We start from the raw sequence: 54,374 nt of genomic DNA, 5'->3' as shown, positions 1-54,374 counted from the left end.
ACGACCCGTCTAAGTTGCTGCCACCTAAATCAGCGGCAGCGACCCCTTGACACCCCAAGGCCAACACAGTATCTACGGTTTCAATTCAAAATTCAAAATCCAAAATCCAAAACCCCCCCATCCCCCCATCCCCCCATCCCCCCACCTCCCATCCCGCCGCAAACACCGCCTCGAACGGTTCGGTATCCCCCCCTTCAGAGAATCAGGCTTTGCCAGCACTATAGATATAGCTGTCAAGCCGGAGCAAAAAAAGTATGGGAAAAGTAGTAGGAATCGACCTAGGGACCACCAACTCGGTGGTCGCCGTTATGGAAGGGGGGAAACCCACCGTTATTGCTAACGCTGAAGGCTTTCGGACTACGCCATCGGTTGTCGCCTATGCCAAAAATGGCGATCGCCTGGTGGGGCAAATTGCCAAGCGCCAGGCGGTAATGAACCCCGATAACACCTTTTATTCTGTTAAGCGCTTCATTGGTCGCCGCTTTGACGAAGTCAAAACTGAATCGACAGAGGTGGCTTACAAAGTTGTTAACGTTGGCAACAATGTCAAAATTGACTGCCCCCAGGCGGGTCAGCAATTCGCCCCAGAGGAAATTTCAGCCCAAGTGCTGCGTAAGCTAGCCGATGATGCCGGTAAATATTTAGGCGAAAAGGTCACCCAGGCGGTGATTACTGTACCCGCCTACTTCAACGACTCCCAGCGGCAAGCCACCAAGGACGCCGGTAAAATTGCTGGTCTAGAAGTGTTGCGGATCATCAACGAGCCTACCGCCGCTTCGTTGGCCTATGGCCTCGATCGCAAGAGCAACGAAACCATCCTGGTATTTGACCTAGGGGGGGGGACTTTCGACGTTTCCATCCTGGAAGTGGGCGACGGTGTGTTTGAAGTGTTGGCCACCTCTGGGGATACCCACCTGGGCGGCGACGATTTTGACAAAAAGATCGTTGACTTTCTAGCGGCGGAGTTCCAGAAACTAGAAGGCATTGACCTGCGGAAGGATAAGCAGGCCCTGCAGCGGCTCACCGAAGCAGCGGAGAAAGCCAAAATTGAGCTCTCTAGCGTCACCCAAGCAGAAATCAACCTGCCTTTTATTACCGCCACCCAAGATGGTCCCAAGCACCTGGAGATGACCCTGACCCGGGCCAAATTTGAGGAACTGTGCGCTGATCTAATCGATCGCTGCCGCATTCCTGTGGAGCAGGCCCTGAAGGATGCCAAAGTCGCCAAGAGCGCCATCGACGAGGTGGTGTTGGTGGGTGGTTCCACCCGGATTCCGGCGATTAAGGATGTGGTGAAGCGTACCCTGGATAAAGACCCCAACGAAACCGTGAACCCTGACGAAGTGGTGGCCATTGGTGCCGCTATCCAGGGGGGCGTACTGGCTGGGGAAGTCAAAGACATTCTGCTGTTAGATGTTACTCCCCTATCTTTAGGGGTGGAAACCCTGGGCGGGGTGATGACCAAACTAATTCCCCGGAATACCACCATTCCCACCAAAAAGTCTGAGGTCTTCTCCACCGCCCAAGATGGCCAGACCAACGTGGAGATCAAAGTGCTCCAGGGTGAGCGGGAAATGGCCAGCGACAACAAGAGTCTGGGCACCTTCCAGCTGTCTGGTATCCCTCCGGCTCCGCGCGGTGTGCCCCAAATCGAGGTGATTTTTGACATCGATGCCAACGGCATTCTCAATGTCACCGCTAAAGATAAGGGCACTGGTAAAGAGCAGACCATTACCATTTCTGGGGCCTCGACCCTGGATGAGTCTGAAGTCGACCGGATGGTTAAGGATGCCGAAGCCAACTCTGCGGCTGACAAAGAGCGGCGCGAACGCATTGACGTGAAGAACCAGGCGGACTCGCTCACCTACCAGGCGGAAAAACAGCTGGCTGACATGGGTGATAAAGTGCCTGCTGCCGAGAAGGAAAAAGCTGAAGGGCAAATCCAGTCGCTGAAAGATGCGATCGCCGCAGAAGACTTTGACACCATCAAGTCACTCACTAGCGAACTCCAGCAAACCCTGTACAGTATCAGCACTAACCTGTACCAGCAAGCCGGTGGCGAGGGGGCTGAAGCCCCAGGTCCTGACGCTGCCGCCGACAGTGGTAGCACTGGTGGTGAGGACGATGTGATTGATGCTGAGTTCTCTGAACCTGAGTCCAAGTAGTTTTAGAGCTTAGCCCTCGACCTTGCTCCGGCTAGCAAGATAGAAAGGCGGATGGTTAGTACCATCCGCCTTTTTTTGGCTGGGCACTAGTGCTCAGTCAAAGAAATAATGACGGGAGATGTGGCTTAGGGTTCACGGTTCATGGTAAGCGGTTTAAGGCAAGCCGTGTACCGTTTATCGTAAGCCATGCACCGCACACCTTTTGTATGTCGGCGTTCTAAAGTTAGCACTGTCGCTTTTCTGCAGCATAGCCTATGACCTATCCCATGAACCTGGTATCTCCCGCCTGGCTGGCGGCCCATCTGGACGACAAACGGGTGGTCGTAGCCGACTGTCGCTTTGCCCTGGCAAACCCCAGCCAGGGGCGTCAACACTATCAAACGGCCCATATTCCTGGAGCCTACTACTTAGACCTGAACCAAGACCTCTCCAATCCAGCCCAACCCCACGGGGGGCGTCATCCCCTACCCGATATCCAGCGTTTCAGCCAGCGGCTAACCGCCATGGGGGTGACGTCTGCCGCCCAGGGCGATGCCGATGTCGCCCCCACCTGGGTAGTGGCCTATGACGACTCACGCTTTGCCTTTGCGGCTCGCCTCTGGTGGTTGCTGAAGTACCTTGGTCACGATCGAGTTGCAGTACTGGACGGCGGCTGGCAGGGCTGGGTACAGGCCGGATACCCGGTCAGTCAGGACGGACCTCGGCCAAAGACAGGACAATTCGTACCTTGTCCCAAGCCAGCGATGGTGGTCGATCGCCATGGTGTCAGCCATAGAAAAGACAGCCCAGGGATCTTACTGATCGATTCGCGATCGCCAGAACGCTACCGGGGTGACGTGGAGCCAATTGATCCAGTGGCAGGTCATATCCCTGGGGCCACTAATTACTTTTGGCAAGATGTGTCAAGCCCTGGCGGGTGGATGCGGTCCCCAACCGACTTGGCTCAGCATTGGGCTGGGTTAGACGCCGCCCAATCGGTCATGGTCTACTGTGGTTCAGGGGTTACCGCCTGCGTCAACCTGCTGGCTCAGACTCTGGCCGGTAAGCCCATGGGCCAACTTTATGTCGGTGGCTGGAGCGATTGGTGCACATCTCCCGAGTACGAGCCTCGGTGACGTAGTGTCACTGTTGAAGCTTGAGAACGCGCTAAGAGGGTTCAGCCACATTCACTTCTGTGTCATCTCCGGCCAGGGTAGTGTCCTCTGTGTAGGCCACGTCATCCGCCAAAATGGGCGCTTTGCCATTTCCGTTCAACCGATGACCGGAGGATTGATTCTTTTCCTCTAGAGCCTCATCATCCGCTTCGGTGCGCTTAGAAAACCCCCAGGCAAACACGACCGCCACCATCGCCACCATCACCCATTCCGGCGGTACCAAACTCGGATCAATCACGCGCACCAGTAGACGAATGCCCACAAAAGCGACGGTGATAAAACCAGCATCCTCTAAGTGCTCAAATTCATCTAGCCAACGAATAAATAACCCGGCCATAAACCGCAGGGTAATAATGCCAATTGTCCCCCCCATCAAAATGACGACCACATCCTTAGACAGGGCCAACGCCGTGGTGACGCTGTCCAACGAAAAGGCTAGATCTGTAAATGCAATTACGGGGATGGCCTGCAGGATGGTATTAAACCGGGGGCCATGGTGGTGAGACTCATCGTCTGTTTCCGATGTAAAGTGCTTAAACACCAACCACAGCAAGTAAGCTGCCCCCATCACCTCAAACTGCCAAAACCGTAGCACCCAGCCTGCAGTTAAAATCAATCCTACCCGTAACCCAAAGGCCAGCATCAAGCCGAAATTCAATGCTCGCCGCTGAATTTTCTCGTCCTCTAGCCCTTGGGCAATGGCGGCTAGGGCAATGGCATTGTCAGCCGACAAAACTGCCTCCAGGATAATCAGCACTGGCAACAGCAGCAGGGTGTCAACCCCAAAGTTAGTCGAGATATCAAGCAGTCGATCTAGCATTCGGTTCAGCTTTAGCGTATTCCATCAAAAAAGTATCCCGCTCTAGGCTATTGAGCTCGGAAACAGGGGCAGGTAAGTTTTCCTAGGGTAGGCTTCAGTCTAACGTGCCCTGCTTCTTTAGAATAGATCGGAAGAATAGATCAAAATACTTTCCCTAGGCGGAGTCTTGTCCAGCGTGCTGAGCTCACTTTTGACCGCATTTAGGCAGCAACACCCAACGGGTAGCCTAGTCTCGGAGCTATTGACCATCCACCATGAGCAGTACCTGGTCCGGGTAGTCGTTATGATTGATGGCCACACCCTGGGTACTGGACTCGCGGCCCATAAAACGGTAGAAACCGCAGAAGACCAAGCCTGTATCCGAGCCTTAGAGCGCTCGGGTCTGTCTGTCCAAGATGGGGCTGAACCTCTGGCTTCAGACTCGGTGCCATCTGTCCTAGAGCCCCAGTCCCACCATTCCTCGCTGCACACAGAAACGCCCCTAGGCCATGAACAAACACCCCCTCCAACCACAACTGCCTCCCCAGTGACACCATCCGTCACCGCTATACCCAATGCAGCTGTCTCTGCTCTAGAGGAGTCGCCGCGATCGCCAACCCCACTGACCCTGGCAACGCCCCCTGCGGCCCAAATCAGTCCTTTACCAGCCCCAGACCTAGCCCCCCCAGAGCAGCCTGCGACAGACCAGACCCCGCCGCCAATACCGAGCTTGCCGATCGAGGCCGCTGCGCCCGTGGATCTCTCCGATATTATTGCCCAGACCGATGTAGAACTGCAGCGGTTAGGCTGGGACGTTAACCAAGGCCGCGAATTTTTGGAAAAAACCTACGGTAAGCGATCGCGCCATGACCTTACTGACGAAGAACTGCTTGAGTTTTTGCTTTACCTAGAAGCACAGCCATCCCCAAGTCATCCTTAGGGGTGGCCTAACAAGTCATCGCTAGATCGTTTCGCCTATTCGCCTGTAACCTGTTTCGGGCCAGACCAGGCCCATCGACTCCCTGGCCCCGCCAAACTGGACTTACATTACGGCCATGGGGCGGCTGCCCACTGAGGTCCGATCAATCACCTGATCAATCAATCCGTAATCCACTGCCTCTTGAGGACTCATAAAGAAGTCTCGCTCAGTATCTTCGGCAATCTTGTCCAGGGATTTACCAGTATTTTTAGCCAGAGCTTCGTTCAGCCGCTGCTTTAAATACAGGATTTCCTTGGCTTGAATTTCAATATCTGTCGCTTGCCCTTGAGCCCCTCCCAGGGGTTGGTGAATCATGATGCGGGAATTGGGCAGGCTCATCCGCTTACCCTGTTCGCCTGCCGCCAGCAGGAACGCTCCCATGCTTGCCGCCAACCCTACACAAATGGTGCACACCTGGGGCCGAATGTGATTCATGGTGTCGTAAATGCCGAGACCTGCCGTCACCGACCCCCCAGGGGAGTTGATGTACAGGTAAATATCTTTTTCAGGATCCTCAGCTTCTAGAAACAGCATCTGGGCCACAATCAGGTTAGCGGAATCGGAGGTCACTTCCTGACCCAGAAAAATAATCCGCTCCCGCAACAGGCGAGAATAAATATCAAATGCGCGCTCACCACGGCCGGATTGTTCAATAACGGTTGGGATCATGGGGGAAAGCTACTTTTTTCACTGCTGTATATCTGATTGTAGCTAGTTGTGTGGCCTAGGGGCACTATGGGGAGGGTGGATACCCGAATTCACCCCACCCCGTCACCCCTACCCGCCAAACCCACGCTACGAATTCAACATTCAACATTCAACATTCAAAACTCCGTCCCCCCTTGACCCGACCAACCCATTTCCGCCCCATCGCCCACTCCAAAGCACCCCCGGACAGGGCGAACAGCAGCAGACTTTCTAACCCAGCCGCCAGAAACGGCCAGCCAGACAACTCCAGGGCGGCCGCCACATTTACCAAGGCCAGACCACGCACCACACTAAAGGCCAAGATCACCCCCGCTTGAATTTGCAGATTATGGTCTTGGCGGACGGCGTAGCGATAGGTGACCCCAAACAAACTACCCGAGACAGTGGCAATAGCCACACTGACCCAAAAGGTGCCGCCACTGAAGCCGCCAGTCACTGAACCCAAAGCGGCCACCCAACCGAGGGAGACACCTCGATGGGCCAGCAGTATCACCGCCCCCACCAGACCAGCGATCGCGCCAGTTAAACTAGCGGCTTTGAGCGATTCCACCCGATCGGGATCCCCAGGGAAATACCAGTTTTGCATGATGTCGGTGACGGTGATGGTTAACAGGGGTTGAACGGTAGCCTTTACCGTATGATAAAAATAGCTGTGTTGTCGTACGTTTACTGAACTGGACTTATGGATATCTTGACGCTGGGCTGGGTTTCACTACTGGTGGTGTTCACCTTTTCGTTATCGATGGTGGTTTGGGGCCGTAACGGGTTTTAGAAACGTTTGGTTTTTGGTTCTGTTATGGAAGCCACAATGCAATCCCAGGCATTTAGCATTCTTGCCACGTTGGCCCTAGTGCTAATGGTGGTGGTTACCGGTGGCGTGATTTATCTTACGGCGGCTGACTGGCGCGATCGTCGCCGCCGCAAGCGTGACCAAGACGCCACTAAAGCGGCTAAGGCCAAATCGGGGGGTAAGCGCTAGACGTTGATTATGGTTGAGAGTGGCTTGGTAGTTACACGGTGTAAGGTACACGGTGCAAGGTAAAAGCTGTGAGGTATACGGTCTGCCTTCAACCGTTTACCCCGAGCCCTGAACCGTTAAAGGCGATCAAAATCAACTTGGTCAAGTACTAGTCCTATCGCCTCTGTTCCACTGCTATCTACCCCCATGCCTGATCTGATCGACTCACCGCCAACCCAGGCCCGCCAGGTGGCGCTCAATGCCCTACTACAGGTGCAAGCAGGGGCCTATACCGATGTCGCTCTCCATCGGGCCTTGGGAAAGCAACCAGAGTTATCGGCTCAAGATCGGGCCTTTGTCACAGCGTTGGTGTACGGTAGCGTACGACGGCAGCGCACCCTAGATGGGCTGATCACTCAACTGGGTACCAAACCCGCAGAGAAACAGCCGCCGGTACTGCGGTTGGTGTTGCACCTTGGCCTATACCAACTGCGGTACTTGCAGGCGGTGCCCCCGGCGGCAGCGGTCAACACTAGCGTTGATTTAGCTAAAGCCAACGGTCTGGGTAAGTTATCAGGGGTGGTTAACGGTCTCCTGCGTCAGTACGATCGAGCCACCGCCGCCGGAGCTGATCCCCTGGTGCTGCCCAATCATGCTATCACTGCCCTGGGGGTACGCCACAGCTACCCCGACTGGTTAGTCGCCCTGTGGGTCGATCAATTGGGTTTAGACGAAGCTGAGCAGCTCTGTGAATGGTTTAACCAGGTGCCTGCCATCGACTTGCGCGTCAACCCAAGCCGCACCACCGTAGACACCGTGCTCGGGGCATTGGCGGCGGCGGGTATCCCGGCCCAACGTCTGCGGGGGCTGCCTTGGGGACTGCGGCTAAGCCAACCTCCAGGGGCCTTGACCAGCTTGCCGGGGTACCACCAAGGGTGGTGGACGGTACAGGATGCCAGTGCCCAACTGGTGGGGCATGTGGTGGACCCCGAACCCGGACACCGGGTGCTGGATATGTGTGCGGCCCCTGGGGGTAAAGCCACCCATCTAGCGGAACTGATGGGGGAGACGGGGCTGGTGTGGGCCTGCGATCGCACCGCCTCTCGCCTGCGCAAAGTGACCCTTAATAGCCAGCGGTTAGGGTTGACCACGCTGCACACCCATTTGGGAGACAGCACTGAACTTCCCCAATTCCATCACCAAGCGGACCGGGTACTGGTGGATGCCCCCTGTTCTGGGCTAGGGACCCTACATCGCCACGCCGATGCCCGTTGGCGGCAGCACCCAGCGGCGATCGCCTCTTTGGTTACCCTACAGCTAGCTTTACTCACAGAGGGAGCCCGCTGCACAAAACCAGACGGCCATCTGGTCTATGCCACCTGTACCCTGCATCCCGATGAAAATGCAGGGGTGATTCAGCACTTCCTTGAGCATCACTCCGACTGGGCTATACAGCCCCTGGCCCTAGAACTGCCGTTTGGGTTGGCCTCTATGACTGAGCAGGGACTCCAGCTTTGGCCCCACCGGCATCATCAAGATGGCTTTTTCATTGCCAAGTTAGCACGGCGGTAAGGAGGGAGACGCCTTCAACGTCTGACTATGACTCTTCCGCCTCAATTTTTTGCCGCGACTCGCCCCAATAGGCGCTGACGGTAATCACTTCTTTGGTGCCTTTAATCTCTGACGTCCAGCGGTAGATGGTGTTCTTGGGGTTAACCCCCACCTCTAGCAGCTTGGCCCCCATGTAGTATTCCATGGAGTCCCGTTCACGTTTTTTGAAAAATTCTGATTCGTCTTTGGGTACAGTGCGGGACAGATGTGCTTGGGTGTGCTTCGGCTTGGCCATAGACGTTTGCATTGATTCTAAGGATTGTCAGCTTTCATCATAAACGATGCCACCCAAAAGCCTTGGCCTCCCTGGTGGGGTCTAGGGGCGGTTGGTAGACGTCTGAATCAAAACAGCAAGTCCAAGTCCATCTTGGCCAAATCAAAGGTACATAACTGACTCCCCTGATCGGTGGAGAGGCTCCATAAATACTGGGTCGGTGACATCGGCACCATGGCCGTAGGGCAAGGCAGTCCACTCAGACGATTGAGGATCTGCCCCTCGTCATTGAGCAGGCAAAATTCCCCCTCTGAACTCAGCAGACCATAGCCCACCGCCGTTTCAAACACCCACTGGGGCTGAATGGGCACCCGGTAACGAACCATTCTAAAGGGCTTGACATCCAGCACCAACACCGACTGGGGTTGATCAACCTCAAGGGCTAGGTAGCGGTAGGGGCGGGCCGTGGCAATCAGTCGATCGCAGGGCACCTGCACCCCTTCGGACCCCAAATAGGTGCCTCGACGGCTGATGATATGGATCTGGGTGCTCCGCCCTTGGCGCATCACTACCATGCCATGGCGATCGTCTAATGCCAGCAGGTCCACAAAGATACCGACTTGCCCTGGTAAGGTCACTGAACGGGGAGCTCCAACCGTAACCGGCTGCCCCATGGCCATGGTTAATCGGTGGATCAGCAAAGTCCCAGGCTCATCCCCAGACTGGCTTGGGTAAGTGGCAAACCACCGACCACTGGGGGCCACCGCTGCCGCTACAGTCGTATCTGGGCTTTCGGTGACCCGACCAAGACCATGGGCCATCGACAGTAGATGCAAAGAACTGTCGGTGACCAGCATGCCCCCCTGGGGCAGCGGTATAAACCGACGTATCGGATGGGGCAGGGTAAATCCCTGGGTGGGGCCTGGCACATGGGTTTCCCCCTGGGGCCAGTGGTAAAACCAAACATGATGTTGATCACAGGCGATTAACAGCTGGGTGTGCTGATCTAGCGCCACCATCCCCATCACGGTGACCGGATGGGGCATGGCCACAGGGGGCATGGGGGGAGCCATCACCGTCGGCGGTAGCGATCGCGGCGGGAAGGGGGTGTTTTCTAAGGTCCCCTGGCGCAATTGCTGACTGACCTGCCACAGCTCACGCTGCATCTCTCGGGCTGTCTTGAATCGTTTGGGCAATAGTTTTTGCAGCGCTTTGAGAACAATCCGCTGCATGGGTTCCGGCACGCTGCTAGGCAGGGCGGGGCGTTGATTCAGGTGGGCCACCATCAGCTCCATGGGGGTACCTGAAAACGGGCGGTGACCCACCAGCAACTCATACAGAATCACTCCCACAGCGTAGAGGTCTGAAGCGGCAGGGTGCTGATTATAAAACCGCTCTGGGGCCATATAGGCGGGGGACCCTGTCTGGCCGATGTCTGCTGCTTTGGCCTCTTGGCTTAGGCGGGCGATACCAAAATCAGAGATGCGAGTCACCCACCCGCCAGGGGTCAGCTGTAGCAGGATATTTTCGGGCTTGATATCGCAGTGGACAATGCCGTGGTGGTGGGCCTGATCTAAAGCCCCTAGAATATCCGCCACAAACCCGATAATTTCCGCTAAAGATAAGGGGGTATCGCTTTCCATCAGCGATCGCAGGGTACCCCCTTCGCAATAGTCCAAGACCAATTGCCGACCATTATCAGAATGCTCTAGGGCATGGCAGGTGACAATATTCGGGTGCTCTAGACTGAGCAAAAACCGCAGTTCTCGCAGAAACTTGTGGGTGGGGAACCGGTCTTTATGCAGATCTTTAATCGCCACCAGTTCCCCGGTGGTGCGATGGGCGGCGCAATAGACCCGGCCAAACTGCCCATGCCCCACCAACCCCAGTAACCGGTAGTGAGAACGCCTAATCTGCCGAGTTAAGGAGGCCACATCCTCATCCCTGTTGGGTCAGGGCTTGCATGATGCTCTGGTGAGATTGGCCATCAGCCACCAGGCTATCCACCGTCTGCAAACGTGGCTTCAAACCCAAAATAAACCGATTACAGTCATCCCCTGTGGTCGTACAGCTAGTTTGAACGCAGTGCAACTCACGACCTGTGAGTTGGCTAAAGAAAATCTCTAGAATGCCCCGCTCTAGGTCCCCAGAGGGGGTTTGACTGCTGGGGGCCACCCCAGTAAACGGCGAGTGCCAGATGGCCACCCCAATAAAGCCATGGTCACGGTAGGTGACATCCAGGGTAATCTGGCCCCAGCCATGGGTTTTCCAACACTGCTGCAAAGACTGTAAAAACTCCACCATGGCTAAACTCGCCAAGGGCTGATTGTAATAGTCAGCCAGCTCTTCGCAAAAGCGAGCATAAAAGTTTTTGCCCCACCAGCGGCCACAGTTATACAGCACTAGCTTAGAGGCTTGGCCAGTTTCTTTCTCTAGGCCACTATAAATCGCTTGCAACAGGGGGTCAGGAATTGCCAGCAGGCGATCGCCCCGGCGATTTTCCAGCAGTCCCAGTTCCGTCGACCCACGCACATACAGGTCGTGGGCAAAGTAATTACCGGGCAACCGGCCATCAATCAGCAGATCTGCAACAGATACCATAATCGAGCTCCCTTCTATAGGGGGGATGGACAAGGGGAAGGCACAGGGGGCAACGCCCCAAAAGATTGAGTCAAAGCGGGCAGCGACCCCTAACGGGAGGGCGCCACTGTCTGATCTGCCTGCATCAGCGCCTGGGCGGCCTCGAGCCCTGGCTGCAGCAAGCGGCACTGGGCTGGAGTCAACACTTTGGCCAACTGTTGCTGGAGCAGTTGAAATAGCTGCTGGTCCAAGCTTTGGGTGTCATAGGCTTGGGCGATTTCAGCCATCCAGCCCTGTAGCCGACTGGCCAGATAGGTGGGGTCATCGAGCAGCATGCCCATGGCCACATACCGCAGCACCATCAGCCCATTGCGCACACTCCGTTCCACCACCCTTTCCGGCTGGCTAGACACCTGCTGTAGGGCGTCAGCAATGGGCTGCATAATCGCCACTTCCTGATCCCGCAAGATGCGATACACCGCAGTGCGGTCGGGAATAGAGCTGATGTACTGGCTTAGGATACTTAAATCATCAGTATCCAAATAGGGCTTACCAGGGGCATCAAATAGAGCGTCTAGCTTCAAGGTCATGGTGACATCCTCAATATCAATCTCAGCGTGTCCAGCGAATAGTCTGTGATTGGGTGGGCTCTGACCATTAGGGGCGATTATGACCAGAGGGGACTAGCCAAACAGATCCGAAAATCCATCTAGGGTTAAATCGTCCTCTTCTGGGGCGGGGATGGCCTGGGCGGAGGGTGCGGCTAATGGCGCAATCGGCACCCCAATTTCCGGCTGGCCATCCCACGGAACCGTCCCAAAGAAAGCGTCCACCGTCATGGCCAGGGTTGCCTCTGACGAAGTTTGGTCTGTCGTCCTTGGCCGATGAGATGGACTGGCCGCCCCCGACCAGGCCACCCCGGCAAAAAAGGTTTGGACAGTCTCCCGCAGCCAGAGTGGCTGCGCCGTGGGCCTAATGCCAGGGCCAGAGCCATGATTGAAAGCGTTGATGGTGACAGAGGTCATGCGGCACCCTCCCCAGCTCGTAGGCGCTTCTCGATATCCCGGGCATTAGCCCCTTCATTCATCCAAAATGCTGCGGCATCAATTCGCTCTCGACCCCCCAGCAGGAATTTGCAGTAGGTTTCCCCCATGGAATAACACTGAATTTCAATGCAGCTCAGCTGCTTGCGCACCATCTCGGTAAAAAATCCAGCAAATAGGCCAGCGTAAAGATGGCACACTGGCTTGCCCACATCCCCCAGGGTACGGGCCACTGCCGAGTCAAACAGGTTGATAAACATAAATCCCTGCTTGCGATCGCTCATATCCACTTCCCAGCGGCCCCAGCCTTGGGAAATATAGGGCCACCACCAGGTTTCTAGCAGAAACATTAAATTTGCTCGGCGGGGGCTCATGGAAAATTCCCGCTCAAACCAGGTTTCAAACAGCAGGGAGTCAAACTTGCCCCATTCCAACCCCACCGTGTACATGATGGCGGCTGAGGCATCGCCCACCTCTTCCTGCAATCCTTCCAGCAACCCAATGATAAAGTCCTCGCTGGTCAACACGTTACGGGTATCATTCCAGTCGGTGATGGTACCGAACTCGGTATTGAACTGAAAGAAATCCTTGAGGGCATAGTGATTGTGCTTTTTAGGAAACTTCAGATGCCCTTGGTGGGCAATGTCTGTGGTTGTGACCATGGGCTGACCAGCTCTGAAAGACTGTTTTCACTGTTAGCTGTAATGTGCCCAAGGGTGGCCAAGATTAACCACGTTGTCCCGCTGATTCGTCCCAAATGAGGCGGCGACCATAGTCCAAAGCCCTTTCTAGCCGGGGTTTTGGGCTATGGCAACAGCTCTGAGGCGATCGCCTTTGATACAAAACTTATATGAAGTCATGGCGACCAGCCCAGCGGCTGTAAGCCTTATGGAGCCCCCTTTTTGCAACAAAACTTAAAACCGTCAAGGCCATGAGACTGAAGGAGTCGTAGTAATCTGTACATCATGGAAGTCAACCTGAACCAGGCTTACAGCCAAGGTTTCTGCCGGTGGCAGGGCTTTAGGTTAATGCTTGGTCTACTGCCATCAATAAAATAATTTTCAAGAGGGCATTATTCATGGTTCAACGTGGTTCTAAAGTTCGGATTCTCCGCAAAGAGTCCTACTGGTATCGGGATGTGGGCACTGTCGCCACCATCGACCAGAGTGGTATCAAGTACCCAGCGGTGGTTCGCTTTGAAAAAGTTAACTACTCTGGCATTAACACCAACAACTTTGCCCTGGCCGAGCTCGAAGAGGTTGCGGCCCCTAAAGGAAAAAAGTAGTGCCCTAAGGCATTGTCAAGCGGGTTAACTATCACACCACCCCTAGCTTTTCCCCTAATTTGGCCATCCTCTCGCTCGGGCTACTAAGTACACATATCGTGTGAACAGCTCCGAATTACCAACTTTGGCCCCCCTAGCCCCCCGATTTCGGGGGGACCGAAACTCAAAGTCCCCCAGAATTGGGGGATTATAGCCCTACGGGCATACCAGAAAAGGGGGCCGAAGCGAGGGAATGGAGTCTAGAGCAACTTATGTGTATCAAGTAGACCGCTCGGGAGAGCGGCTGATGAAGGGTAGAGGTAGGGGTTTTTGGCCATCCCTGTCAAAGTGACCTAACGGAAGGGGTCTTTGGCCAATAACAGTGGGCTGTGCTACCGATAAACCACCTATAGTAAGGGAACTATCGGCAAGAACCAGCGAGCAAACCAGTGCCAGAGCTACCGGAAGTTGAAACCGTTCGGCGGGGCCTCAATCGAGTTAGTCTCGATCGCCCGATTACAGGGGGATCTGTCCAACTAGCGCGATCGGTGGCCTATCCCGAATCTGATCAGGCTTTTTTGGCTGGTCTTACAGGTCTTACCCTGGGAACCTGGCGGCGTCGAGGTAAGTATTTGTTGGGCGAGCTGCGCGATTCCAAGGGACAACCGGGGGGATACCTGGGGGTCCACTTGCGCATGACCGGACAACTCCTGTGGGTGACTCCCGATCGCCCTGTAGAAAGCCACTGCCGGGTGCGGCTTTGGTTTCAGGATCGCCACGAGCTGCGCTTTGTTGATCAACGCACCTTTGGTCGTCTGTGGTGGGTGCCCCCAGGCACAGCCCCCGACATCATCATCACGGGGCTACAGCGGCTGGGGCCAGAGCCCTTTGATGCAACCTTTTCAGCCGCGTACCTACGGCAGCGGTTGCGGGGGCGGCAGCGCCCGATCAAAAATGCTCTGTTAGATCAGGCTCTGGTGGCAGGCCTTGGCAACATCTATGCCGACGAAGCCCTCTTCCTGAGTGGTCTACGCCCAACCACCCTATGCAGCAAAATCAGTCTGCCACGACTCCAGCACCTGCACAGTGCCATTCTGAAGGTACTAACCACCAGCATCGAGTCCGGGGGCACTACCTTTAGCGACTACCGTGATGTCTATGGGGTCAACGGCAACTACGGCGGTGTCGCCTGGGTGTACGATCGCAAAGGCCAGCCCTGTCGGATCTGTGGGCAGCCGATTCAGCGGCTGAAGCTGGCCGGTCGATCAGCCCACTACTGTCCCCATTGCCAGCGATAACTGCTGTCCCCGCCCTAGATCAGGTCAATAGGCCGTACAATTTAGTAGGCCGTGGGACAGCTCCGTGACTGTCTTTCGTGTTGTTGTACTGCATTCAACGTAAAAAGGTTTATGGCAGATACTCTTAAGCGTGGTGACCTAGTCCGGGCAGTGAAGGAAAAGCTGGAAAATAGCCTAGAAGCCAAAGCCAGTGATACTCGATTTCCCCCCTATTTATTTGAAACCCAGGGGGAAATTGTGGAGACGAACGAAGACTATGCCTTGGTGAAGTTTGGTGTGGTGCCCACACCAAACATCTGGCTGAGGCTGGATCAGCTGGAAAAGTTTTGATCTGCCAAGGCCAGTGCAGCGTCAAGTCTTGAATTTAGGGTGGGCAGATGTAGAGATTTGGTGGCATCAAAGTCCGAAATCCCCTCCTTTGGAGGGGTAAGGGTGGGTCAAGCAAGCCCGAAGAACCCACCCCGCCCTCCGGGCACCCCTCCCAGGAGGGGACCACCCCGCTCTTTCCTGCGGAACGGTTTTCCTCGGAACGCTTCGCGAACGCGAACGGGCACCCCTCCCAGGAGGAGGAGACTACCCCGCCCTGCGGGCACCCCTCCGTGGGAACTGAACACTAACCTACAGGTCAGAGTCCACGGGCAAGCCGCCCTTGTCCTGGATGGAAATTCCATCGGCGGGAATGGCCGCTGAGGCATCAGGGATGGGGAATGCCGGTTGGTCTATGGCAATACTGAGGGATTCGGATTCTGGTGCCAGAACCCAGCGCCACAGGAGGTTGCTAGAGCCAAGCCCTGAGGAGCTGAAGCTACCCGACAGCAGATTCAAAGCCCCAATCACCACCACTCCGACGCTGGCCATACTAATCAGCTGGAAGCGGTGGTTCAAACTGCGAAACACCCCTGACAGGGTGACATCCACATCGCAGTTGTCAATCTGAGCATCGTCCCGCAACCCCTGCCGCAGGGTGATGAGGCGGTTATATAGGCACCGCACGTCAGGATCATCCCGCAGCCAACCTAAGACCAGTTGACGCTCGTCTGGGGTCACCTCCCCATCTAGGTAGGCACTGAGTAACTCAAAGCGATCGCGCTTCATAGCATCGAATTCTTGGTAACAGCTGGTAGGGATAGCAGCGAACTCGGAAGCTTGAACAGCACCCCCACTGGAGCGGTGATGAATCGAGCTAGGCGTGTAAGGAGAGGTAGACATACCGACAACAACACCTAAATAAGCAACCTAGAGGACAAAGACGACGAAATAGGTGATTAGGTTCTCTAAAGCCCGATTTTTTGAGTTAACCCAAGCGATCGCAGCCGGAAAGAACCCCAGTAATTCTACTGTCGCTCCTGATCATAAACCCAATCTCCAAAATCGGTAATACCTACCTTGGATGATTCACCTGACTTTAAGGCTGGCATCGTCGCCCTAGCCTAGTTGGTTCCTTGGTCCTCACCCCCCTAGATAGGGTTGTAAGTCGCTCTGTAAGCGCTGTCTGGCCCTAGCGATTCGGGACTTAACAGTGCCCAACGAAACGCCGGTAATGTCAGCAATTTCTTCATAGGACAGCCCTTGAATCTCTCGCAAAACTATGGTGGTGCGAAAGACGTCGGGTAAATCCGCGATCGCCTGGCGCAGATGATCGTAAAATTCCTGGGTCATCATCGCATCCACAGGGCCAGGATCCGGGGCCGGTACATCCCAGTCAATGGAGCCATCTTCAAGGTTAAGCGGCGCATCCAAGGACAACGGTGCCCGGTTCCGCTTCCGTCGCCGCAGCTCGTCGTAAAACAGGTTGGTGGTAATGCGCCCCAACCAGCCCTTGAATTTGGCCGGATCGTTCAAACGGCGCATGTTGCGGTATACCCGAATCCACACTTCTTGGGCTAAATCAGCCCGGTCTGGCCAGTCAGGGGCGAGGTGGTACAGCAACTTGTCTACATGGCTTTGGTAACGGCGCAATAATTCCGCAAACATGGCTCGCTCTGGCCGCAAGCGCTGCTGACATAGAGCGACTAGTTCGGTATTGCTGAGCTGATCGGGGCTAACCGGGGACTCTGCAGCCCCCAAAGAAATTGCCCAGGTGGAAAACATGGATTGACTCATAACTTCCAAGGGAACGCCGACACTTCATTGACTCTTGAACACCTGTAGACTGGCAAATCGACAGTGCTGTGGCTCCTGACGCAAAGCATCTGTAATGATTGTGAAGTATTGTGCCTGGGGTGGGGAGATGTAGTAGACCCCTTTGTGCCTGTGAATTGTCTGGCACACCCTGGCAAGTTGTCCCTGGGTAACCCCTTGTATCTGGCCAGATGCCCGGTGAAGGCGATCGCTGCCGACGAAGGCGACAGATGAGTAGTGCGGCCTGGTAGGAACGGGGCTACTGTTGCTGAGGGTGTCAGGTTTTAGGTCTCAGGTTTCAGGTCTCAGGTCTCAGGAATGGCTGGCTAACGGATGCCACAGATTACTAGGTAACCGCTGGGGATGGGTGATATAACAGAAGGGCAACTATTGCACACCTTGGAGAGGTGGCAGAGTGGTCGAATGCGCCCGACTTGAAATCGGGTGTGCCGAAAGGCACCGTGGGTTCGAATCCCACCCTCTCCGTATTAGCTTCAACATTGGCTTCAAACTCAGGGCTGGCCAACACATAGGTCAGCGATCGCTCCATCGCCACGTTCACATCAACATCACTGGGCTTCGCCTGTTTTCTTATGTCTGCTTCAGGCTGCTCTCAGGCAAGGGGATTAAGGTTGCCATTAGGTCCCAGAGACCCATGCCCCCAGAGGTGCGCGCCAGGGCTGATGTCTGCTGAGCCAACTTAGCCATGAAACCAACTTATTGTCTGCTCGCTGCGGGTACTGTAGGGCTATTGCTGGGGCCTAATTCCTCCTTCACTCCAGGAGAATGATTTGCGTTCTGCTCTGCACCAGGTGGTCAAATTGGCTGGAAACTTTGGCACCAGCTACTCCAGTGAAGGGCTGTCCTTTGGTAATACCCCAGCCTCGACCTCAGCCCCCGATTTCAGATTGGAAGGAGAGCACGACATTTAAACCAATATGCACCATGAAAAATCCCCTTGATTTTTTCGCAGACTTGTTTCAACAACCCCGCTGGATACCGATTTGGGTAAGCACCTTGATGGTGGTCAACCTGGTCAGTGTCACTTTTTGGGTTGAACCAGTAGCTAAGGCTATTTTGGCCATCTTTATAATCTCTGCCCTGGGGATGATGGCCCTCTATGCCCAATTTGGATTTACCAAAATCTTAGGCTTAGGCCACAGCCTCTGGGTGCCCCTGCTGATCGTTGTGTTGCTGGCCATTCCCAACGCCAGCGGTCTATTTCAGGGCTATCTGATCCTCTGGTCTGGGTTAACAACGGTATCGTTAGCCTTTGACATTATTGATGTGTGGACGTATTTCACGAGCTGACCCTATGACCCCAGAACACCAGCGCCTGCAAGCGGCCCAAAACCCCGATACCCCCTGGCAAAAGTGGGGGCCATACCTCAGCGATCGCCAGTGGGGCACCGTGCGCGAAGACTATAGCGCCACGGGGGAAGCCTGGGATTATTTCTCCCACCAGCAATCCCATAGTCGTGCCTACCGCTGGGGCGAAGACGGCCTGGGCGGCATCTGCGATCACCAGCAATTACTGTGCTTCGCCCTGGCCCTGTGGAACGGCAACGATCCGGTGCTGAAAGAGCGGCTGTTTGGCCTGACGGGCAACCAGGGCAACCACGGCGAAGACGTGAAGGAATACTACTTTTACCTGGATAGCACCCCCACCCACAGCTACCTCAAGTTTCTCTACAAATATCCCCAGGCCGAGTACCCCTACGCTGAGCTGGTGAGGGAAAACCAACGGCGGGGACGCCGCGATTTGGAGTATGAACTGCTTGATACCGGCGTGTTTGCCGACAATCGCTACTTTGATGTGTTCGTGGAGTACGCCAAAGCCGCCCCCGAAGATATTCTGATTCAGATTGAGGTGATCAACCGAGGGCCAGAACCTGCCCCCCTACACCTGCTGCCCACCCTCTGGTTTCGCAACACCTGGGCCTGGGGCGATGGCGGCGAAAAGCCCAAGCTACGCCAGGGCACAGTCGATGGCGTCTGGGGTGGGGCGGTGGTGGAAGCCATCCACCCCGAGCTGGGCCACTACTGGTTTTACGCCGAGGGCAGCGCCATGGCGGGGGGACCGCTGCCCCTCTATTTCACTGATAACGACACCAACGCCAGGGCGCTGTTTGGGGCCAACAACCCCTCGCCCTACGTCAAAGACGGCATTCACAACCGGGTGATCCATGGGCAGACCGAGGCCGTCAACGGTGAGGGCATTGGCACCAAAGCCTCGCCCCACTACTCGCTGGTGCTGGGGCCGGGGGAACGCCAGACCCTAAGGTTGCGGCTGACCTATGCTGACCCGCTGGAGCAGCCCTTTGGCCCTGACTTTGATGCCCACCTACAAGCCCGGCAGCAGGAAGCCGACGACTTCTACGCCGCCCTCACTCCCTTTGATCTCACCCCTGATCAGCGGGCGATTCAGCGCCAGGCCCTGGCGGGCATGCTCTGGAGCAAGCAGGTCTACCGCTACCCCGTACAGGACTGGCTGCGGGGCGACCCGAACCTGCCACCACCGCCCGTCCGCCAGCGGGGCCGTAATGCTCAGTGGCACCACCTCGATGCCGCCGAAATCATCTCCATGCCCGACACCTGGGAATACCCCTGGTTTGCCGCCTGGGATCTGGCCTTTCACTGCATTCCCCTGGCGATGGTAGACCCAGCGTTTGCCAAGCACCAACTCGATATCATGACTCGGGAGTGGTACATGCACCCCAACGGGCAAATCCCCGCCTATGAATGGGCTTTTGGCGATGTCAATCCGCCGGTACATGCCTGGGCTACCTGGCGGGTCTACAAAATCGAGCAAAAACAGACGGGAAAGGGTGACAGAACCTTTCTAGAGCGGGTGTTTCAAAAGCTGCTGCTTAACTTTACCTGGTGGGTGAACCGCAAAGATGTGGACGGCAAAAACATTTTTGAAGGAGGCTTTTTGGGCCTCGACAACATTGGCGTGTTTGACCGCAGCGCCCAGCTACCCACAGGTGGGCACTTAGACCAGTCCGACAGCACCAGCTGGATGGCCATGTATTGCCTGAACATGCTGCAGATGGCCCTGGAGCTAGCCCGTGAAAACCCGGTCTACGAAGACATGGCCACCAAGTTTTTTGAGCACTTTATCTACATTGCCGATGCCATGAACCACATTGGCGACGGTGATACCGGACTGTGGGACGGCGACGACGGCTTTTTCTACGATGTGTTGCACTTGCCCCATGGCGAACCGGTGCGGATGAAAATTCGCTCCATGGTGGGGCTGATTCCCCTGTTTGCGGCGATGACCATTGAGCCCGACTTGCTGGCGCGGCTGCCCAACTTTGCGGAGCGTCTGAAGTGGTTTATTCAACATCGGCCCAACCTGAAGCGCAATGTGGCTTGCATGGAAACCGAAGGGGTGGGAGCCCGGCGACTGTTGGCCCTCTGCTACGCCACTGTGGACCACGCCAAACCCCAGGATAAGCTCTGCCGGATTCTAGAGAAACTACTGGACGAGACGGAATTTCTCAGCCCTTATGGCATTCGTGCCCTGTCCAAGTACCATGCCCAGCAGCCCTATACCTTTACTGTCGACGGCCAGGAATACCGGGTGGACTATGAACCCGCCGAATCTAGCAGCGGTCTATTTGGCGGTAACTCTAACTGGCGTGGGCCCATCTGGTTTCCGGTGAACTATCTGCTGATCGAATCCCTACAAAAGTTTCACCACTATTTGGGCGACAGCTATCGGGTGGAGTGCCCCACCGGATCGGGGCAGTGGCTCACGCTGTGGCAGGTAGCCAGCGAGCTATCGCGACGGCTCATGGCCATTTTTGAGCGCGATGGCACTGACCACCGCCCCGTCTACGGCGGCACCGAGGTGTTTCAAACCGATCCTCACTGGCGCGACTATGTGTTGTTCTATGAATATTTTCACGGCGACAACGGCGCCGGGCTGGGGGCCAGTCACCAAACTGGTTGGACGGGGCTGGTGGCGAAGCTGATTCAGCAGCAGGCAGAATACGCCCAGCGATCGGGATTATAAGTTTCAGGCTGTACCGCCCCTTGTCTGAGGTCTCAACGTATAAGGATACGATAGTAGCCTTCTGAAAGGCTTGTTGCTGTTGGGTTCTGCTGGCGCGCCACCCAACCTACAAATTCAGAATTGACTGAACACTAGTCGTGCTGGGGTTCGGTTGCGACCACCTGGCCGATACGCTGCATAATCTTCAGCACTTCATAGAGGTCGTTCCCCGGATTGACCTTTGACGCTGTTTTCTAGCAGCGGCGGGCTTTTCAAGAGGCGTTTGAAATGGGTTTTAACCCGATCCAGATACTGTTTTTCCAGTTCGGTCAGGTCCCCTAGCCCCTGGGTCCATTCTGAAAAAAAGTCTGGTTGGGTGGCTTCCCGCAGGCCATAGCGCGCTTCGAGCAGGGCAAGAGAGACGTGACTGGCGGGAATAACACTGACCATAGGGCTAGGGCTAAATCTTATGGATAGGCATTCGGTCGATAGGGCAAAGCGGCTAAGAGTCCTCGTCAGTGAGCACATCACCTAAGTACAACCGAGCAAACTCTTCAGCGGCCTGCTTATTCAAGATTTTAAGGGCTTTTACGATGTCTAACAGAGTTTCTGCCGTGGGGTCTCTCAGCTCATGTACCCAGCGATAGACGTTAGTGCGCTCTACCCCTAGCGACTTCGCAAGGCTGTATTGGCTAACGCCGTATTTCTCTAGAACGTGCTTGAGCACCTGACCTGCTTTACCCATAAACCTAATGGTGTCAGAGGTTCAGCGCCCAGTAAACGTATGCCTAGTAGTTGACGAATACCTAATGGATAACTATATTCATGCGTATACCTTTTGGTTCACGCTGTAAGGACTCTAGTTATGCCTCAAGCTTTTCTGACTTCACCTCTGTCCAGCATTGATACCCAGGCCGCGATCGCTATCGAACCCATTGCCGAACCTGGTAGAGAAAAGGTCTTGCTTACTCTCACGGGTTCCGCCTTCGCCATAGAACGAGTGATCCATGAACTGTACCGGGTTGGCTTTGCAGAGGTGCGCGAATGGAGTAAACCTGTCCCGACAGGTAAGGTTAATGAGGTGATGAGGGTCTTAACCCGATATGTGATCATCGAGTGATTATGCTTAGCATTGCTTGGAGCATAAGCAAGAATCACTAAAGAACAGCGCTACAGCTCCTACTCTTCTCAAGGTGAATCGGTGACGATCGCAAGGAAAAGTAGGAGCTTTGTTTTATGGTCAGTTGTTTTCTACTTGCTCTAGAGGCCTTTCAGCAGCAAGGCGAGAATCGGGTACTGCTTCAACCATATCTTTGTAGTTGTGAGTTCAAGCCAGCAGTAGCTATAGCCCTTAAGTGCTCATTTACCGTTGAATCAAGTAAACCTATCTTCGAAACCAACGGGGATAAAGGCAAAACCGGCTCAAAACTGGCTCAATAAAAATTTACGACCTCTAAAACCATTGATATACAATGATTTCAAGGCTAAGCTCATCCGACTTGACATCGGGTGTGCCGAAAGGCACCGAGGGTTCGAATCCCTCCCTCTCCGTATCGGTTTCAAATCCTTCAGCCAGTTAACTGTCACCAACCTGACCACAGTTAGGCTGGCGCTTTCTCCTGGGCCTAGGCTCTGGGCAAAAGGAATAAATCAAATAAATCCGATTGGAAACTGGTGGCTGTAGGGTTGTTGCCCGCCTCACTCCAGCGGACGATTTGACCCCAACGGTTGTCAGGGCGAGGGGTCACGGCGTCCACCTGCTCAGCGGTGCGGCGGGTGTTGTTGGTCAGGGAACTGTCAACCGCCGCTCAGGTCGCTCTCAGCTGGGCGTGACAGGCTAAACACGGGAGGCAATAACCAGACTGATACCTGCCCCCTGTCCCGTGTTTTGCCCAACGGTTTAGAAAAGACATCGAGGTTAATTATGCGAGTGAATGATTGGGGAGTCATGGCTATGGCATCGCTGATTGGCCTAACTGCGATCGCCTGTAGTCCAAGTGCGACGGTTGAGTCTGGGGTGGATGAGCAGATCCAGGCCGTTGATCCTTGTGCGGCGGCTGATCCCTGTGCGGCGGCTAAAGCTGACAGCACCGCTCAGCAGCCTGGCGTATATAGCTTTGACGATGTCGCCCTGCGTGGCGCCGATCCCGTGGCTTACTTCACGGAAGGCAAAGCCGTCAGAGGGGTGGCTGACTACGAGTACCAGTGGAATGGGGCCACCTGGCGGTTCAGCAACGCCGACAACCTGGCTCAGTTTACCGCCAACCCTGAAGCCTACGCCCCTCAGTATGGCGGCTATTGCGCCCTAGCCGTCAGCAACGGCTATCTGGCTTCGATTGACCCAGAAGCTTGGCGGATTGTAGATGGCAAACTCTACCTGAACTATAGCCCTGGGGTACAGCGCCAGTGGCAAAGGGATATTCCAGGAAACATTGCCAAAGGTAGCCAAAATTGGCCCGGAGTGCTGGCCAGCAGTACGGTGCAGGAGAGTGGTAGAAGTTGGTAGATTGGCGGCCAGGGCCAAAATCATGAAGGAAAGCTTAAATCCGCCTGTTTGACCCCTCTGGACTGGTTTACATCAAGGTGTATTGATATATACAATATCTTCCCATGGAGCATCCCCCAGGTGCTGCAAAGACAATGACCGGTGTAGGCTACGGCCCGGTCGATCCAGCCAACGAGGAGACTAAACAGGTGGTGATGGCAACAACGATTGCTGACGACATGACTGGCTCTGTTTCCCAGCAGTTGCTGAAGCAGGCGACTCGATATGGATTAGTTTGTCAGGTTGCCGACAGTGGGGAGCACTGCATTCAGTCCAGTTTGTCCATGGCAGACTGGCAATTGGTAAGTCAGCAGGGTGGTTGGATTTTGGTGGTGAAAGGGGTACCCCAAATGCGCCTGCACTATGCTGAAGCCCTAAAGTTTGTGGAGCGGAGGGGTAAGACCTCTACTTAATTCAATTGCCCGGCACCCGGGGCTTTAGCTAGAAAGCTAGAACTGGCACCCCAGAGAATCTCAGTGTGGCCCATTCATTCTGCCCAAGCGCTCAGGGCGCGGAGTTGGGATGTTTTTTTCAGTTGGTGGGCTTCCATACGGGTAAGCACATCATCCAGAATGGTAATCGCTTCCACAATAAACGGGCCTTTATTGAGCATGACACATTCTGCCCGCTCAGCCATCGCAGCGTCGGTCATCTCCCCCCGGGAAGGGGCACCTTCTTTCACCAGGCTTTCCAGGACTTGGGTCGCCCAAATCACCGGCACATGGGCCGATTCACAGAGCCACAGTATTTCTTCCTGGATTTCAGCTAGCCGCTGGTAACCAATTTCTACCGCTAAATCGCCTCGGGCAATCATCACCCCAAAGGGCTGCTTGCCAGCCGCATGGATAATTAACTCTGGCAGGTTAGTGACAGCCACGGCAGTTTCTATTTTGGCGACAATGGCAGGGGGCTTAGGGCCATTACCCAAGCGTTGAGCAATAGCCTGCTGCAATAACTCAATATCCGCAGGGAGCTGCACAAACGAGTAGCCGATGATATCGGCCTGTGTGACGACGAAGTCTAAGTCTTGCAGGTCTTTATTCGTGAGTGGGGCTAGGGGCAAAACCGTATGCGGAAAATTTAGACCTTTTTCGGGCCGCAGCTTTACCCCTTTGGGCCGAGCATGGGTGACTTGAAGCAGCAGTCCTGGACGTCCCTGGACATCTGGGTAATGAGTATCAATAACGGTGGTGCGCAGCTTGCCATCGTCAATATAGATAGGGGCACCTACCTCTAGCAGGTCTAAAACCTCAGGTACGCTACAGCAGGTTTGCAGTGGATGGGAAGAGGCTGGTAGGGTTTCTGGCTGGGACATAGCTTCTGGGGTGCAACGAGACAGCACAAAAGTGTCTCCGCGAAACAGACGCTTTTTGTCCGAGGGAGTTCGCACAGGCCCAGTACGAATTTTTGGTCCCCCTAGATCCATCATGATGGTGCAGCGGTTGCCAGTTTCTGCCTCTGCCTGATGAACGTGGGCAATCATTTGCCCCCATGCTGTCAAGCTGTCATGGGCACAGTTAATCCGAGCACAGTTGGCCCCCCGCTGCACCATGGCTTTGACCAGTTGATAGTTACTGGCGGCTTCGGGCGGCAAGGTAACCATGATTTTGACCCGGCGATGGGGTTGGGTTTGGCCAAACAATTCTTCCGTATGTTGCAGCAGCAGGTGTTGTCCCTCGAAAAAGGCCCCTAAGGGAGGGTGCTGAAGTTTAAGGTTATAGTGACCACATAGCTGGCTCAGAGTGGCAATGACGGCGTCCAGGTTGGGCATAACTCGGGCTTCAATCCGCCCTAGGGAGGAAAGCCCCCAGGGCATTAGCGCGGTCTGCAAGGAACGCAGGTCGTGTCTTCGCAGAACCAGGTAATGGGCCAAGTTCAAAGCACTGGGTAAAAACTCGCGACGGTGGATGTGCGATCGCCACTGGTTGAACATATCCAGCCCATCTTGATTAACGGTTTCTCGCAAGGACCGGAGGGTATCTAGCAGGTCACTGGGGCTGGATAGAGTATGGGGTTCAGCATTGGAGTTTAGATTTGAATTGACCATATCAGACCTCCTACTACCGATTCTGGGAAATCTAGCTATGGGCTAGGACAATTGGCGTCTTCTAGAGGAGTGCTCAGCAGCGATCGCCATTCCTGGCGAAAGTGAGCCGAGAGGTACTGCCTTTGAAAGGGTTGCCAGGTCTGCCAAAAGTCAGTCTGCTCCTGTTGGAGATAGCTGGCAACTGACGGCAACGCTACAGAAAGAGGCGAGGTGAGTGCAGTGTCAAAAAACGCATGCATCACCACGTTATCTTGCAGGCTGCCCAAAACATCCTGCATGGTTTTGAGTTCTTCGGTTCTTTGATGAAATATGTCTGGGTAAAAACCTGAGAAGAACTCGGCCTGGTAGCGGACGGCTTTGATTTGCTTACGCAAGTCGTGGAGAATTTCCCCTAAGTCCTGAAGTTGCCGGGTGAGTTCTGTCTGATTATCTAAGGAAATGGGGATTGCTACGTTTGCTTGAATGGTGGTCCCAACCAGCCAGCCAGGATGCAGAAACAGTTGGCTAACCAAGGGTAGTAGTAAATCGGGCACCATCGGCAGCGTGGGCAGATGTCCCATCAAGGTATATGTCGGTTGCTCTAGCCAGCTCTGGCAAGCTCGCTTAAAGTTTGGGTAGCGATCGCCCTGGAGGGTTTTTTCTAGGCGATGAAAACTGCGATCGCGTTGATCATGTAAGTGTTTCAACACAGCTTTGAACGTGGCCCGTTCTGGTTTCTGAAGCAAGGGTTTATAGCGTTTTACCAGTGCTTCTTCCAAGACATCGAGGTCTCGTGTCTCCCCCAGGGTTTTAGCCACTTTACCAATAGATTGACGGGTCATTCCTTTAGAGGGCACAATTGCGGTTTCAAAGATAGTCAAGGCCGTCCTCAGCCGTCGCATCCCAACCCGCATTTGATGCAGGGGCTCAGGATCTTGATCCATCAAAACGGCTTGTTCTTGACCGACAATTTTCTGGAAGTTTTGATTGATAATCTGGCGAGCAAACTCTCCCAGAGCAATCGAAGGATCTACTGACTCAATCTTCATGATGTTTTGTCTTCATAACATTTCACTAAGATTAGACATAACGTAGCAAATTGATAAGCGTCAAGGCTAAAGTTAGGGCTCTCGTCGGTTGTAGTGAAATGCCGGATAAATCAAAAAGGGTAAGCGTACTAGACTTTGCTATCGTGCCATCTGACCTACAAATTTAGGACTGGCCTACCACCAGTTCTGAGCCGATCTTCTACTTGTTAACATCGTTTTAGGTGGTCCTGTATCCAAGATGTTCGTACCTCTCGCTGCTGGTTAGCTTGCCAAACCCGACCGCTGAACACATCTAGGCAGGTAAGCCACTGTCCTGCGCAAGCTGCTGTATCTAAGCAGATGGCATGGCCTAAATTCAGAGGATTCCCATCTCTTTGGGGCGTATGACCACAAATGAAGGTCTTACCCGACATATGCGGCAAGGGGTGGTTAAATTTATCAAAAAACAAAGCCCTCTCTGTTTGCTCGATCAAAGGCTTATCAGCCACAAGAGTGGCATGGACGAAAATGTGTCCTGCTGTTTCTACCCAGTTTAGACAGTGGTGCGTTACAAACCGCCAGTGGGATTCAGGAATGTCTGCAAGACACCCGGCCTGCCCCGGCCTGCCATAGGAGGCCAGGGTGTGACAATCTACTAAGGTTTCTGCGCTGGTTTGGGTTTGGCCCTTTTCTCTGGCTGCCACTAACTTCAGCTCGTGATTGCCCCTTAGAGGAAGTAAAATCCCCTGATCAAAGAGTTGAATTAAGTGATCTAAAACAAGGTTACTTTCAGGCCCCTTATTGATGTAGTCACCAAGACTAATAACCTTGTCACCTGCTTTCAAATCGACAACCTTCAGTAGAACCTCAAGGGCGGTAGCACAGCCATGAATATCACCAATGACCAAAAGACGCATAGGGGTTAACCTCAAAACTCCTATTCCTTCATAGGATTGGTGGCTCAGGCGACTTCTGGAGAATATGCTCCCAGTGATAGATGGCATTCACCCTGTGGGCCAAAAACTACCAACTTTTAATTTGGTTTAGATACTCTCTTCTCCATTAGGACGCTTTTTTTGCAAAGACGCGAGCATCTGTTGCTTGACTTCTGTCGCCCACTCTTCAAAATTTAATACTGTAGTCCCTATCTTTCTGGGGAAATGCATAGCCTCTTGTTTTCTACTATTAGACATAAATGCCTACCTCTAACAAGCTTTATCTTTATTATCCTATGTAGCCATATAGTTGGAGTTTAAGGTTTGCTCAAGCTTAGGTTAATGAAATCACCCTAAAAAAGCCTTTGCCGAGATTACCTCGGCAAAGGCTTTAGACGTCAAAAGCAAGATGATTCAGCAACGCCTAGCTACCGATGACACCACCGTCGTTTTTGGTGATTACCACCGTCGCCGAGCGGGGATAGATGCTTGGGTTGTTGTCAGGCCAGCGAGAGTTAATTTGACCAGCGGCAAATTCATCGGCACTCACCGTAGCGCCAGGGTGTTGCACATTGATGAACATGGTGCGTTGATCGGGGGTGGTGACCACCCCAGTAATCTCCTGGCCAATAGGGCCGGTCAAAAAGCGGCGGATTTCCCCGGTTTCTGGGTTGGCCCCCAGCATTTGGTTGTTACCAAACTGGGCAAAATCGCCGGTGTTCATCACGCTTTCGCTGATGTCGGTCTGAATCCACAGACGACGGCTAGCGTCAAACCACAGACCATCGGGGGCGGCAAAGATGCTGTTATCGTTCAGGGATTCCCCAGACAGCTTCTCACTGTCATTTTCAGGACCCGCCAGCACAAACAGATCCCATTGGAAACTGGTGGCTGTAGGGTTGTTGCCCGCTTCGCTCCAGCGGACGATTTGACCCCAGCGGTTGTCAGGGCGAGGGTTCACGGCATCCACCTGCTCAGCGGTGCGGCGGGTATTGTTGGTCAGGGTAAAGTACACCTGGCCGTTGCCCGGATCCACAGCCCCCCACTCAGGTCGATCCATCTTGGTGGCCCCGACAAAATCGGCGGCGGCCCGGGTGTTGACCAGCACCTCAGCCTGGTTGGCAAAGCCATTGGCGGCGGTCAGGCCATTTTGCCCGTAGTTCAGGGCGATCCATTCACCGCTGCCATCGTCATTAAATTTGGCCACATACAGGGTGCCATCATCCAGCAGGGACCCGTTGGCGGTGGCCCGGCGGTAGGGTTGGTTCGACACATACTTATAGATGTATTCAAACCGGGCATCATCACCGGAGTAGCAGACGATGGGCTGCCCTTCCACCGGGGTTTGGAACACGACACCTTCGTGGGCAAAGCGGCCCAGGGCGGTGCGCTTAACCGGGGTGCTGTTGGGGCGGAACGGGTCAATTTCGACCACCCAGCCAAAAGTGTTGGGTTCGTTGCGGTAATCGCCGGTGGGACTGCTGGCCTTAGTCGAGGCGTCAAAGCGCACATACTCGTCAGCGCCGTTGTCGGCCAGCTCCCAGCCATAGCGACCGACATCGGTGGCTACCCCATAGCGCTTGTGTTCCCTGGGCTGATTTGAGGTTGGATCTCCCTGGTTGCTGTCAGGCATCTGATCCGTATTGACGAAGTAGCGGGCCCAGTTTTCTTCGCAGGTGAGGTAGGTGTTCCAGGGGGTAACGCCGTGGGCACAGTTATTCAGGGTGCCTCGGGTGCTGGTGCCGTTGGGGCTGTATTTGGTTTTCACCAGGTCGCTGCCCCGCACCGGACCGCTGATCTCCATGGGGGTAAGGCCGGTGATGCGGCGGTTGCGGCCATCCCGCTGTACTTCCCAGGTGCCGTCGTTTTGCTGGCGAATGCGCACCACAGAGACGCCGTGGGCATTCAGTTCCTTCAGCACCTGATCACTGACACGGCTGCCGTCCGCCTGCATCGGCACATTGCCGGCATCCAGGGCCTGACCGATGGCCACCCGGTGCATGTAGCGAGGTTCAATGTACTCGTGGTTCATCACTAGCAGGCCATCACGGGAGCTGCCTTCGTAGGGATCCCGGCCTTCGATCGGGTAGAAGTGCATGCCATCGTGGTGCATACCCACCTGCACCCCTTGATCAGCGCCGCTGTTATCTAGGCTGTAGGCGGGCATACGACCGCTAATGGGTTCGCCCCAGGGGGTGAGGGTACGGGCGGTGTAACCCGCAGGCACCTCAATGGTGTCGGCCTCGCTGACGGGGATGGGAGTGAACCCCAGCATGGGGGTGGCCGCTGCCGCCGATTGGGTACGCAGGGCGTTGATGGCGGGGCCAGTGAACATGGAGGTCACAGCCAGGGCCAGGCTGCCTTTGAGCACCTGACGCCGCTGCAACCGGCGGTTAACGATGGATTCAAAGGTGGGGTTGGTCGAGCGGTTACACTGGGGCTCATCCCCGTGCTCTAGTTGGTCAGCTGGTAAGGCCCCCTGTAAAATGCGGACATACTTTGATCGGCGATCGCGCTGATTGGTCATAGTTTAGTCTCCTCTCTGGGTACCCAGGGCTGGAAAAAGGGCCACGCCAAGGAATGGCCCGGCTTTGCCCTGGGCAGATGAAATCCGCTCCCATGCTAGGGGGAGCAGATTATGGAAGCAGGAAGGTTAGGTTATCAAGCTGGGAAGGTTGAGTTATGCCTGGGCTAAGAGATGCTTAAGTCCAAAAAAATGGGGCACCCTAGTGGGTACCCCGAGGGGAAAGCTGGCCATGGCTAGAAGTGAGGGTTACTTGGCAAGCACAAAATTCACCAGCTTGCCCGGCACCACAATCACCTTTTTAATCACTTTGCCGTCAATGTACTTTTTGGCAATGTCCGATTCCCGGGCATATTGTTCCAGGGCGGCTTTGTCCGAGTCGGCGGGCACTTCCAGGGTGCCCCGGGTTTTGCCCATGATTTGAATCACCAGAGTGATTTCATCGGCCACCAGGGCACTGGGGTCAAACACCGGCCAGGGGGCCCGGTGTACCGAGTCTGAATGGCCGAGTTGGTGCCAGAGTTCATCGGCGATATGAGGGGCAAAGGGAGCCAGCAGCATCACCAGGGTGCGAATGCCTTCGCTGTAGACTGGGGAGTTCTGGCAGTCGGCGTCATTCAGGGCGTTACTCAGCTTCATCAGTTCCGATACGGCGGTATTGAACTGGTAGTCGCCATCGATGTCTTCGGTGATAGCCTGGATGGCGGTGTGGATGGCCCGGCGCAGGGTTTTTTCTGTCTTCGTTTCTCCAGAGGCCATTTGTTGCGGCCCCATACCGAAAATAGAGCACAGAGTGTCTAAAACATCCATACCAGCTTGGAACTGAACTTCATCATCGACTCGTTTACGCTGAGGTTCACAGTCTTGAAGCTTACTTAATAGACCTTCGGGTTGGAGATCATCAGAGAAGAGAATATGCTGCTTATCCACAGTATCTCCCCACGCTGCTTCACCTTCTTCACGGAAGATATAAGGCAAAGCCAACAAATTCCTACAAGTAACTCCCTTTTGAATATCATCATCAGAATGAGACTCTAGTAGCTCGTCAGAGAAGCTTTGGGTTCTACGAAGCATTATGCCGATCTTTTCAGCATTTAACTCTTCACACGTCTGAAAGACTTGCCTAATGCATAGCAAATCCAGATCTAGAACTGGAATCAAAAGGCACAATAGGTCATTGGGGTCTTCCAGCGTAGGGGCTAGAATCTCTTTCTTCAACCCATACTTACGATTATCAAGGCTCAAGGCTTGACGTAGAGGAAACTCAACTAATCGACGCTCAACAAAGTCCGTCACCAATCGCCAAACTCGATTCAAAAAGCGAAACTGCCCTTCCACATCGGCATCATCCCACTCCAGATCCTTTTCCGGGGGGGCCTTAAACAGAATGAACATGCGGGCGGTGTCGGCACCGTACTTGGCCAACACCGCTTTGGGGTCCACGCCGTTGTACTTGGACTTGGACATTTTTTCGTAGAACACCTGGAGGGCATCGCCGGTCTCGGGGTCTACGGGGTTTTGGGGATCGGCGATCGCGTCTATCACCACATACTTGCCGGTCTTGGGGTTTTTGTAGGTGACATTTTGCACCATGCCCTGGGTCAGCAGCCGCTGGAAGGGTTCATCACAGGTCAGCAGGCCGCGATCGCGCAGCACCTTGGTAATAAACCGGGAATACAGCAGGTGCAGAATCGCGTGCTCAATCCCCCCCACATACTGATCCACCGGCATCCAGTCATTGGCCTTAGCCGGGTCAAAGACCTGGTCTGGGTTTTGGGCATCGGCGTAGCGCAGAAAGTACCAGGAGGAATCAATAAACGTGTCCATGGTGTCGGTTTCCCGCCGGGCCGGGCGACCACAGGTGGGGCAGGGCACATTCACCCAATGCTCTAGCTGGGCCAGGGGGGACGCCCCCCGCCCCGAAAATTCCACATCTTCCGGCAGGGTGACCGGCAGCTGGTCATCGGGCACCGGCACAATGCCGCACTCGTCGCAGTGCACCACCGGAATCGGTACCCCCCAATAGCGCTGACGGGAAATTAGCCAGTCCCGCAGACGGTAGTTGGCTTCCCCGTGGCCCTTGCCATTGGCTTCCAGCCACTGAATGGCCGCCGCCACGCTCTGCCCGTCCCCTTTGCCAGCGGGAACCCCATCCAGGGGACCTGAATTAACCATCACCCCCTCACCGGGCCAGGCCGCTGTCAGGGTATCGCCCGCCAGGGTTTCTCCCTCTGGCTGCACCACCACCGTCACCGGTAGGTCAAACTTGCGGGCAAATTCAAAGTCCCGCTGGTCATGGGCGGGCACTGCCATAATTGCCCCGGTGCCGTAGCCCATCAGCACATAGTCGGCAATCCAGATGGGAATTTTGGCCCCATTCACCGGGTTCACAGCATAGCTTCCGGTCCATACCCCGGTTTTCTCTCGATCCTCAGCGGTGCGGTCGATGTCGCTTTTAGCGGCGGCTTCCTTGCGGTAGTCGTCGACGGTGGCCACGCGATCGGGGGAGGTAAGTTTTTCCACCAGGGGATGCTCTGGGGATAGCACCATGAAGGTAGCCCCCCAGAGGGTATCGGGGCGGGTGGTAAACACCGGCAGGTCATCCCCCGCTTCGGTGGTAAACACCACCTGAGCACCAGTGGACTTACCAATCCAGTTGGCCTGCATGGTTCGCACCCGCTCGGGCCAGCCCGGCAGTTTATCCAGATCCTGCAGCAGTTCTTCGGCGTAGTCTGTAATTTTTAAAAACCACTGGCGCAGCAGTTTTTTCTCCACCAGGGCTCCCGATCGCCAGGAACGTCCCTCACTATCCACCTGTTCGTTGGCCAGTACGGTTTGGTCGATGGGGTCCCAGTTGACGGCGGCTTCTTTTTGGTAAGCCAGCCCCATCTCCAGCATTTGGATAAAGATCCACTGGGTCCAGCGGTAATAGTCGGGGGCACAGGTGGCCACCTCTCGGTCCCAATCGTAGGACAGACCGAGCTCTTGTAGCTGCGATCGCATTTGGTCAATGTTTTCGTAGGTCCACTTCGCAGGGTGAATCCCCCGATCAATGGCGGCGTTCTCCGCCGGTAAGCCAAAGGCATCCCAGCCCATGGGGTGCAACACCCGGTAGCCCTGCATTCGCCGCACCCGGGCAATCACGTCGGTAATGGTGTAGTTACGCACATGGCCCATGTGCAGGTTCCCGGAGGGGTAGGGGAACATCGACAGGGCATAAAACTTCGGCTGGTCTGCATTTTCCACGGCCTGGTCTAGCCCTTGTTCAGCCCAAACCTGTTGCCATTTTTTCTCGATGTCTGCGGGGCTATAGTTAGACGCCACGTACCCTAACTCCTACTGCTGCACTGGTGTGGACTGTACACCATGATAGCGATGAGTGGGCGTGCAGTTGCAAGGATTTGGGGAGGGGCAGACACTCCGGTCTGGGCAGACACTTAGGTCTGCCCCTACGGTTTACCCTGCGACCTCGTCGGCGAAGCTGGCCTTGCGCGTAAACTCAAACGGCCCCGCTAACGACCCCCAAAGGTGCTCGTGGGTGTCTGGATCGCGGCCTCGGTCCCAGCTCATAAATCGGTCACCGTCGATCTCAAATTCGCTATCGAGGTAGGTGAGCTTGCCCTTGCGGGTGACCATGCAGGCGTTACCCGGCTCCACGGCTCCTTTAAAGCTATGGCCGGTCCAATGGACAATCAGGTTGCAGCCGGGGGTTTTGTCGAAGTGGTCTGGGGTGAACTTGCCCAGCTGATCCAAATCGCGGGAGGCACCGTAGAAGCTTTCCCCCTCCTTAATCATGTAATTCTCAATCAAGATGTGATCCCCCTGGGCACTGAGCTTCATGCCACGGGCGCGATAGGGCTGCTGGAGCTGAAAGTCGTAGGCTTGCTCGATGTAGAAACCGGTACCACCGAGAATGTCAGGGGGCAGGGGGCGCATGCATACCCGAATGTGGGCAAACAGGGGTGGGTTATCGAAGGCCTGCTGCTGGTTGCTGAAGTCTGCCGCCATCCAGCGGGCCAGGGTATGAACGTCGGTGGCGTGGGTCATGGATGGAGTGGAATGATACAAAACTAACCCTAGTCTACCGGGTGACGGCAGCTTAGCCGCTAAAAATGAATTCTCCATCATCTAAAGTGTAGATCTCTGGCTCTTCTTGCCAAAATGAGAAACTGCCCCCTTGCTCAGCAAGATGCATCATTTCGCTGGTGGAGGGGTAAGGAATTTCACCTAGTAGCTTATCCAGGAGCAGCGCTTGCTCGGTGCTTGAAAGAGACAAAATCACCTGAATCAGGGAGTCAACGAGTTGGGTATTAGTGGTGGCTGCGGTTGATTCCATGAACTAATCTCCTAGCTAATGACCCGATACAGTAGTGTTTTGACATATCTAAACCAGATCCAATTCAGACCTGGAGTTCTGCCTGTAGGAAAATTCCAGATCTCGAGCTGGACTTGGTATAGAACCCATGCTAGCTGAACCTCATATCAATTAAGCTGTGCGTTTGCCAAGGAGCTGATCCCGTAGATTTTTGATCCGATCGCGGCATTTAGCGGCTTCTTCAAACTCCAGGTTCTTGGCGGCTTCTTTCATTTGTTTTTCAATTTGGCTAATCAGTTCAGGAATATCCTCCAGGGGCAGTTCTTCCTTGTGTTCATAGGCCTCTTCTAGCTCGTGGGCACTGAGCCGTCGCGAGACCTCCAGGAACGAAAGAATAGAGTTGCTGTTGCGGCGAATGATTGAGGTGGGAGTAATCCCATGTTCTTCGTTGTAGGCGAGCTGGATGGCCCGGCGGCGCTCGGTTTCGTCGATGGCCTTAGCCATGCTATCGGTCAGGTTGTCGGCATAGAGAATCGCTTGCCCCCGCACATGGCGAGCGGCCCGGCCAATGGTCTGAATCAGCGATCGCTCGGCCCGCAGAAACCCCTCTTTATCGGCGTCCAGAATGGCCACCAGGGACACCTCGGGCAGGTCGAGTCCTTCCCGCAGCAGGTTGACCCCCACCAGCACGTCGTAGTGGCCCTCCCGCAGGTCTTGGATAATTTCAATCCGCTCGATGGAGTGGATTTCCGAGTGTAAGTAGCGCACCCGGACGCCGTGCTCATCCAGGTATTCCGTCAGGTCCTCGGCCATGCGTTTGGTCAGGGTGGTAATCAGCACCCGCTCCTGCTTGGTGGCCCGCTCTTTCACCTCCCCTAGCAGGTCGTCAATTTGCCCCTCGGTGGGACGCACAAAAATCTCGGGGTCGAGCACCCCCGTGGGCCGAATAATCTGTTCGACCACCTTGCCTTCAGAGATCTCAAACTCCCAGTTGCCAGGGGTGGCGGACACAAACACACACTGGTTCACCTTGTCCCAGAACTCTTCGGCCTTTAGGGGACGGTTATCGGCGGCGCTGGGTAAGCGAAAGCCATGGTCAATCAGCACCATCTTGCGACTGCGATCGCCGTTGTACATGCCATGGATTTGGGGAATGGTGACGTGGGATTCGTCGATCACCAGCAGCCAGTCTTTAGGGAAATAGTCCAGCAAACATTCCGGCGGCGACCCGGCTTTACGACCGGCCAGGTGGCGAGCGTAGTTTTCCACCCCATTGCAGTAGCCCACCTCGCGGATCATCTCCAGGTCATAGCGGGTGCGCTGTTCCAGGCGCTGGGCCTCCAGTAATTTACCTGCTTTTTCCAGATCCTCCAGCCGCTCCTTCAGCTCGTCTTGGATCGCCTGGCAGGCTTCTTCCACCCGGTCTTCGGGGGTGACAAAGTGCTTGGCGGGGTAAATGCTCAGCCCCTCCAGACTTTGTAGGGTGGCTCCGGTGATCGGGTCCACATAGCGCACGGCGTCAATTTCGTCCCCAAAGAACTCCACCCGAATCACCCGGTCTTCGTAGGCGGGGCCAATCTCCAGCACATCCCCCTTCACCCGAAACCGCCCCCGGCCCAAATCCAGGTCGTTGCGCTCGTACTGGATCGAGGCCAAGTCTCGCAGCACCTGGCGCTGGTTGACCTCCATGCCCACCTTCAGGGGAATCGAAGCCTTCAGGTACTCCGAGGGAATCCCCAGGCCATAGATGCAGCTGATGGAGGCCACCACGATCACATCCCGCCGCTCGAACAGGGAGCGGGTAGCGGAGTGGCGCAGCATGTCAATTTCGTCGTTGATCGAGGCGGTTTTGGCGATGTAGGTATCGGTGGTGGGAATATAGGCCTCGGGCTGGTAGTAGTCGTAATAGCTAATGAAATACTCGACGGCGTTGTCGGGGAAAAACTCCCGTAGCTCGTTGCAGAGCTGGGCCGCTAGGGTTTTGTTGTGGGCCAGCACCAGGGTAGGTCTGCCGACGTTGTTGATCACCCGAGCGATGGTGTGGGTTTTGCCGGTGCCCGTTGCCCCCAGCAGGGTCTGGTACTTGGTCTGGTCGTTGAGGAACTGGGTTAACCCCGCGATCGCCTTGGGTTGGTCACCCGTGGGTTCAAAGGGAGCCTGAATGTTAAAGTCGCCCATCGGTGATTCCCCCGGATCGGTACAAAGACACCATTACGTTTCTTCATGATGCCTGTTTTTTCCGCCGAGCGGCAGCTAAATCTGGCTAAGATGTGCTCGAAGCCCTCACCACCTTCATTTATGCAAGTCAAAGATCTCACCATCGACCAATTCAAAGCCCTGATCCAAGAAGTTGTGGAAGACACCCTGCAAGATCTCCTGCTTGATCCAGATATTGGTAAAACGCTTAGACCAAATGTCTGCGATCGACTTACCCAAATTCGCCAGCAGCGTACCACGGGCCAACTCGTGGTCCATAGCCTTGCAGAAGTCGAAGCCCGTCTAGATTTGCATGAGCAATGAGTTACCAGGTTCAGTACACGACCCAAGCTGTGGAAGACCTAGAAAAACTAGCAATGGATATTCGTCAGCGCATCATCAAAAAGATTAGCTGGTTAGGCCAGAACTTTGAAAATATTCAACCTATTCCCCTTGCTGCCAACTGGGCAGGATTTTACAAGCTTCGCGTAGGTGACTATCGAGTTATTTATGAGATTGATAACGATATCCGAGTCATCACTATTGATCAAGTTGGTCACCGTCGAGACATTTATAATTAGCGCTGATTATGTTTTGCCTGGTAAGCAGCAAGCAGAGCTGTAGGGTTGGTTGACCAAGCGGAACCTATTTAACATATTTAGGTTACCCATTGCCAAACTCCAGAACCGATGACAGGAGCTGACACCACCCCCACCGATGACCGGCAAAAAACACTCCATAGGGGCGATCGCCTGCGCCGTCACCTCAACACTACCGATACCCTGCCGGGGCGGTTACTCAATGGCGCCATCGTGTTGCTGATCTTTGGCTCCGCCGCCATCTTTGTGCTCAAAACCTATCCGATTCCCCCGGCCTTAGATCTTTGGCTGAACCGCATAGATTGGGTGATTGTCCTGGCCTTTACCATCGAGTATGGCCTGCGGCTGTGGGCCGCTGAGCACCCCTGGCGCTACGTGCTTAGCCTCTATGGGCTGCTCGATTTGGTGGCTATTTTGCCGTCCTGGATCGGTGTCTTCGACATTCGTTTCTTGCGCTTCTTTCGCTCCCTGCGGATTCTGCGCCTGGTGCGAGTCTTCAACGACCGGCTTTGGTTTGGGCAGGTCACCAGCACCGACAGCCTGATCTTGATTCGCATCCTATTTACCCTGGGGGCGATCATTTTCATCTACTCTGGCCTGATTTTTCAGGTCGAGCATCCCAACAACCCAGAGCGCTTTACCACCTTCCTGGATGCCCTCTATTTTGCGGTGGTAACCATGACCACCGTGGGCTACGGCGATGTCACCCCCATTTCCGAAGCGGGCCGGGGGCTGACGGTGATGATGATTTTGACCGGCATTGCCCTAATTCCCACCCAGATTAGCCGCTTAATTCAACAACTGGTCAAGGTGACCAACGTTCGCCACCACCCCTGTCCCAGCTGTGGCTGGGACAGCCACGATCATGATGCCCGCTTCTGCAAACGCTGTGGCGCCGCTTTGGAGTAGGGAGATGAAGCCTTAGGTGCTAAAGAGCAGATCAGCAGATCCCCCGACACTGTCAAGCGGAGCAAGTTTTGGTAAGGTGGTGAGAATAACCATTTTTATTTTTTTACAAAAGTCCATAAATAAAAATACCCAGGCGTTGTGATACAGCCGCCTTGGCCGCCCATCACCTCGGTCCGCTACTAAGCCTTTCTAGGCTCCTATTCATTGTCCAACCCCAGATACTAAGCAGGATCAACCCGTGACTCTTCAAACTGAACCCACCGCTACCTTAGGACAGGAATCGTTGCCAGAGGTCAACCGCCAGATGCTGGTGATCCTGGATTTTGGCTCTCAATATTCCGAATTGATTGCTCGCCGCATCCGCGAAACCGAAGTTTATTCAGAAGTGCTGTCCTATCGCACCTCAGTTGAGCAGCTCAAGCAACTGAATCCCAAAGGCATTATTCTCTCTGGCGGCCCTAACTCTGTATACGACGCTGGTGCCCCGCACTGCGACCCTGAGATTTGGAATTTGGGGATTCCAGTGCTAGGGGTATGCTACGGCATGCAGCTGATGGTGCAGCAACTGGGGGGGCATGTGGACCGGGCGGAACGGGGGGAGTATGGCAAGGCTGACTTGTACATTGACGACCCCACCGATTTGCTCACCAATGTGGAAGATGGCACTACCATGTGGATGAGCCATGGAGATTCTGTGTCTCGCCTGCCGGAGGGGTTTGAGCTTCTGGCCCATACCAACAACACTCCCTGTGCTGCGATCGCCGACCATCAGCGCAAGCTCTATGGGGTGCAGTTTCACCCCGAAGTCGTGCACTCCAAAGGGGGGATTGCCTTAATTCGCAATTTTGTTTATCACATTTGCCAGTGCCAACCCACCTGGACCACCGCCACCTTTGTGGAAGAAGCGATTCGCGAAGTGCGCGCCCGGGTTGGCGATAAGCGCGTCCTATTAGCCCTTTCTGGCGGTGTCGACTCATCGACCTTGGCCTTTTTACTGCACCAAGCCATTGGCGATCAGCTCACCTGTATGTTTATCGACCAGGGCTTCATGCGCAAAGGCGAGCCAGAACGCCTGGTGAGGCTATTTAATCAGCGATTTCACATTCCGGTGACCCACATCAAGGCCCGGGAGCGCTTCTTAGGGAAAGTGGCGGGCATCACCGATCCCGAAGAAAAACGAAAGCTGATTGGCCATGAGTTTATTCGGGTATTTGAAGAAGAATCAAAGCGCCTGGGTCCCTTTGACTATCTGGCCCAGGGTACCCTTTACCCCGATGTGATTGAGTCCGCTGATACCAATGTTGATCCTAAAACTGGGGAGCGGGTGGCGGTCAAAATCAAAAGCCATCATAATGTCGGTGGCCTGCCTAAAGATCTGCAATTTAAGCTGGTAGAACCCCTCCGGAAGCTGTTTAAAGATGAAGTGCGTAAGGTGGGGCAGTCCATTGGTTTGCCCGATGAAATTGTTCGCCGCCACCCCTTCCCTGGTCCTGGATTGGCGATTCGAATTATTGGCGAAATCACTGAGGAACGGTTAGAAATTCTGCGCAATGCTGATTACATTGTGCGCGATGAAATTCACAAACAGGGCATGTACCACGATTTCTGGCAGGCGTTTGCGGTGTTGCTGCCGGTCCGTAGTGTTGGGGTGATGGGCGATCAACGCACCTACGCCTATCCGATTGTGCTGCGGTTGATCAGCAGTGAAGATGGCATGACCGCCGATTGGTCACGGGTACCCTACGACCTGTTGGAAACCATGTCTAACCGCATTGTCAACGAGGTGGATGGTGTCAACCGAGTTGTTTACGACATCACATCTAAGCCCCCTGGTACTATCGAGTGGGAGTAGCCTGGGCTAAGGATGCTGTCAACGGTTCATATCCCGAACCCCGCTCAAGAGCATAACGATCCCTCCTAGGAGCACTAGCAGTGCGACGATTCCCAGCACGATATCTAAATTAGTGGTTTCCATACTACTCATACATTAACGAGCGCCCCGCTATCCCCCGGGGGCGCTTTTTCACTAGAGTGGGGTCTAGTGTTGCGATCGCATCATCGCAAGAACGAATTCGCTCGATTGGTTCAAAAACGTTCACTTGATACACCAGCTGATTATCCCAATCTAGGGCCGTTAACCAGCCACTGCGGGGATGGTAAACCCCGGTATCAATATCCAGCCAACCTCGCCCAGCAGCGATTTGCCCGGGGCTAATCCCAGGGAAGGTGAAGGTAATGGTGTGGCCGGTAATAATCAGCTTATCGGCAAAGAAAGGGGTGAGGCTGCTGTGAAAGGTTTCACGAATCCAGCACATCTCGTAGCTACTTTGTTCGACCACTGGCAGCATCGGGTTAACCCCAGCATGGACCAGCCACAGATCCCCTAGGTCGATGTAGAGAGGCAGTTGCTTAATCCACTCCAAATCATCTTCCAGGGTGGATAAGGAGCCATGGTAGCTACTGAGGGTGGCCTGCCCACCACTATAAAGCCACCCCTGCAGGGTGGGGGGGTTAATTTTGCCATCCACAAAGGCGTCTAGGATCAGCTGCTCGTGGTTGCCCCGTACACAACCGCTGGCATGGGTCCGAATAAAGCTGACCACATCGGCACTTTTTGGTCCTCGATCGATTAAATCGCCCACCGAATAGATCTGATCATCGGACTGGGGCGCTAAAATTTCCCAGAGCCGCATCAATCCATCGTAGTGGCCGTGAATATCACCGATAAAAATACGTCGGGGCATGGAGTTATGGGTGCCAGACCTAGTAGATGTAAGTAATATCTACCCAGTCAGCAAATTACAGTCAGGAACAAGCATCCAGGTGATCTGCGACACTGTGCTTATTATGCCTCAAGCTAAGGGGCAGCGTTCAGCTACAGCACAGACCAGCTCATTTTTCACCCGCAAAATGGCTGACCCCATCTGCCCAGCCCATGGCGGCCAGATATGAGCTGTAAATCGCAGATCAATAGCCGTCCAACCGATCTCATTTTCGCTGTTCTCAGGCATAATGAGGGCGCGCTTGGCATAGCCCTGAGAGGCTTGATCTACAGTCCTAATCAGGCCATGGTCTGATCGACTGACTATGGTCTAGTATCAAGGGGTCATAGCCCTCTTTAGATAAGTTGTCAGTCTGATTATTATCGTCACTTGGTTCCCAGGAGAATTTGCCCATGTATGCTGAGGCTCCACCTAAGCCAACGCCGCGCTCTTCAACCAAGCGCCAACGCCGCCAGCGCCCCCAATCTGTCTGGCGGCGGTTGGCCCAGCATACCCCGTTGATGGAAGTCAGTGCCCGGTTAGCAGTGAATGGTGTTTTAGCGGTGGTGGCCCTCGGCGCTTTGGGGCGCCTGGTTCCTTACCTTCAGACCCAGACGCAGCAGTTACAAATGGTGAATGACCAGGTGACAGCCCTGGAGTCATCCACCACCGAACTCAAAGCTGACTTTAGTCGCTACTTTGACCCGGCCCAGTCTAGGCGGATTATGCAAGAGCAAACGGGCTACAAGGTCCCCACTGAACGTCAGGTGGTTTGGACCCAGGACCAATCAGAGATTAAGGCCTCCTATGGTACCTCCCCGTAAGTAAGCTGCATCCTGCTTGCTTTACCTAGTGCAACGTCAAGGGAACAGCTCACAGGTAAACAGGCGGGCGAGAAAGTAGTTGACCATCTTGGTGCCATAGGGGGAATCCCACCAGATGACCGGGTAGCAGCCGACCGGGTCACTTAGGTCATGGCGGGCTTGATCTAAGGTTTTCCACTCCCCCTCGGCGCGCCAGCCCACCTGTTCCCCCAGTTGCTGTAGGCGCTGGGTATCTTGGGCAATGGCGGACTCTAGGGTACCCCCTACCCTCTGGTAGATGTTGAGTTGCACACTAAAGCCAAACCGACCGCCAGTGTAGGTCACCCACAGGCGATCAATCACCCGCAACACACTACAGGGAAACCGGCGCACGGCATCGGGGGTTAGGTCTTCCCGATTCGAGGTACCGGCTTCCTGCAAAATCACGCGCACGGTTTCTTCGTCAGCTTCCAGTAGCTTGCCGGTTTTGAGGTAGAGCTGTAACTGCTGGTAGCGTTCGATGTCTGTCACCAAGGTCAGCGCATCCTCTAGGCGGGCAATGCGTTCCGCTAGCCCTTGCTGGATAAAGGCTTCTAGCTTAGCTTCCATGGCGGTTAGTCGAGTGACTAGATCCTCTTCACCGTGCATATCAAAATCTCCTAACTGATGCGATCGCGATCGGATAGTACTGCCAAGGTTGGGATGGATAGGGCGCTGGAAGTGGTCTAATCATTGGTCGCTGAACTGGGATCAGCAGGGGCTTCGTTGGCTAGGGCCATGCCCGCAGGACGACTGCCGTTGTGGTTGCCTTCTCCCCCAGACGAGTCCCCACCGGACCCATCCTTAGCCAATAACCGTTCTGCGGCCCCTTTCAATATGACGTAGAGCACCGGTACGACCAACAAGCTTAACACCGTCGCCACCAATAACCCGCCAAATACCGTGTAGCCCACGGACCAGCGGCTGGCACTGCCCGCCCCGGTGGCAATCAGCAGTGGGAAAAAGCCCACCAGAGACGAAATCGCCGTCATAATAATTGGTCGAAACCGCTGCTCCGCCGCTGCGATCGCAGCAGGCACCAGCCCCAGTCCCTGACTACGAGCTTGGTTGGCAAATTCCACAATTAAAATGGCATTCTTGCTGGCCAGGCCGATCAACATCACCAGCCCCACCTGGGCGTAGATGTTGAGATCTAGGCCCCGCAAAAACAAAAAGACCAGAGCGCCTAACACCGCCAAAGGCACCGTCAGCAAAATGATGATCGGGTCGATGTAGTTTTCATACTGGGCGGCCAGCACCAGAAACACGACCACAATTCCTAGGCCAAAGATAATCACCGATAGGCCACCCGCCGCAATTTCTTCCCGGGCGGTCCCTTCCCAGGCTTGGGCCACCACCGGTAGAGCGGCCTGGGCATGGGCCTCGGTCATGGCCTCAATCAGTTGACCAGAACTGGCCCCAGGGGCTGGCTGCCCCTCTAGTTTGATCGATCGCAGCAGGTTGAAGTGGTTGATGGTTGCCGGACCCACCACCTCTTCCAGGGTGACCACCTCCCCCAGGGGCACCATGGTGCCGCCATTCGAGCGCATATAGAAGTTGTTGATATCGGATGGCTGGTTGCGGAATCCATCGTCCGCCTGCACATAGACCCGATAATTGCGGCCTCCAGTAGTGAAGTCATTCACATAGCGGGACCCCAAATAAGTACTGATCGTGCTCAAGGCTTGATCGGTGTTTACATCCAACGCCTTCAGCCGATCGCGGTTCATATTCACCTGAATTTGGGGGGAACTGGCCGTGAACTGGGTAAATACCCCGGCCGAAGCCGGTGACTGATTGGCCAGGCCCATGATTTCATAGGTATTACTCAAAAATTCATCAATACTCATCTGGTTGCCACTGCGGTCTTGCAGTTGCATTTCCAGGGCCCCGGTGGGGCTAAACCCGGGGACGGGTGGGGCATTAAAGGCGATCACCAGAGCTTCGCCAATTTGGCTAAGGGAGCCATTCACCTGGGGGACCAATGCCATGGCAGAAGAGGCCCTGCCGGGACGATCGGCCCAGGGGGCCAGGGTGGCAAAGAAAATTCCCCGGTTGGGTGAAGGGCCATCAAAGCCAAACCCGGCGATCATAAAGGTGCTCACCACCTCAGGAAACTCGGAAATCAGCTCGTCGGCCTGAGCCATCACCCGCTGGGTGTAGTCAAGGGAGACCCCGTCAGGGGCCTGAACAATGCCGAGAAAGTAGCCCTGGTCTTCTTCGGGCACAAAGCCAGTGGGGACTAGCCGAGTCATGAACGCCGTCAGCATGACCCCCACCACAAACACCCCCAACACCCCATATCGCCAGCGAATCAGTAATCGCACCAACCGTCGGTAACGCTCGACGGTCCAGATCAGCAGTTGGTTAAAGCGGCCAAAAAAGCGACCTAGGGGTCCCTGGTGGCGATCGCGATCGCGGGGGCGCAGCAGCAGGGCCGACATTGCTGGTGAAAAGCTGAGGGCATTGAACGTGGAGACCAGCACTGTGAAGGCGATGGTGAGGGCAAACTGTTGATAAATTCTGCCGGTACTGCCTGGAAAAAAGGCCACCGGCACAAACACCGCCATCAATACCAGGGATGTGGAGATCACCGCCCCGGATAGTTCCTGCATGGCGTCGAGGGCGGCGAGGCGGGGTCGCATGCCCTGGTCAATTTTGGCGGCGATCGCCTCCACAATCACAATGGCGTCGTCGACCACCAGACCTGAGGCCAAAATGCAGCCAAATAGGGTGAGGGTATTGATTGAAAACCCAAAGGCCAGCAAGAAGGCCATGGCACCGATCAGGGCGACGGGAATGGCGATCGCGGGCACAATCGTTGACCGCCAGTCCTGCAAAAACAGAAACAGCACCAGCAGTACCAGTAAGATGGCCTGAATTAACGTGACCACCACCTCCCGCAGAGACACCTCCACAAAGTCTGTGGTGTCAAACACCAACTCCGCCCGGTAGCCGGGGGGAAAGCTAGTCTCTAGCTCTGCCATCCGTTCTCGCACCGCCCGAGCCACATCCAACGCATTACTATCAGGAAGCTGGTAAACCAGCAGCCCTGCTGCTAACCTGCCCTGGGTTTTGGCATCAAAGCTATAGTCTTCGGCACCCAGTTCAGCCCGACCCACCTCCCCCAGCCGCACCAGGTTGCCCGCATCCCCTACTTTGACCACCAGGTCTTCGAATTCTGCCGCCTCTTCTAACCGCCCCGGCAACTGTACCGTAAATTGAAAGTCCTGCCCCGAGCGGGTGGGGGGTCCACCAACGGCCCCGCCACCAATTTGCACATTTTGCTCTTGCAGAGCCGCCACCACATCTTCGGGCACCATTTGCTGGCGGGCCAGAGCGGTTGGGTCAAGCCAGATTCGCATGGCATAGCGTCCTGCCCCAAACACTTCTGCACTACCCACCCCTGGAATTTGCTGGATCTCGTCAAGAATGAACAGGTCGGCGTAGTTGTGTAAAAACAGGGCATCGTAGCGATCGTCATCGGTAAAGAACCGATACACCAGCAAAATACTGGGGGACTGGGCATTCACCGTCACCCCCAGCTGGGTGACCTCAGGGGGGAGTTGAGGCTCAGCCCGGGCCACCCGATTTTGCACATCCACCTGGGCGATGTCTTTGTCACGCCCTGGGCGGAACACCACGTTAATGCTGCTTTGGCCCGTATTGGTGCTGCTAGAGGTGATATAGTCCATCCCCTCCACCCCATTAATTTCCCGTTCTAGCACCGTTGTCACGGTACTTTCAACCGTTTCAGCATCGGCCCCAGTGTAGTTGGCCGACACCTGAATCTGTAGCGGCGCAATTTCTGGCAGTTGCTCAATGGGCAGTAGGGGAATAGCCACCAATCCGCCCAAGACAATCAGCAATGTACACACCGTGGTGAACACTGGACGGCGAATAAATGGGTCGGCAATGGAAAACAGGGCCATAGAAACAGGGTTAAAAAAAGGGATAGCAATAGACGATTGACAGATGGTATGCCGTCGCATCCAGCTAACGACCTCGCAGTCAGGCCCCTAAAGGGCCGCCGCGGAATCCTCAGTTTCAGGAACAATGGGGACACCGTCTTGCAGTTGCAAAATGTTGCTGACCACAATTTCATCCCCCGCCTGGAGCCCATCAATCACCTGGTAGCGACCGGCTTGAATCGCCCCTAATTGGACTGGGCGTTGGGAAGCAACAGTCATGGTCTGACCGTCGTCGGTGGTTTGTTCGGCGGCCACAAATACAAAACTTTGCCCCGCCAACCGGGACACCGCCACGGTGGGAATTAATAGGGCCGCCGTTGTATCCCAAATCATCCGGGCTCTCACGAATTGCCCGTCCCGTAAATTTCCAGCGTCATTGGGGAAGCGGGCTTTCACCAAAATCGACTGGCCAGCGGGATCTACCTCTGGGGAAATCACGCTCACACCGCCAGTGGCCAAGGGGTTGCCAGATTCAGCATCAAGCAATTCCACGGGTGTGCCCAAGCGTAACTGGTCAGAGCGGGTGGTGGGTACCTGGATGCGCAGCAACAGCGCCTGGTTTTGGGTAATGGTGGTAATCGCCTGGCCCACCTCCACAAAGTCCCCCACCCGCAGGGGAATATCTCCCACCAGCCCCGCAATCGGGGCGCTGATCTGGGTAAACCCTAAGTCTCCCTGGCTGCGAGTAACTTCGGCTTGGGTCTGATCGAAGGTGGCGGTGGCCTGTTGCAACTGAGCCTGAGCCGCTCGCACATTGTCTTGGGCCTGGGTTTGGCTGGTTTGGGCCACCGCCAGCTGGTTGCGGGCGTTATCTAAGTCTTGCCGACTGAGGGCGCCAGCCCCCACCAGACGTTCGGTGCGACTAAATTCTGTGGTCGCCAACTCCACATCTGCCTGGGCCCGAGCTAACTGAGCCTGAGCCGCCTCTACTTGGGCCTGGGCCGCATCTCGACCAAAGCGAGCGGCTTGCGCTCCAGCTTGGGCCCCAGACACCTGGGCCTGGGCCTGGTCAGGGCTGAGCTGCACAATCGGCTGGCCAGGGCTCACAGCCCCCCCTGAGGATACAAAGATACGGGTAATTCGCCCGGCCACCTCGGGCCTGACCTCAACTCGTTGTTCTGCCTCTAGGGAGCCGACAAAATCTGAACTGTCTTCAAAGGTGCCGGGCTGCAGGACCTCGACCTGCACCGGCATGGCTTGGGAACCATCGCCCATGTCGGGTTGATTGGGTTGACCGCAGCCAGACAGGGCCAGGGTAAGGGTGAGGGCAGCCCCTAAAGCTGGTTTAGAGTAGGGCAAGGGAGCAGGCAGCATAAGGTAACGATTAGACCTTGAGCAGAGTGAAACAAACAGATGCCATGCCTATGGTAAGGCAGGGTACTGTCAATCCGTGCACTGGATAAGTGCGTCTGGGGCATTGAAGCACTGATGGCGAGGCCACAGCCAGCAGGTTAAAGCTGCTCAGCCCGATGACCGGCTTGCTCTAGCAGCAACAACACATTGTCAGGCCCTACTAAGTGCAAGGCCCCCACTACGACCAAGTGATCCTCCTCTGTCTCTAGAAAAGATTCAATCTGGGGAAGCCAGGTGCGGTTGCGATCGCTGAGAAAAATCTGCTGCATCTGGGGATAGTCAGCAAAGCTGGCTAACAAAAACGCCTCCATCGCTGCCACATCACCGGTAGACCAGATGTGCCGCAGGTGGTCGAACGATTCTTCTAACAGGTCCATTTCCTCTAAACTCTGGCGCACAAATTGCTGCTGTTCTTCGGCAGACAACTGCTCAAACAGCCCAAGTTGATCTGCCGGAGTTTCTAAAAATAGGATGTCTTTCTCGGCCGCTTCTGCCCGACTATAAAAATGCTGATCGATGCCCTGCTCAGGGGTAAACCCCAGAGACATAAGGTGTATGACCGTCAGGTTGACGGCTAAAAACCAGGGCTTAAACGGTTGAAATAGATCAATCGGAAATCCTAAATCAGCGGCTCTTTGCTCAGCCAGTTGGTAGGTTTCGGCATCCAGGCTATCCGCTAGGGTGACATCTGGTTCAGCACTAGCCACCATCATCATGTCTAGGGCCGCATCCATCATCGCCTCAGGGCTGAGATCGGTCTCAAACACCACCACCTCTGCCGCTGCAAAGGCCGACTCCATGGGGTCTGGCAGGGGGTAAGCCGATGCATCCAGCATGTGGATTGACCCCAGTAGATAAACCGTATTGTTGGGAGATTCTACCTTCCAGAGAAAGTGAGCGTCTGGGCAATCAGGCGGCGAGACCTGGGTCTGTCCCGGCGTGATCGCGATCGCTAAGGTAGATAGCGCGCCTAGTAAGGGCACATAAGCAGGAGCGATCGCCCTGAAGGCAGCAACCAGTGGCACCATCGTTCAACGCCCTCCTTAACCAGGCTGGGGATATAGTCTAAGGTAAACCGTGAACCGCAAACCGCAAACCGTGAACCGCAAACCCGCCTAAATCCTCATCCCTGACTTAGCCATCTACTCCACCCGTTTAGCAACAACCGCATAAAACGGGTCTCCCCCTGGCATACCTAGCATCTGTAAAATAGCCGGAATCGTCGGCGACTGGGCGATTACCTCCGGCTGACTAAATCCTGGTACCGAGCGAAAATAATGCTTTACTAGCTCAACCCGCTGGGGTTCGGTGGCATCACGCCAGGCGGCGATCGCCTTTTGGTAGAACATCCGGTTAGAAAAGCTAACGATCGCGATCCCCCCCGGCTTAAGTATGCGGTAGATTTCGCTAAACACCGCCTCGGGTTGTTGCAGGTATTGAACAGAGACCGCATTCAAGACGGCATCAAAACTTTGGTCATCTAAGGGCAAAATAGGATTTTCGTTTAAATTCCGAACAAAGTAGTGATCAAGACGAGGGTTTTCGGCCAATTCTGCGGCATTCATCCCGTGCCCTTCTACCCACGCAAAGCCCACATCCTCCGGTAAGTGCGATACCCAGCTGCTCATCATGTCAAAAATGTGCCCTTGCGGTACCAGTCGCTGGCGGTATAGGTCTGTCAGCCGCTGAATGAAGCCATCATCTACATGGGTAACCAGACGCGGCACGTCGTAGAAAAATGTATCGCTGGAATCGTCGAGTTTGGTGCGTTGCTCAGGCTGAAGCAGCATAGAAGGGGAAGAACTATTCGATTAATATTTCTTCAAGTGTAAACAAATTTTCGGTTGTCTTCACAGCCACATTAGTAGATAAAAAAATAGAAAGGGCCTGATTCCTTAACAAGAATCAGACCCTAACTTGGTGGCGGGGCATGGATTTGAACCATGGACCTTCGGGTTATGCGTACCACTACAGCTTTCGCTGCCTACCCAAACAATGGGAGTTTGGTGGTCTGGACTGTCCCTTCACCCTCGACTATACGTTAGGGTGTCTGCCATCCAGTCTCTACACCTTCCTGATTTTCAGGCTTGGCTCGGGATTACCGTGCTAATGGCTTCCCCGAATTTGACAGATATACACACAGACGTTTCCCTCTGTGCTGCCCTATCTAATTCAACTACTAAGCACTTAGTTGAACTAGACGACCGAGCCCGACGAGCTACCAGACTGCTCTACCCCGCGTCGGCTTTATTAGTATAGCGATAAATGTTCACTAATAACAACCTTTTTCCTCTAATTTTTGAAAAAACCTGGGCTAGAGCCTACATCCCTTGCTGTTAATACATCAGAGGTAGCTCGCCCACCACATCGAGCCGCTTAAAGTCACCGATTTCCATGTAGGTTTCAGCTAGGGTGTCAGCCACCGAGGGCAAAATCCAGCCCATTTGTCTAAGGGTGAAAATGGCGGTGGCGTACTTGGCTCGCTTTGCCCCGTCCACCACCTTGATCGCTAGGCCCAACCCTTCTCCCACACGGCCAATACATTGGATCCCTTCGGCCCCAGACTTGCTTACCAGTGCCCCATCGGTCAGTTCCATCAAGTAGGTATCAAAGGATCCTGCTCCACCGACCATATCGGGATGACTGGTCATCGCCCGAATGATTCGTTCCATATCCAGGCTATTGCCAGAAGAGAGCATGGCAAACAGGGTCGCCATCTGTCGCAGTTGCATAAAGTAGGTGGGGGCGCCACAGTCATCGTGGGCCATGATGAACTCGTCCGGCGGCATCCCAAGCAGTTCGGCAATCCGGGAAAGAATGAGTTTCTGGACGGGATGGTTACGGTCTAGGTAGCTTTCCAAAGGCCAGTTACGTTGCTGACAAACGGCTAACATGCCAGCATGTTTACCCGAACAATTGTGCTCTAGGGGGCTTTTTTTGCCCGCCGGAGTCGGACAGCGCAAGACAGTGGGATCTAAATCGGCCTGCCAAAGAATATGAAATGCTTGACGAACCTGCTCAATACTGCCCTGATGAGAGCCACACATAATCGCCAGATCTTTATCGTCTAGGTCATAACGCTCCAAGGCCCCCGCGGCGGTCACCGCTAGGGCCTGAAAGGGTTTCAAGGCTGAGCGGATAAAGGTACCCAGTTCAGGATTTCCCGCGACTGAAAGGTTGCGGCCACGGTCATCACAGACGACCACATGGGCCAGGTGGCTAGATTCGACGATCCCCTCCCGTAGCAGTTGAACGTCCAGATGTTTAGTTTGATGGCGGTTGACCCTACTACTCGTCATGATTTCTGCTCGTCACGGTGAATATGGTGTGGTGAAATAGTTTAGAGAAGCGGCCAGGCCATTAGTCCTAGAGCCCCTAAGGCAGCTATGATACCGATGGTGCGACGAATTCGCCGCAAGACCGGCTGCACCTGATAGTCTACGATCAGGCGATCGCGGTTTGAAATGTCTTCAGGCTTAACCCACAGTTGGCCATCGTACCAGCCCGATTCTTCGTAGGGTACCGTAGTCTGGCGCAGTCGCCCGGCCACATGGGCCCAGCCCACATAGAGTTGAACCAAGGCTAGCAAGGGTAAAACCAACGCCCCCATAGCGGCGCTTAGGGCAAAAGGTAGGGGGTTTTTAGTGGGGGCAAAACTGGCGGCCGCCATCGGCCCAGAGATCCCCCAACTAATTACCCACAAGACGATTAAGGGTTTTAGGTAGCCACTCAAATTGCGGCTACCCCAGCTATAAAACCAGGAGCCTCGGATGTCTTGGTACTCGTTTAGGGGCTGTTGCTCAGCCGGCACCGGGCAGCGTTGGGCCATGACCACCGATAGATGACAAATCTAGCTCTAGCCTAAACGAATTACCCCTAATTAGGAATCGCAGTCCAGGAATCACAGCCCAGGGAACGGTCTATTACTCTGAGGCATACGTCGGTCCACCATTCCTGATACCTGACACCTGATACCTGGCACCCTCAGCAACGGGGGGCACATTTTTGCCAGGCAATACTATTCTCAGGAATGTTACTCCGCCGGAGGATACATAATTTGATGGGCGTGCCCCCAAAAGGCTTCTAAGTCGTAAAAGTCTCGGGCCTCGGGCATGAAGACATGGGCGATCACTTCCCCATAGTCCATCAGCACCCAGTTGCCTTCGGATTGCCCTTCTACTCGCAGAGGACGGCGGTTCCAGTGATCGTCAAGGGCGGCTTCGATGGAGCGGGTGATCGCTCGCACCTGGGTTGCCGAAAACCCTGTAATTACCACAAAGTAGTCGGCCAGGTAAGAGACGTCCCCCACCTGCAACACTGCAATATCTGCCCCTTTGCGATCCTCAGCTGCTGCGGCGATCGCAAAGGCAAGACCCAGGGCTGGATCGCTGTCAGGGCTGGGGAATTCGGTCGCTGGTGTAGTAGTTGAGAGGGGGTCGGAATAGGTCATAGGGCATTTATAAGACGTAGAACAATGAAGAAAGCAAGTATTCGGGTGGGGTAGTGCTTAGGATCAGCTAGTGGATCGGCTGCTGGCCAAAAACCAGTTACGGGTGAGTACCGCTCGGGGATGAATGGTCCGCCCTTTGTCGATCAGACCAGCCAGGGTATGATCGCAGGTGTGATAAACCGCAATCGCTAAATTTTGATCACTGAGTTGGCGTAAATGGTTCAGCTTCGGGGTCTGTCCCCGACCTGGTTCTAGGGAATCCGCCAGAAACACAATGCAACTGAGGTCATCCATAGCGGGGCGACCCAGGGTGTGATTGGCGATCGCGGCTAAAATTGCCGCATCGTCTACCCCAAACTGCCGCCGCGCCACTAGGGCACTGATATCAGCATGGAGCAAGTGGGGATTGGCTTCATCCACAGGGTCTATGGGCAGCCCCGCCCCTCGGGCCATAGCCAGTAATGCTTCGGGTTTAAAGTACTTCGCCAAATCATGCATCAGCCCCGCTTGGGCCGCTTGTTCACGGTCAAGCCCATGGTGCTGAGCCAGCTCAATTGCCATGGCCTCTACCCGCAGACTGTGGGCCACCCGCGGGGACGGCACATTCGAGTTGAGCCAGGTTAACACCTGCTGGCGAAGGACACCTTGGGGTTGGGTAATCAAGCAATCTAACAGGCTATGCCTTTGTAATCAGTATGGGCTTATTGTAAAGGAAGCCCTGGGTCTGTTGCAGTGCCCTGCCACTCTGTACCAGGCACCCAACACTATAGTTTGAATAAAAATTGAGTTTCTAAACCAAACGCAGCGTATATCATTAATCGTCAACAGATGGCCTTGACTGAGAGACTGACTGCCCTTATTGTTAACGGTTTTCAGTGGGCCTACGGTCGCTTTTTTGTTCTTTGGGAGATACCCTATGACTCCATCAATGCAGGGCTTTATTACAGCATTGTTAATTAGTCTGCTGGTTGGCGTCATTATTGGGTTTTACCTACGTCAGGCACGGATTAACGGGTTAACGACAGCCCTAAAGCAGAGTCAAGGTCGCGAAAAAGAGCTGGAACAGGAACATGAAAGCCGTCTGCAAGCCGCCACCTTGAAATTACAGCAGGACTACGAAACTCAGCTGGCGGAAAAAATGGAGGCCTACCAGAGCCAGTACGAGACTCAGTTGAGCCAGATGGAGTCCACCTATCAGGCTCGTCAGAGCTTGATAGCCCAGGGTATAGGGGACGGTATAGCTGGGGGAAACGACATGGCGTCCACCATCGAGCAGCGCATTCGTCAGCAGTATGAAAGCCGTCTGAAAGAGGTGGCTCACAAAATTCAGCAGGCCTACGAACAGCACTTGCAAGCCAAATTGGTGGAAGCAAGAGAGGTGGCCCAGGCCGACTACGACCAACGCTTGGCCCAAGTAATTGAGCACTATCAAGATGAGTTAGAGCAACGGTTGGCCCAGGCCACTCCCCCATCAGTAATGCCCATGGATACCCCCATGGATATCTCAGAAACCGCTGCGATCGCCGCTACCCCTGGCCAGTCTCCCCGAGAACAGCCCACAGCAGCATCCTCAGAAACAGTGGCGCTTTTGGAAGACCAACTACGGCAAGAGTATGACCAGCGCCTGGCGGAGGCGATCGAACACCACCAGGACGAGATGCTGCAACGGACTCAGGCCCTAGAGGCAGACTTCGCCAACCGGCTGCAACTGTTACAAGCAGCCCAGCCTGAGGCCGGATCGACAGAATTAGGGGAAGCCGACCGGGCCGCCCTCAGGGCAGAGATAGAAGCCGATCTGCGATCGCAGTATGAGCAACAGTTGGCTGAGAAAATTGAGCACTACCAGATCGAACTCACTCAGCGCACCCAGGAAATGGAGCAGAGCTTTGCGGCCCGACTGGCCATGGTTGAGCAGGCCAGCCCCGAGGTAGCCCCTACCGATGAACTATCCGAAGAACTGTCATCGGCCCTCTCATCCCTAAATGTAGCCGAGATTCAACCAAGTGGTGATGACTTCGGGGCACTACTCGACTTCGATACCAACACCGAAGCCCCAGCCTCCCCCGTTCCAGAGGACTCTGGGTTCGATATTGATCATTTAGATGCCCTACTGAATGAGGCTGTGGACGAGGATACCCCCCCTAATCAGCTGTTTGATGATCTCGATGACCTCAACAACCTGAGCTAGCCTGGGCGAGGCGGTGCCTAGGATGCAACACTATACAATAGGCTTTAGAACAGTGGAAGGAGCCTGCGTCCATTTATACCCGTCCTTTGGCCCGGCTGATTGAAGAATTCCAGCGACTACCCGGCGTTGGCCCCAAGTCGGCCCAACGCCTGGCCCTTTATGTATTGAAGCGCCCCCAGTCTGAGGTTCAGGCCCTGGCCCAGGCGTTGTTAGATGCGAAAGCCCAAGTGGGGCAGTGCTCGGTGTGCTTTCATCTATCTGCCGACCCTGTCTGCGACATCTGTCGTGCCCCTAGCCGTGACCAGCAAGTGCTGTGTGTTGTAGCCGACTCTCGGGATGTAATCGCCATTGAAAAAACCCGTGAATATCGGGGCCGCTACCACGTGCTGGGGGGGCTAATTTCGCCGATGGATGGCATTGGCCCAGAACAGCTCAACATTGGGCCGCTGGTACACCGGGTCTCCAAAGAAGGAATTCAAGAAGTGATTATGGCGATTAGCCCTAGCATCGAAGGGGACACCACCACCCTTTATATCGGGCAGCTGCTCAAGCCCTTTACCCGCGTTACCCGCATCGCCTTTGGTCTACCCATGGGGGGCGATCTAGAGTACGCCGACGAGGTGACCTTAGCCCGGGCTTTGGAGGGGCGGCGGGATTTGGATTAGGTGGGGAGGTGGGGAGGTGAAGAGGTGGGGAGAGTGGGGGAGATAGGGTTGGGTGATGATGGGTGTAGGTGTGGTGCGGCTCCCCCCCCTTTACCCATCCACCCATCCACCCATCCACCCATCCACCCATCCACCCATCCACCCATCCACCCATCCACCCATCCACCCA

The 54,374-nt window shown here is 54.9% G+C and carries 53 protein-coding genes and 1 tRNA gene; 23 read left to right on the top strand and 31 right to left on the bottom strand.

Annotation, left to right across the window (positions count from 1 at the left end; all coding sequences use genetic code 11):
* Positions 1-254 precede the first annotated feature (254 nt).
* Together dnaK and E1H13_RS15995 are read left to right on the top strand one after the other, a co-directional pair.
* Positions 255-2,165, top strand: a complete 1,911-nt coding sequence (dnaK, locus tag E1H13_RS16000) for a molecular chaperone DnaK (RefSeq protein ID WP_169614463.1) — start codon at positions 255-257, stop codon at positions 2,163-2,165.
* Between the two features lie 254 nt (positions 2,166-2,419).
* Positions 2,420-3,280: a sulfurtransferase gene (locus E1H13_RS15995; RefSeq protein ID WP_169614462.1), complete on the top strand. Its 861-nt coding sequence runs from the start codon at positions 2,420-2,422 to the stop codon at positions 3,278-3,280.
* Positions 3,281-3,311: 31 nt separating this feature from the next.
* Here E1H13_RS15995 and E1H13_RS15990 read toward each other — a convergent pair whose 3' ends face one another.
* Complete coding sequence (locus E1H13_RS15990; RefSeq protein WP_169614460.1) at positions 3,312-4,139, bottom strand: DUF475 domain-containing protein; 828 nt, start codon at positions 4,137-4,139, stop codon at positions 3,312-3,314.
* 175 nt (positions 4,140-4,314) lie between these two features.
* On the opposite strand from E1H13_RS15990, the gene E1H13_RS15985 reads away from it, so the two are divergent.
* On the top strand, positions 4,315-5,058 hold the full coding sequence (locus tag E1H13_RS15985; protein WP_347404172.1) for a hypothetical protein: 744 nt from the start codon (positions 4,315-4,317) through the stop codon (positions 5,056-5,058).
* A gap of 102 nt (positions 5,059-5,160) precedes the next feature.
* On the opposite strand, the gene clpP is transcribed toward E1H13_RS15985, so the two are convergent.
* Positions 5,161-5,766 (bottom strand): ATP-dependent Clp endopeptidase proteolytic subunit ClpP, encoded by a 606-nt coding sequence (gene clpP, locus E1H13_RS15980; RefSeq protein WP_169614457.1) that lies wholly within the window; start codon positions 5,764-5,766, stop codon positions 5,161-5,163.
* Between the two features lie 148 nt (positions 5,767-5,914).
* Positions 5,915-6,391 carry a hypothetical protein gene (locus E1H13_RS15975; protein WP_169614455.1) on the bottom strand — a complete coding sequence of 159 codons (477 nt, stop codon included), beginning with the start codon at positions 6,389-6,391 and terminating at the stop codon, positions 5,915-5,917.
* A 96-nt stretch (positions 6,392-6,487) separates the two neighbouring features.
* On the opposite strand from E1H13_RS15975, the gene petN reads away from it, so the two are divergent.
* From petN to E1H13_RS15960, 3 genes are all read left to right on the top strand, one after another.
* On the top strand, positions 6,488-6,577 hold the full coding sequence (gene petN, locus E1H13_RS15970) for a cytochrome b6-f complex subunit PetN (RefSeq protein WP_039726352.1): 90 nt from the start codon (positions 6,488-6,490) through the stop codon (positions 6,575-6,577).
* Positions 6,578-6,601: 24 nt separating this feature from the next.
* Complete coding sequence (locus E1H13_RS15965; RefSeq protein ID WP_169614375.1) at positions 6,602-6,784, top strand: hypothetical protein; 183 nt, start codon at positions 6,602-6,604, stop codon at positions 6,782-6,784.
* A gap of 186 nt (positions 6,785-6,970) precedes the next feature.
* The gene (locus E1H13_RS15960; protein ID WP_169614453.1) at positions 6,971-8,335 is read left to right on the top strand and encodes a 16S rRNA (cytosine(967)-C(5))-methyltransferase; all 1,365 of its coding nucleotides are present in this window, start codon (positions 6,971-6,973) and stop codon (positions 8,333-8,335) included.
* 25 nt (positions 8,336-8,360) lie between these two features.
* Here the strand turns inward: E1H13_RS15960 and E1H13_RS15955 are convergent, their stop codons facing one another.
* The 6 genes from E1H13_RS15955 to E1H13_RS15930 all read right to left on the bottom strand — a co-directional run bounded on the left by E1H13_RS15955 (position 8,361) and on the right by E1H13_RS15930 (position 12,873).
* A complete protein-coding gene (locus tag E1H13_RS15955; protein WP_169614451.1) occupies positions 8,361-8,609 on the bottom strand; it encodes a hypothetical protein in 249 nt (82 codons plus the stop codon).
* 107 nt (positions 8,610-8,716) lie between these two features.
* A complete protein-coding gene (locus E1H13_RS15950; protein WP_169614450.1) occupies positions 8,717-10,522 on the bottom strand; it encodes a serine/threonine-protein kinase in 1,806 nt (601 codons plus the stop codon).
* 4 nt (positions 10,523-10,526) lie between these two features.
* On the bottom strand, positions 10,527-11,189 hold the full coding sequence (locus E1H13_RS15945) for a V4R domain-containing protein (RefSeq protein ID WP_169614448.1): 663 nt from the start codon (positions 11,187-11,189) through the stop codon (positions 10,527-10,529).
* Positions 11,190-11,278: 89 nt separating this feature from the next.
* Positions 11,279-11,758 (bottom strand): hypothetical protein, encoded by a 480-nt coding sequence (locus E1H13_RS15940; RefSeq protein WP_169614446.1) that lies wholly within the window; start codon positions 11,756-11,758, stop codon positions 11,279-11,281.
* 93 nt (positions 11,759-11,851) lie between these two features.
* Positions 11,852-12,193: a hypothetical protein gene (locus tag E1H13_RS15935; protein WP_169614444.1), complete on the bottom strand. Its 342-nt coding sequence runs from the start codon at positions 12,191-12,193 to the stop codon at positions 11,852-11,854.
* Positions 12,190-12,873 carry a V4R domain-containing protein gene (locus E1H13_RS15930; RefSeq protein ID WP_169614443.1) on the bottom strand — a complete coding sequence of 228 codons (684 nt, stop codon included), beginning with the start codon at positions 12,871-12,873 and terminating at the stop codon, positions 12,190-12,192. The genes E1H13_RS15935 and E1H13_RS15930 overlap by 4 nt, the downstream gene beginning before the upstream one ends.
* Before the next feature lie 416 nt (positions 12,874-13,289).
* On the opposite strand from E1H13_RS15930, the gene E1H13_RS15925 reads away from it, so the two are divergent.
* The 3 genes from E1H13_RS15925 (at position 13,290) to E1H13_RS15915 (ending at position 15,103) form a co-directional block, all read left to right on the top strand.
* Positions 13,290-13,496 (top strand): photosystem I reaction center subunit IV, encoded by a 207-nt coding sequence (locus E1H13_RS15925; RefSeq protein WP_169614441.1) that lies wholly within the window; start codon positions 13,290-13,292, stop codon positions 13,494-13,496.
* A gap of 428 nt (positions 13,497-13,924) precedes the next feature.
* A complete protein-coding gene (locus tag E1H13_RS15920) occupies positions 13,925-14,773 on the top strand; it encodes a DNA-formamidopyrimidine glycosylase (RefSeq protein WP_169614439.1) in 849 nt (282 codons plus the stop codon).
* Positions 14,774-14,884: 111 nt separating this feature from the next.
* Complete coding sequence (locus tag E1H13_RS15915) at positions 14,885-15,103, top strand: NAD(P)H-quinone oxidoreductase subunit O (RefSeq protein WP_169614437.1); 219 nt, start codon at positions 14,885-14,887, stop codon at positions 15,101-15,103.
* A 288-nt stretch (positions 15,104-15,391) separates the two neighbouring features.
* Here E1H13_RS15915 and E1H13_RS26930 read toward each other — a convergent pair whose 3' ends face one another.
* Entirely contained in the window at positions 15,392-15,982 is a 591-nt protein-coding gene (locus E1H13_RS26930) for a hypothetical protein (RefSeq protein WP_206070573.1), read from the bottom strand.
* 240 nt (positions 15,983-16,222) lie between these two features.
* Positions 16,223-16,876, bottom strand: a complete 654-nt coding sequence (locus E1H13_RS15905) for a sigma-70 family RNA polymerase sigma factor (protein WP_169614435.1) — start codon at positions 16,874-16,876, stop codon at positions 16,223-16,225.
* 419 nt (positions 16,877-17,295) lie between these two features.
* Here E1H13_RS15905 and E1H13_RS15900 point away from each other — a divergent pair.
* The 4 genes from E1H13_RS15900 (at position 17,296) to E1H13_RS15885 (ending at position 20,918) form a co-directional block, all read left to right on the top strand.
* Positions 17,296-17,380: transfer RNA gene (locus E1H13_RS15900), tRNA-Ser, on the top strand.
* 305 nt (positions 17,381-17,685) lie between these two features.
* Positions 17,686-17,826, top strand: coding sequence for a hypothetical protein (locus E1H13_RS15895; protein WP_169614433.1), 141 nt, complete (start codon positions 17,686-17,688; stop codon positions 17,824-17,826).
* Positions 17,827-17,839: 13 nt separating this feature from the next.
* Entirely contained in the window at positions 17,840-18,205 is a 366-nt protein-coding gene (locus E1H13_RS15890; RefSeq protein ID WP_169614431.1) for a hypothetical protein, read from the top strand.
* A gap of 4 nt (positions 18,206-18,209) precedes the next feature.
* Positions 18,210-20,918: a glucosidase gene (locus E1H13_RS15885; RefSeq protein WP_169614429.1), complete on the top strand. Its 2,709-nt coding sequence runs from the start codon at positions 18,210-18,212 to the stop codon at positions 20,916-20,918.
* Between the two features lie 192 nt (positions 20,919-21,110).
* On the opposite strand, the gene E1H13_RS15880 is transcribed toward E1H13_RS15885, so the two are convergent.
* Together E1H13_RS15880 and E1H13_RS15875 are read right to left on the bottom strand one after the other, a co-directional pair.
* Positions 21,111-21,347 (bottom strand): hypothetical protein, encoded by a 237-nt coding sequence (locus tag E1H13_RS15880; protein WP_206070572.1) that lies wholly within the window; start codon positions 21,345-21,347, stop codon positions 21,111-21,113.
* Between the two features lie 52 nt (positions 21,348-21,399).
* Complete coding sequence (locus E1H13_RS15875; RefSeq protein ID WP_169614427.1) at positions 21,400-21,642, bottom strand: helix-turn-helix transcriptional regulator; 243 nt, start codon at positions 21,640-21,642, stop codon at positions 21,400-21,402.
* A gap of 120 nt (positions 21,643-21,762) precedes the next feature.
* Between E1H13_RS15875 and E1H13_RS15870 the strand changes: the two genes are divergently transcribed.
* The 3 genes from E1H13_RS15870 to E1H13_RS15855 all read left to right on the top strand — a co-directional run bounded on the left by E1H13_RS15870 (position 21,763) and on the right by E1H13_RS15855 (position 23,855).
* On the top strand, positions 21,763-22,017 hold the full coding sequence (locus tag E1H13_RS15870; protein WP_169614425.1) for a hypothetical protein: 255 nt from the start codon (positions 21,763-21,765) through the stop codon (positions 22,015-22,017).
* Positions 22,018-22,851: 834 nt separating this feature from the next.
* On the top strand, positions 22,852-23,403 hold the full coding sequence (locus E1H13_RS15860) for a YHS domain-containing (seleno)protein (RefSeq protein WP_240966665.1): 552 nt from the start codon (positions 22,852-22,854) through the stop codon (positions 23,401-23,403).
* A gap of 104 nt (positions 23,404-23,507) precedes the next feature.
* Positions 23,508-23,855: a hypothetical protein gene (locus E1H13_RS15855; RefSeq protein WP_169614418.1), complete on the top strand. Its 348-nt coding sequence runs from the start codon at positions 23,508-23,510 to the stop codon at positions 23,853-23,855.
* Positions 23,856-23,929: 74 nt separating this feature from the next.
* Here E1H13_RS15855 and E1H13_RS15850 read toward each other — a convergent pair whose 3' ends face one another.
* The 8 genes from E1H13_RS15850 to uvrB all read right to left on the bottom strand — a co-directional run bounded on the left by E1H13_RS15850 (position 23,930) and on the right by uvrB (position 36,448).
* Entirely contained in the window at positions 23,930-25,489 is a 1,560-nt protein-coding gene (locus E1H13_RS15850; RefSeq protein WP_169614416.1) for a pyruvate kinase, read from the bottom strand.
* A gap of 35 nt (positions 25,490-25,524) precedes the next feature.
* Positions 25,525-26,517, bottom strand: a complete 993-nt coding sequence (locus E1H13_RS15845; protein ID WP_169614414.1) for a CHAD domain-containing protein — start codon at positions 26,515-26,517, stop codon at positions 25,525-25,527.
* Between the two features lie 206 nt (positions 26,518-26,723).
* The gene (locus tag E1H13_RS15840) at positions 26,724-27,413 is read right to left on the bottom strand and encodes a metallophosphoesterase (RefSeq protein WP_169614412.1); all 690 of its coding nucleotides are present in this window, start codon (positions 27,411-27,413) and stop codon (positions 26,724-26,726) included.
* Positions 27,414-27,855: 442 nt separating this feature from the next.
* On the bottom strand, positions 27,856-29,958 hold the full coding sequence (locus E1H13_RS15835) for a PhoX family phosphatase (protein WP_169614411.1): 2,103 nt from the start codon (positions 29,956-29,958) through the stop codon (positions 27,856-27,858).
* A 246-nt stretch (positions 29,959-30,204) separates the two neighbouring features.
* A complete protein-coding gene (gene leuS, locus E1H13_RS15825; RefSeq protein ID WP_347404171.1) occupies positions 30,205-33,279 on the bottom strand; it encodes a leucine--tRNA ligase in 3,075 nt (1,024 codons plus the stop codon).
* 132 nt (positions 33,280-33,411) lie between these two features.
* Positions 33,412-34,002 (bottom strand): chromophore lyase CpcT/CpeT, encoded by a 591-nt coding sequence (locus E1H13_RS15820; protein ID WP_169614409.1) that lies wholly within the window; start codon positions 34,000-34,002, stop codon positions 33,412-33,414.
* A gap of 52 nt (positions 34,003-34,054) precedes the next feature.
* Positions 34,055-34,291, bottom strand: coding sequence for a hypothetical protein (locus tag E1H13_RS15815; RefSeq protein ID WP_169614407.1), 237 nt, complete (start codon positions 34,289-34,291; stop codon positions 34,055-34,057).
* A gap of 150 nt (positions 34,292-34,441) precedes the next feature.
* Complete coding sequence (uvrB, locus tag E1H13_RS15810; RefSeq protein WP_169614405.1) at positions 34,442-36,448, bottom strand: excinuclease ABC subunit UvrB; 2,007 nt, start codon at positions 36,446-36,448, stop codon at positions 34,442-34,444.
* Between the two features lie 120 nt (positions 36,449-36,568).
* On the opposite strand from uvrB, the gene E1H13_RS15805 reads away from it, so the two are divergent.
* The 4 genes from E1H13_RS15805 (at position 36,569) to guaA (ending at position 39,826) form a co-directional block, all read left to right on the top strand.
* Positions 36,569-36,790, top strand: coding sequence for a hypothetical protein (locus E1H13_RS15805; protein WP_169614469.1), 222 nt, complete (start codon positions 36,569-36,571; stop codon positions 36,788-36,790).
* Positions 36,787-37,047: a type II toxin-antitoxin system RelE/ParE family toxin gene (locus E1H13_RS15800; protein WP_169614403.1), complete on the top strand. Its 261-nt coding sequence runs from the start codon at positions 36,787-36,789 to the stop codon at positions 37,045-37,047. The genes E1H13_RS15805 and E1H13_RS15800 overlap by 4 nt, the downstream gene beginning before the upstream one ends.
* Before the next feature lie 108 nt (positions 37,048-37,155).
* A complete protein-coding gene (locus E1H13_RS15795; RefSeq protein WP_169614401.1) occupies positions 37,156-37,974 on the top strand; it encodes an ion transporter in 819 nt (272 codons plus the stop codon).
* 238 nt (positions 37,975-38,212) lie between these two features.
* Complete coding sequence (gene guaA / locus E1H13_RS15790) at positions 38,213-39,826, top strand: glutamine-hydrolyzing GMP synthase (RefSeq protein WP_169614399.1); 1,614 nt, start codon at positions 38,213-38,215, stop codon at positions 39,824-39,826.
* Between the two features lie 124 nt (positions 39,827-39,950).
* Here guaA and E1H13_RS15785 read toward each other — a convergent pair whose 3' ends face one another.
* Complete coding sequence (locus tag E1H13_RS15785; protein ID WP_169614397.1) at positions 39,951-40,718, bottom strand: metallophosphoesterase; 768 nt, start codon at positions 40,716-40,718, stop codon at positions 39,951-39,953.
* Positions 40,719-41,149: 431 nt separating this feature from the next.
* Here E1H13_RS15785 and E1H13_RS15780 point away from each other — a divergent pair, with 431 nt between their 5' ends.
* Complete coding sequence (locus E1H13_RS15780) at positions 41,150-41,560, top strand: hypothetical protein (protein WP_169614395.1); 411 nt, start codon at positions 41,150-41,152, stop codon at positions 41,558-41,560.
* A 36-nt stretch (positions 41,561-41,596) separates the two neighbouring features.
* On the opposite strand, the gene E1H13_RS15775 is transcribed toward E1H13_RS15780, so the two are convergent.
* The 9 genes from E1H13_RS15775 to yqeK form a co-directional block, all read right to left on the bottom strand.
* Positions 41,597-42,187, bottom strand: a complete 591-nt coding sequence (locus tag E1H13_RS15775) for a GUN4 domain-containing protein (RefSeq protein ID WP_169614393.1) — start codon at positions 42,185-42,187, stop codon at positions 41,597-41,599.
* A 77-nt stretch (positions 42,188-42,264) separates the two neighbouring features.
* Positions 42,265-45,510, bottom strand: coding sequence for an efflux RND transporter permease subunit (locus tag E1H13_RS15770; RefSeq protein WP_169614391.1), 3,246 nt, complete (start codon positions 45,508-45,510; stop codon positions 42,265-42,267).
* 87 nt (positions 45,511-45,597) lie between these two features.
* Positions 45,598-46,863, bottom strand: coding sequence for an efflux RND transporter periplasmic adaptor subunit (locus E1H13_RS15765; RefSeq protein ID WP_169614389.1), 1,266 nt, complete (start codon positions 46,861-46,863; stop codon positions 45,598-45,600).
* A 137-nt stretch (positions 46,864-47,000) separates the two neighbouring features.
* Complete coding sequence (locus E1H13_RS15760) at positions 47,001-47,930, bottom strand: TraB/GumN family protein (protein WP_169614387.1); 930 nt, start codon at positions 47,928-47,930, stop codon at positions 47,001-47,003.
* Between the two features lie 114 nt (positions 47,931-48,044).
* The gene (locus E1H13_RS15755; protein ID WP_169614385.1) at positions 48,045-48,692 is read right to left on the bottom strand and encodes a class I SAM-dependent methyltransferase; all 648 of its coding nucleotides are present in this window, start codon (positions 48,690-48,692) and stop codon (positions 48,045-48,047) included.
* Between the two features lie 546 nt (positions 48,693-49,238).
* Entirely contained in the window at positions 49,239-50,201 is a 963-nt protein-coding gene (locus tag E1H13_RS15750) for an asparaginase (RefSeq protein WP_169614383.1), read from the bottom strand.
* 41 nt (positions 50,202-50,242) lie between these two features.
* Positions 50,243-50,731 (bottom strand): CGLD27 family protein, encoded by a 489-nt coding sequence (locus E1H13_RS15745; protein ID WP_169614381.1) that lies wholly within the window; start codon positions 50,729-50,731, stop codon positions 50,243-50,245.
* A gap of 204 nt (positions 50,732-50,935) precedes the next feature.
* Positions 50,936-51,352, bottom strand: coding sequence for a ribosome silencing factor (gene rsfS / locus E1H13_RS15740; RefSeq protein ID WP_169614379.1), 417 nt, complete (start codon positions 51,350-51,352; stop codon positions 50,936-50,938).
* Between the two features lie 63 nt (positions 51,353-51,415).
* Positions 51,416-52,015, bottom strand: a complete 600-nt coding sequence (gene yqeK / locus E1H13_RS15735) for a bis(5'-nucleosyl)-tetraphosphatase (symmetrical) YqeK (protein ID WP_240966664.1) — start codon at positions 52,013-52,015, stop codon at positions 51,416-51,418.
* Between the two features lie 253 nt (positions 52,016-52,268).
* Between yqeK and E1H13_RS15730 the strand changes: the two genes are divergently transcribed.
* Positions 52,269-53,540, top strand: coding sequence for a hypothetical protein (locus tag E1H13_RS15730; RefSeq protein ID WP_169614377.1), 1,272 nt, complete (start codon positions 52,269-52,271; stop codon positions 53,538-53,540).
* Between the two features lie 71 nt (positions 53,541-53,611).
* Positions 53,612-54,205 (top strand): recombination mediator RecR, encoded by a 594-nt coding sequence (recR, locus tag E1H13_RS15725; protein ID WP_169614465.1) that lies wholly within the window; start codon positions 53,612-53,614, stop codon positions 54,203-54,205.
* Positions 54,206-54,374: the final 169 nt, after the last annotated feature.

The sequence above is a fragment of the Nodosilinea sp. P-1105 genome (genome assembly GCF_012911975.1).
Taxonomy (GTDB): domain Bacteria; phylum Cyanobacteriota; class Cyanobacteriia; order Phormidesmidales; family Phormidesmidaceae; genus Nodosilinea.
This window is presented reverse-complemented; position numbering and strand designations above follow the sequence as displayed.

Excerpts from the sequence above, each read along its gene's own strand:
- dnaK (WP_169614463.1), top strand. The coding sequence starts at position 255 with ATGGGAAAAGTAGTAGGAATCGACCTAGGGACCACCAACTCGGTGGTC.
- E1H13_RS15995 (WP_169614462.1), top strand. The coding sequence starts at position 2,420 with ATGACCTATCCCATGAACCTGGTATCTCCCGCCTGGCTGGCGGCCCAT.
- E1H13_RS15990 (WP_169614460.1), bottom strand. The coding sequence starts at position 4,139 with ATGCTAGATCGACTGCTTGATATCTCGACTAACTTTGGGGTTGACACC.
- clpP (WP_169614457.1), bottom strand. The coding sequence starts at position 5,766 with ATGATCCCAACCGTTATTGAACAATCCGGCCGTGGTGAGCGCGCATTT.
- E1H13_RS15975 (WP_169614455.1), bottom strand. The coding sequence starts at position 6,391 with ATGCAAAACTGGTATTTCCCTGGGGATCCCGATCGGGTGGAATCGCTC.
- petN (WP_039726352.1), top strand. The coding sequence starts at position 6,488 with ATGGATATCTTGACGCTGGGCTGGGTTTCACTACTGGTGGTGTTCACC.
- E1H13_RS15965 (WP_169614375.1), top strand. The coding sequence starts at position 6,602 with ATGGAAGCCACAATGCAATCCCAGGCATTTAGCATTCTTGCCACGTTG.
- E1H13_RS15960 (WP_169614453.1), top strand. The coding sequence starts at position 6,971 with ATGCCTGATCTGATCGACTCACCGCCAACCCAGGCCCGCCAGGTGGCG.
- E1H13_RS15955 (WP_169614451.1), bottom strand. The coding sequence starts at position 8,609 with ATGGCCAAGCCGAAGCACACCCAAGCACATCTGTCCCGCACTGTACCC.
- E1H13_RS15945 (WP_169614448.1), bottom strand. The coding sequence starts at position 11,189 with ATGGTATCTGTTGCAGATCTGCTGATTGATGGCCGGTTGCCCGGTAAT.
- E1H13_RS15940 (WP_169614446.1), bottom strand. The coding sequence starts at position 11,758 with ATGACCTTGAAGCTAGACGCTCTATTTGATGCCCCTGGTAAGCCCTAT.
- E1H13_RS15935 (WP_169614444.1), bottom strand. The coding sequence starts at position 12,193 with ATGACCTCTGTCACCATCAACGCTTTCAATCATGGCTCTGGCCCTGGC.
- E1H13_RS15930 (WP_169614443.1), bottom strand. The coding sequence starts at position 12,873 with ATGGTCACAACCACAGACATTGCCCACCAAGGGCATCTGAAGTTTCCT.
- E1H13_RS15925 (WP_169614441.1), top strand. The coding sequence starts at position 13,290 with ATGGTTCAACGTGGTTCTAAAGTTCGGATTCTCCGCAAAGAGTCCTAC.
- E1H13_RS15915 (WP_169614437.1), top strand. The coding sequence starts at position 14,885 with ATGGCAGATACTCTTAAGCGTGGTGACCTAGTCCGGGCAGTGAAGGAA.
- E1H13_RS26930 (WP_206070573.1), bottom strand. The coding sequence starts at position 15,982 with ATGTCTACCTCTCCTTACACGCCTAGCTCGATTCATCACCGCTCCAGT.
- E1H13_RS15905 (WP_169614435.1), bottom strand. The coding sequence starts at position 16,876 with ATGAGTCAATCCATGTTTTCCACCTGGGCAATTTCTTTGGGGGCTGCA.
- E1H13_RS15890 (WP_169614431.1), top strand. The coding sequence starts at position 17,840 with ATGAAAAATCCCCTTGATTTTTTCGCAGACTTGTTTCAACAACCCCGC.
- E1H13_RS15885 (WP_169614429.1), top strand. The coding sequence starts at position 18,210 with ATGACCCCAGAACACCAGCGCCTGCAAGCGGCCCAAAACCCCGATACC.
- E1H13_RS15880 (WP_206070572.1), bottom strand. The coding sequence starts at position 21,347 with ATGGTCAGTGTTATTCCCGCCAGTCACGTCTCTCTTGCCCTGCTCGAA.
- E1H13_RS15875 (WP_169614427.1), bottom strand. The coding sequence starts at position 21,642 with ATGGGTAAAGCAGGTCAGGTGCTCAAGCACGTTCTAGAGAAATACGGC.
- E1H13_RS15870 (WP_169614425.1), top strand. The coding sequence starts at position 21,763 with ATGCCTCAAGCTTTTCTGACTTCACCTCTGTCCAGCATTGATACCCAG.
- E1H13_RS15860 (WP_240966665.1), top strand. The coding sequence starts at position 22,852 with ATGGCATCGCTGATTGGCCTAACTGCGATCGCCTGTAGTCCAAGTGCG.
- E1H13_RS15855 (WP_169614418.1), top strand. The coding sequence starts at position 23,508 with ATGGAGCATCCCCCAGGTGCTGCAAAGACAATGACCGGTGTAGGCTAC.
- E1H13_RS15850 (WP_169614416.1), bottom strand. The coding sequence starts at position 25,489 with ATGGTCAATTCAAATCTAAACTCCAATGCTGAACCCCATACTCTATCC.
- E1H13_RS15845 (WP_169614414.1), bottom strand. The coding sequence starts at position 26,517 with ATGAAGATTGAGTCAGTAGATCCTTCGATTGCTCTGGGAGAGTTTGCT.
- E1H13_RS15840 (WP_169614412.1), bottom strand. The coding sequence starts at position 27,413 with ATGCGTCTTTTGGTCATTGGTGATATTCATGGCTGTGCTACCGCCCTT.
- E1H13_RS15835 (WP_169614411.1), bottom strand. The coding sequence starts at position 29,958 with ATGACCAATCAGCGCGATCGCCGATCAAAGTATGTCCGCATTTTACAG.
- E1H13_RS15820 (WP_169614409.1), bottom strand. The coding sequence starts at position 34,002 with ATGACCCACGCCACCGACGTTCATACCCTGGCCCGCTGGATGGCGGCA.
- E1H13_RS15815 (WP_169614407.1), bottom strand. The coding sequence starts at position 34,291 with ATGGAATCAACCGCAGCCACCACTAATACCCAACTCGTTGACTCCCTG.
- uvrB (WP_169614405.1), bottom strand. The coding sequence starts at position 36,448 with ATGGGCGACTTTAACATTCAGGCTCCCTTTGAACCCACGGGTGACCAA.
- E1H13_RS15805 (WP_169614469.1), top strand. The coding sequence starts at position 36,569 with ATGCAAGTCAAAGATCTCACCATCGACCAATTCAAAGCCCTGATCCAA.
- E1H13_RS15800 (WP_169614403.1), top strand. The coding sequence starts at position 36,787 with ATGAGTTACCAGGTTCAGTACACGACCCAAGCTGTGGAAGACCTAGAA.
- E1H13_RS15795 (WP_169614401.1), top strand. The coding sequence starts at position 37,156 with ATGACAGGAGCTGACACCACCCCCACCGATGACCGGCAAAAAACACTC.
- E1H13_RS15785 (WP_169614397.1), bottom strand. The coding sequence starts at position 40,718 with ATGCCCCGACGTATTTTTATCGGTGATATTCACGGCCACTACGATGGA.
- E1H13_RS15780 (WP_169614395.1), top strand. The coding sequence starts at position 41,150 with ATGTATGCTGAGGCTCCACCTAAGCCAACGCCGCGCTCTTCAACCAAG.
- E1H13_RS15775 (WP_169614393.1), bottom strand. The coding sequence starts at position 42,187 with ATGCACGGTGAAGAGGATCTAGTCACTCGACTAACCGCCATGGAAGCT.
- E1H13_RS15770 (WP_169614391.1), bottom strand. The coding sequence starts at position 45,510 with ATGGCCCTGTTTTCCATTGCCGACCCATTTATTCGCCGTCCAGTGTTC.
- E1H13_RS15765 (WP_169614389.1), bottom strand. The coding sequence starts at position 46,863 with ATGCTGCCTGCTCCCTTGCCCTACTCTAAACCAGCTTTAGGGGCTGCC.
- E1H13_RS15760 (WP_169614387.1), bottom strand. The coding sequence starts at position 47,930 with ATGGTGCCACTGGTTGCTGCCTTCAGGGCGATCGCTCCTGCTTATGTG.
- E1H13_RS15755 (WP_169614385.1), bottom strand. The coding sequence starts at position 48,692 with ATGCTGCTTCAGCCTGAGCAACGCACCAAACTCGACGATTCCAGCGAT.
- E1H13_RS15750 (WP_169614383.1), bottom strand. The coding sequence starts at position 50,201 with ATGACGAGTAGTAGGGTCAACCGCCATCAAACTAAACATCTGGACGTT.
- E1H13_RS15745 (WP_169614381.1), bottom strand. The coding sequence starts at position 50,731 with ATGGCCCAACGCTGCCCGGTGCCGGCTGAGCAACAGCCCCTAAACGAG.
- rsfS (WP_169614379.1), bottom strand. The coding sequence starts at position 51,352 with ATGACCTATTCCGACCCCCTCTCAACTACTACACCAGCGACCGAATTC.
- E1H13_RS15730 (WP_169614377.1), top strand. The coding sequence starts at position 52,269 with ATGACTCCATCAATGCAGGGCTTTATTACAGCATTGTTAATTAGTCTG.